Source organism: Streptomyces sp. NPDC030814, assembly GCF_055572155.1.
The window spans coordinates 57672-114666 of record NZ_JBVIDX010000023.1 but is presented as its reverse complement, the minus strand read 5'-3'; the positions used below and the strand labels follow the sequence as shown (position 1 = coordinate 114666).

50 protein-coding genes, 1 pseudogene and 2 riboswitches (2 of these 53 only partly in view) are annotated in these 56995 nt (G+C 71.7%); of the genes and pseudogenes, 17 read left to right on the top strand and 34 right to left on the bottom strand.

The annotated features are described in order from the left end of the window. From ACZ43N_RS33800 to mnmA, 12 genes are all read right to left on the bottom strand, one after another. Positions 1–2006: the 5' portion of an MMPL family transporter gene (locus ACZ43N_RS33800; protein WP_468102868.1), read on the bottom strand. Its footprint begins 295 nt before the window's first position; only the first 2006 of its 2301 coding nucleotides appear in the window; the start codon lies at positions 2004–2006; the stop codon falls past the left edge of the window. Between the two features lie 282 nt (positions 2007–2288). Further along, positions 2289–3803, bottom strand: coding sequence for an Asp-tRNA(Asn)/Glu-tRNA(Gln) amidotransferase subunit GatB (gene gatB, locus ACZ43N_RS33795; RefSeq protein ID WP_468102867.1), 1515 nt, complete (start codon positions 3801–3803; stop codon positions 2289–2291). A 15-nt stretch (positions 3804–3818) separates the two neighbouring features. Beyond that, positions 3819–4058, bottom strand: a complete 240-nt coding sequence (locus ACZ43N_RS33790) for a hypothetical protein (protein WP_468102866.1) — start codon at positions 4056–4058, stop codon at positions 3819–3821. Next, a complete protein-coding gene (gatA, locus tag ACZ43N_RS33785; RefSeq protein ID WP_468102865.1) occupies positions 4055–5551 on the bottom strand; it encodes an Asp-tRNA(Asn)/Glu-tRNA(Gln) amidotransferase subunit GatA in 1497 nt (498 codons plus the stop codon). Before gatA ends, ACZ43N_RS33790 begins: the two co-directional genes overlap by 4 nt. A gap of 7 nt (positions 5552–5558) precedes the next feature. Further along, positions 5559–5855, bottom strand: a complete 297-nt coding sequence (gene gatC / locus ACZ43N_RS33780) for an Asp-tRNA(Asn)/Glu-tRNA(Gln) amidotransferase subunit GatC (RefSeq protein WP_018531282.1) — start codon at positions 5853–5855, stop codon at positions 5559–5561. Between the two features lie 330 nt (positions 5856–6185). Beyond that, the gene (locus ACZ43N_RS33775; RefSeq protein ID WP_468102864.1) at positions 6186–8537 is read right to left on the bottom strand and encodes a putative bifunctional diguanylate cyclase/phosphodiesterase; all 2352 of its coding nucleotides are present in this window, start codon (positions 8535–8537) and stop codon (positions 6186–6188) included. A gap of 227 nt (positions 8538–8764) precedes the next feature. Then, positions 8765–10993: an NAD-dependent DNA ligase LigA gene (gene ligA / locus ACZ43N_RS33770; RefSeq protein ID WP_468102863.1), complete on the bottom strand. Its 2229-nt coding sequence runs from the start codon at positions 10991–10993 to the stop codon at positions 8765–8767. 15 nt (positions 10994–11008) lie between these two features. Then, complete coding sequence (locus ACZ43N_RS33765; protein WP_468102862.1) at positions 11009–12025, bottom strand: methionine synthase; 1017 nt, start codon at positions 12023–12025, stop codon at positions 11009–11011. A 236-nt stretch (positions 12026–12261) separates the two neighbouring features. Next, positions 12262–12951, bottom strand: a complete 690-nt coding sequence (locus ACZ43N_RS33760; RefSeq protein WP_468102861.1) for an SDR family oxidoreductase — start codon at positions 12949–12951, stop codon at positions 12262–12264. Between the two features lie 54 nt (positions 12952–13005). Further along, positions 13006–13545: an LOG family protein gene (locus tag ACZ43N_RS33755; protein WP_468102860.1), complete on the bottom strand. Its 540-nt coding sequence runs from the start codon at positions 13543–13545 to the stop codon at positions 13006–13008. A gap of 9 nt (positions 13546–13554) precedes the next feature. Beyond that, positions 13555–14412: a class I SAM-dependent DNA methyltransferase gene (locus ACZ43N_RS33750; protein WP_468102859.1), complete on the bottom strand. Its 858-nt coding sequence runs from the start codon at positions 14410–14412 to the stop codon at positions 13555–13557. Positions 14413–14545: 133 nt separating this feature from the next. Next, the gene (mnmA, locus tag ACZ43N_RS33745) at positions 14546–15676 is read right to left on the bottom strand and encodes a tRNA 2-thiouridine(34) synthase MnmA (RefSeq protein ID WP_468102858.1); all 1131 of its coding nucleotides are present in this window, start codon (positions 15674–15676) and stop codon (positions 14546–14548) included. Between the two features lie 59 nt (positions 15677–15735). On the opposite strand from mnmA, the gene ACZ43N_RS33740 reads away from it, so the two are divergent. Next, a complete protein-coding gene (locus tag ACZ43N_RS33740; RefSeq protein ID WP_468102857.1) occupies positions 15736–16443 on the top strand; it encodes an N-acetylmuramoyl-L-alanine amidase in 708 nt (235 codons plus the stop codon). A gap of 159 nt (positions 16444–16602) precedes the next feature. Here ACZ43N_RS33740 and ACZ43N_RS33735 read toward each other — a convergent pair whose 3' ends face one another. The 3 genes from ACZ43N_RS33735 to ACZ43N_RS33725 form a co-directional block, all read right to left on the bottom strand. Beyond that, positions 16603–17766 (bottom strand): cysteine desulfurase family protein, encoded by a 1164-nt coding sequence (locus ACZ43N_RS33735; RefSeq protein ID WP_468102883.1) that lies wholly within the window; start codon positions 17764–17766, stop codon positions 16603–16605. 148 nt (positions 17767–17914) lie between these two features. Further along, a complete protein-coding gene (locus tag ACZ43N_RS33730) occupies positions 17915–18193 on the bottom strand; it encodes a DUF4190 domain-containing protein (protein WP_468102856.1) in 279 nt (92 codons plus the stop codon). Positions 18194–18246: 53 nt separating this feature from the next. Beyond that, a complete protein-coding gene (locus ACZ43N_RS33725) occupies positions 18247–18411 on the bottom strand; it encodes a hypothetical protein (protein ID WP_468102855.1) in 165 nt (54 codons plus the stop codon). Between the two features lie 142 nt (positions 18412–18553). Between ACZ43N_RS33725 and ACZ43N_RS33720 the strand changes: the two genes are divergently transcribed. Next, positions 18554–19180 carry a TetR family transcriptional regulator gene (locus ACZ43N_RS33720; RefSeq protein WP_468102854.1) on the top strand — a complete coding sequence of 209 codons (627 nt, stop codon included), beginning with the start codon at positions 18554–18556 and terminating at the stop codon, positions 19178–19180. 105 nt (positions 19181–19285) lie between these two features. Here ACZ43N_RS33720 and ACZ43N_RS33715 read toward each other — a convergent pair whose 3' ends face one another. The 8 genes from ACZ43N_RS33715 to ACZ43N_RS33680 all read right to left on the bottom strand — a co-directional run bounded on the left by ACZ43N_RS33715 (position 19286) and on the right by ACZ43N_RS33680 (position 27758). Continuing rightward, positions 19286–19666, bottom strand: a complete 381-nt coding sequence (locus tag ACZ43N_RS33715) for a hypothetical protein (RefSeq protein ID WP_468102853.1) — start codon at positions 19664–19666, stop codon at positions 19286–19288. 214 nt (positions 19667–19880) lie between these two features. Next, the gene (locus ACZ43N_RS33710) at positions 19881–20735 is read right to left on the bottom strand and encodes a thioesterase family protein (protein WP_468102852.1); all 855 of its coding nucleotides are present in this window, start codon (positions 20733–20735) and stop codon (positions 19881–19883) included. Positions 20736–20793: 58 nt separating this feature from the next. Continuing rightward, complete coding sequence (locus tag ACZ43N_RS33705; RefSeq protein WP_468102851.1) at positions 20794–21453, bottom strand: trimeric intracellular cation channel family protein; 660 nt, start codon at positions 21451–21453, stop codon at positions 20794–20796. Between the two features lie 78 nt (positions 21454–21531). Then, the gene (locus tag ACZ43N_RS33700) at positions 21532–22773 is read right to left on the bottom strand and encodes an ABC transporter ATP-binding protein (protein ID WP_468102850.1); all 1242 of its coding nucleotides are present in this window, start codon (positions 22771–22773) and stop codon (positions 21532–21534) included. Then, positions 22770–23864: an ABC transporter ATP-binding protein gene (locus tag ACZ43N_RS33695; RefSeq protein WP_468102849.1), complete on the bottom strand. Its 1095-nt coding sequence runs from the start codon at positions 23862–23864 to the stop codon at positions 22770–22772. The genes ACZ43N_RS33700 and ACZ43N_RS33695 overlap by 4 nt, the downstream gene beginning before the upstream one ends. After that, the gene (locus ACZ43N_RS33690) at positions 23861–24868 is read right to left on the bottom strand and encodes an ABC transporter permease (RefSeq protein WP_468102848.1); all 1008 of its coding nucleotides are present in this window, start codon (positions 24866–24868) and stop codon (positions 23861–23863) included. The genes ACZ43N_RS33695 and ACZ43N_RS33690 overlap by 4 nt, the downstream gene beginning before the upstream one ends. 68 nt (positions 24869–24936) lie before the next feature. Beyond that, complete coding sequence (locus ACZ43N_RS33685; protein ID WP_468102847.1) at positions 24937–26691, bottom strand: ABC transporter substrate-binding protein; 1755 nt, start codon at positions 26689–26691, stop codon at positions 24937–24939. 68 nt (positions 26692–26759) lie between these two features. Beyond that, entirely contained in the window at positions 26760–27758 is a 999-nt protein-coding gene (locus ACZ43N_RS33680) for an ABC transporter permease (protein ID WP_468102846.1), read from the bottom strand. 639 nt (positions 27759–28397) lie between these two features. On the opposite strand from ACZ43N_RS33680, the gene ACZ43N_RS33675 reads away from it, so the two are divergent. Together ACZ43N_RS33675 and ACZ43N_RS33670 are read left to right on the top strand one after the other, a co-directional pair. Then, complete coding sequence (locus ACZ43N_RS33675) at positions 28398–28970, top strand: hypothetical protein (protein WP_468102845.1); 573 nt, start codon at positions 28398–28400, stop codon at positions 28968–28970. Positions 28971–29593: 623 nt separating this feature from the next. Next, positions 29594–29821 carry a hypothetical protein gene (locus ACZ43N_RS33670; protein WP_468102844.1) on the top strand — a complete coding sequence of 76 codons (228 nt, stop codon included), beginning with the start codon at positions 29594–29596 and terminating at the stop codon, positions 29819–29821. A 119-nt stretch (positions 29822–29940) separates the two neighbouring features. Here ACZ43N_RS33670 and ACZ43N_RS33665 read toward each other — a convergent pair whose 3' ends face one another. The 3 genes from ACZ43N_RS33665 to ACZ43N_RS33655 form a co-directional block, all read right to left on the bottom strand. Next, positions 29941–30729 carry an enhanced serine sensitivity protein SseB C-terminal domain-containing protein gene (locus ACZ43N_RS33665; protein ID WP_468102843.1) on the bottom strand — a complete coding sequence of 263 codons (789 nt, stop codon included), beginning with the start codon at positions 30727–30729 and terminating at the stop codon, positions 29941–29943. Between the two features lie 190 nt (positions 30730–30919). Then, complete coding sequence (locus ACZ43N_RS33660; protein WP_468102842.1) at positions 30920–31696, bottom strand: enhanced serine sensitivity protein SseB; 777 nt, start codon at positions 31694–31696, stop codon at positions 30920–30922. Positions 31697–31815: 119 nt separating this feature from the next. Continuing rightward, on the bottom strand, positions 31816–32490 hold the full coding sequence (locus ACZ43N_RS33655; RefSeq protein ID WP_468102882.1) for an AAA family ATPase: 675 nt from the start codon (positions 32488–32490) through the stop codon (positions 31816–31818). 245 nt (positions 32491–32735) lie between these two features. Then, positions 32736–32833, top strand: a riboswitch (glycine riboswitch). Then, positions 32834–32958, top strand: a riboswitch (glycine riboswitch). 72 nt (positions 32959–33030) lie between these two features. Here ACZ43N_RS33655 and gcvT point away from each other — a divergent pair. The 4 genes from gcvT (at position 33031) to ACZ43N_RS33635 (ending at position 37513) form a co-directional block, all read left to right on the top strand. Further along, positions 33031–34155, top strand: a complete 1125-nt coding sequence (gene gcvT, locus ACZ43N_RS33650; protein ID WP_468102841.1) for a glycine cleavage system aminomethyltransferase GcvT — start codon at positions 33031–33033, stop codon at positions 34153–34155. Positions 34156–34322: 167 nt separating this feature from the next. Next, a complete protein-coding gene (gene gcvH / locus ACZ43N_RS33645) occupies positions 34323–34700 on the top strand; it encodes a glycine cleavage system protein GcvH (RefSeq protein ID WP_468102840.1) in 378 nt (125 codons plus the stop codon). Positions 34701–34714: 14 nt separating this feature from the next. Next, on the top strand, positions 34715–35980 hold the full coding sequence (locus ACZ43N_RS33640; RefSeq protein WP_468102839.1) for a serine hydroxymethyltransferase: 1266 nt from the start codon (positions 34715–34717) through the stop codon (positions 35978–35980). Between the two features lie 165 nt (positions 35981–36145). Beyond that, entirely contained in the window at positions 36146–37513 is a 1368-nt protein-coding gene (locus ACZ43N_RS33635; protein ID WP_468102838.1) for an L-serine ammonia-lyase, read from the top strand. A 100-nt stretch (positions 37514–37613) separates the two neighbouring features. On the opposite strand, the gene ACZ43N_RS33630 is transcribed toward ACZ43N_RS33635, so the two are convergent. Next, a complete protein-coding gene (locus tag ACZ43N_RS33630) occupies positions 37614–40553 on the bottom strand; it encodes a helix-turn-helix transcriptional regulator (protein ID WP_468102837.1) in 2940 nt (979 codons plus the stop codon). Between the two features lie 441 nt (positions 40554–40994). Here ACZ43N_RS33630 and ACZ43N_RS33625 point away from each other — a divergent pair, with 441 nt between their 5' ends. The 3 genes from ACZ43N_RS33625 to ACZ43N_RS33615 all read left to right on the top strand — a co-directional run bounded on the left by ACZ43N_RS33625 (position 40995) and on the right by ACZ43N_RS33615 (position 44551). After that, positions 40995–41663: a helix-turn-helix transcriptional regulator gene (locus tag ACZ43N_RS33625; RefSeq protein ID WP_468102836.1), complete on the top strand. Its 669-nt coding sequence runs from the start codon at positions 40995–40997 to the stop codon at positions 41661–41663. Between the two features lie 141 nt (positions 41664–41804). Beyond that, on the top strand, positions 41805–42500 hold the full coding sequence (locus ACZ43N_RS33620) for a Pvc16 family protein (protein ID WP_468102835.1): 696 nt from the start codon (positions 41805–41807) through the stop codon (positions 42498–42500). Further along, positions 42497–44551, top strand: a complete 2055-nt coding sequence (locus tag ACZ43N_RS33615) for an ATP-binding protein (protein WP_468102834.1) — start codon at positions 42497–42499, stop codon at positions 44549–44551. The genes ACZ43N_RS33620 and ACZ43N_RS33615 overlap by 4 nt, the downstream gene beginning before the upstream one ends. 51 nt (positions 44552–44602) lie before the next feature. Here the strand turns inward: ACZ43N_RS33615 and ACZ43N_RS33610 are convergent, their stop codons facing one another. The 4 genes and pseudogenes from ACZ43N_RS33610 to ACZ43N_RS33595 form a co-directional block, all read right to left on the bottom strand. Beyond that, positions 44603–46039, bottom strand: coding sequence for a hydrolase (locus ACZ43N_RS33610; RefSeq protein WP_468102833.1), 1437 nt, complete (start codon positions 46037–46039; stop codon positions 44603–44605). A gap of 56 nt (positions 46040–46095) precedes the next feature. Continuing rightward, a pseudogene (locus ACZ43N_RS33605) lies at positions 46096–46256 on the bottom strand (hydrolase); the annotation flags it as partial. A 127-nt stretch (positions 46257–46383) separates the two neighbouring features. Next, on the bottom strand, positions 46384–47634 hold the full coding sequence (locus ACZ43N_RS33600; protein ID WP_468102832.1) for a hypothetical protein: 1251 nt from the start codon (positions 47632–47634) through the stop codon (positions 46384–46386). A 32-nt stretch (positions 47635–47666) separates the two neighbouring features. After that, complete coding sequence (locus ACZ43N_RS33595; protein WP_468102831.1) at positions 47667–49352, bottom strand: eCIS core domain-containing protein; 1686 nt, start codon at positions 49350–49352, stop codon at positions 47667–47669. A gap of 254 nt (positions 49353–49606) precedes the next feature. Here ACZ43N_RS33595 and ACZ43N_RS33590 point away from each other — a divergent pair, with 254 nt between their 5' ends. From ACZ43N_RS33590 to ACZ43N_RS33575, 4 genes are all read left to right on the top strand, one after another. Further along, positions 49607–51187: a phage tail sheath family protein gene (locus tag ACZ43N_RS33590; protein WP_468102830.1), complete on the top strand. Its 1581-nt coding sequence runs from the start codon at positions 49607–49609 to the stop codon at positions 51185–51187. Between the two features lie 66 nt (positions 51188–51253). Continuing rightward, positions 51254–51697, top strand: a complete 444-nt coding sequence (locus tag ACZ43N_RS33585; RefSeq protein ID WP_468102829.1) for a phage tail protein — start codon at positions 51254–51256, stop codon at positions 51695–51697. Further along, positions 51697–52221, top strand: a complete 525-nt coding sequence (locus tag ACZ43N_RS33580; RefSeq protein ID WP_468102828.1) for a hypothetical protein — start codon at positions 51697–51699, stop codon at positions 52219–52221. Before ACZ43N_RS33585 ends, ACZ43N_RS33580 begins: the two co-directional genes overlap by 1 nt. Further along, a complete protein-coding gene (locus ACZ43N_RS33575) occupies positions 52218–52376 on the top strand; it encodes a DUF6760 family protein (protein WP_099970623.1) in 159 nt (52 codons plus the stop codon). Before ACZ43N_RS33580 ends, ACZ43N_RS33575 begins: the two co-directional genes overlap by 4 nt. Positions 52377–53095: 719 nt before the next feature. Here ACZ43N_RS33575 and ACZ43N_RS33570 read toward each other — a convergent pair. The 3 genes from ACZ43N_RS33570 to ACZ43N_RS33560 all read right to left on the bottom strand — a co-directional run bounded on the left by ACZ43N_RS33570 (position 53096) and on the right by ACZ43N_RS33560 (position 54526). Further along, a complete protein-coding gene (locus ACZ43N_RS33570) occupies positions 53096–53554 on the bottom strand; it encodes a hypothetical protein (RefSeq protein ID WP_468102827.1) in 459 nt (152 codons plus the stop codon). A gap of 462 nt (positions 53555–54016) precedes the next feature. Beyond that, on the bottom strand, positions 54017–54160 hold the full coding sequence (locus ACZ43N_RS33565; protein WP_468102826.1) for a hypothetical protein: 144 nt from the start codon (positions 54158–54160) through the stop codon (positions 54017–54019). A 171-nt stretch (positions 54161–54331) separates the two neighbouring features. Then, a complete protein-coding gene (locus tag ACZ43N_RS33560) occupies positions 54332–54526 on the bottom strand; it encodes a hypothetical protein (protein WP_468102825.1) in 195 nt (64 codons plus the stop codon). A gap of 1764 nt (positions 54527–56290) precedes the next feature. Between ACZ43N_RS33560 and ACZ43N_RS33555 the strand changes: the two genes are divergently transcribed. Both ACZ43N_RS33555 and ACZ43N_RS33550 read left to right on the top strand, forming a co-directional pair. Continuing rightward, the gene (locus tag ACZ43N_RS33555) at positions 56291–56716 is read left to right on the top strand and encodes a phage tail protein (protein ID WP_055521704.1); all 426 of its coding nucleotides are present in this window, start codon (positions 56291–56293) and stop codon (positions 56714–56716) included. A gap of 16 nt (positions 56717–56732) precedes the next feature. Beyond that, on the top strand, positions 56733–56995 hold the beginning of the coding sequence (locus ACZ43N_RS33550; protein ID WP_468102824.1) for a CIS tube protein. The gene runs 463 nt beyond the window's last position; 263 of the gene's 726 nt are visible here — the first part of the coding sequence; it begins with the start codon at positions 56733–56735; its stop codon lies off the right edge, out of view.

Genomic DNA, 56995 nt, shown 5'->3' with positions numbered 1-56995 from the left:
GCGGCGAGCGCGATGCCGAACATGGCGATCACGCGGTCGCCGCTGAGCACGAAGGCGAGGAAGACGGAGATCATGATGACCGCCGCGGAGTTGATCACCCGGCTGGTCTCGGCGAGGCCGACGCGGACCGCGCGCCGGTTGTCGCCGGTCTCCAGCCATTCCTCGTACATCCGGCTGACCAGGAAGACCTGGTAGTCCATGGAGAGCCCGAAGAGGACCGAGACCATGATCACCGGGAGGAAGGGCTCGATCGGGCCCGCCCGGCCGAGGCCGAGCAGATCGCTCCCCCAGCCCCACTGGAAGATCGCGACGACCACGCCGAACGCGGCGGCGACGGCGGCCACGTTCATCGCGGCGGCCTTGAGCGGGATTCCGAGGGACCGGAAGGCGAGCAGGAGCAGCAGACACCCGAGGCCGATGACGACGCCCACGAACAGCGGCAGTTTGCCGACGATGACGTCCGCGAAGTCGTCGTACCCGGCGGTCATGCCGCCGACATGCAGGTCGAGCGAGGTACCGGTCTCGGCCCGCGGCAGCACCTCGTCCCGCAGCCGTTCGACCAGGTCGCTGGTCTTCGCGGACTGCGGGGAGGAGTCGGGGACGACGGTGAGGTACGCGGTGTCGCCGCCTGCGCCGTAGGTCACCGGCGTGACCGCGAAGACGCCCTCGGTGGTGCGGAGCGTGGTGTCGAGGTTGTCGAGCGCGAGTCTGTCGGCGGCGCCGTCGACCTCGGTGACCAGGGTGAGCGGGCCGTTCACTCCGGGGCCGAAGCCGTCGGCGAGGAGGTCGTAGGCCTGGCGGGTGGTCGTCGTCTTCGGGTCGTTGCCCTGGTCGGAGGTGCCCAGGCGCAGGCCGAGGGTGGGCAGGGCGAGCAGGGTCATGACCACGAGGGCGATCGCGCCGAGCTTCTTGGGGTGCCGCTCGACGAACGCGGACCAGCGGGCGGCGAAGCCGGTGGGCAGCTCGGGCTCGGGGCCGTGCTCCGCCAGGCGGCGGCGTTCGCGGCGGCTGAGCGCCCGCATGCCGATGAACGACAGCAGCGCGGGCAGCAGCGTCACGGAGGCGGCGACGGTGAGGACCACGGTCAGCGAGGCGGCTATCGCGACGCCGTTGAGGAAGCCCAGCCGCAGGATCAGCATGCCCAGCAGGGCTATGCACACGGTGGCACCCGCGAACACCACGGCCCGCCCGGTGGTGGCGACCGCGTTCCGTGCCGCCTCCTCGACGGGCAGTCCGCGTTTCAGACCGCGTCGGTGCCGGGTGACGATGAACAGCGCGTAGTCGATGCCGACGCCGAGGCCGATGAGAGTGCCCAGCATGGGCGCGAAGTCGGCGACGGTCATCAGGTGCCCGAGCAGGGTGATGCCCGCGTAGGCGGTGCCGACGCTGACCAGGGCCGTCGCGATCGGCAGGAGACTGGCGGCGAGCGAGCCGAAGGCGAGGAAGAGGACCACGGCGGCGACGAGCACGCCGACGATCTCGGCGAGGTGCCCCCCGGAGGTCTCGGTCAGCCCGATCGCCTCACCGCCCAGCGCCACCTGGAGCCCGTGGCCCTCGGCGGCCTTCGCGGTGTCGACGACGGCCTCGGCCTGCGCCTTGTCCACGTCACCGGCGGGTTTGTCGAAGGTCACGCTCGCGTAGGCCGTGTGCCCGTCCCGGCTGATCCGGTCGGCGCCGGCGCCGTCGTACGGGTCGGCGACGGAGGCGACACCCGGCAGGCCGGCGATCTCGTCGAGGGTCCGGGTCATCGTCTGTTCGACGGCGGCGGCCCGTACGGAGCCGTCGTCGGTGTGCCAGACGACGGTGGCGTTGTCGCCGCTGAAACCGGGGAAGCCCTCGCTCAGGAGTTCGGCGGCACGGCTGGACTCGGTCCCGGGGGTCTTGTAGTCGTTCGAGTACGCGGCTCCCGCTGCCACGGCGCCGGCGGCCGTGCCGGCGAAGGCGAGAAGCCACAGAAGGACGGCGACGAGACGGTGCCGGACGCACCAGCGTGCTAGGGCTGCCACGGATCGTGCTCCTGGGGGGTGATTTTGGGATCTTTGATCGTGTTCAGCCGCTGATCGAACGGAACGACACGCAAAGAACGCATGAGCAATCCCTGGAAACTCTTGCACCTGAAACTGATCATTTGGGGCCTTTGAGGGTCTCCTCACATGAGATGCGAGGCACCTCACAGGACAGATGACGGCACTCTGTCGCCCTGCGTCACGGCCGTACACACGCCTGAGGGCGGTGCGTCGCTCTCACGCACCGCCCTCAGCGCTCGCTCGGTCTCGCCCCGCGCTCGCTCAGCCCTCGCTGACGCCCAGCTTCTCCAGGATCAGCTCCTTGACGCGGGCCGCGTCCGCCTGACCGCGTGTGGCCTTCATGACAGCGCCGACCAGGGCACCGGCCGCGGCCACCTTGCCGCCGCGGATCTTGTCCGCGATGGCCGGGTTGCCGGCGATGGCCTCCTCCACCGCGGTGGTCAGGGCGCCCTCGTCGGAGACGACCTTCAGACCGCGCTTGTCGACGACCTCGTCCGGGGTGCCTTCGCCCGCGAGGACGCCCTCGATGACCTGACGCGCCAGCTTGTCGTTCAGGTCACCCTTCGCGACCAGCTCGGTGACCCGGGCGACCTGCGCCGGCGTGATCGCCAGCTCGTCGAGTGCCTTGCCCGACTCGTTGGCGCTGCGGGCCAGCTCGCCCATCCACCACTTGCGCGCGGAGGCGGCGTCCGCCCCGGCCTCGATGGTGGCGACGATCGGCTCCAGCGCACCGGCGTTGAGGATGGCCTGCATGTCGGTGCCGCTGACGGCCCACTCCTCGCGGAGCCGGTTGCGGCGGACCAGCGGCAGCTCGGGCAGCGCGGACCGGATCTCCTCGACCCACTCGCGCGAGGGCGCCACCGGCACCAGGTCGGGCTCCGGGAAGTACCGGTAGTCCTCGGCCTCCTCCTTCACGCGGCCGGAGGTCGTGGACCCCGTGTCCTCGTGGAAGTGCCGGGTCTCCTGGATGATCGTCCCGCCACTGCTCAGGACGGCCGCGTGCCGCTGGATCTCGAAGCGGGCCGCGCGCTCCACGGACCGCAGCGAGTTCACGTTCTTCGTCTCCGAGCGGGTGCCGAACTTCTCGGTGCCGTGCGGGCGCAGCGACAGGTTCACGTCGCAGCGCATCTGGCCCATCTCCATACGGGCCTCCGAGACGCCGAGCGCCTTGATGACCTCGCGCAGCTCACGGACGTACGCCTTGGCGACCTCCGGCGCGCGCTCCCCGGCACCGACGATCGGCTTGGTGACGATCTCGATGAGCGGGATGCCGGCGCGGTTGTAGTCGAGGAGCGAGTGCGAGGCGCCGTGGATACGGCCCGTCGCGCCACCGACGTGGGTCGACTTGCCGGTGTCCTCCTCCATGTGCGCGCGCTCGATCTCCACGCGGAAGACCTCGCCGTCCTCCAGCTGCACGTCGAGGTAGCCGTTGAAGGCGATCGGCTCGTCGTACTGGGAGGTCTGGAAGTTCTTCGGCATGTCCGGATAGAAGTAGTTCTTCCGGGCGAAGCGGCACCACTCGGCGATCTCGCAGTTCAGCGCGAGACCGATCTTGATGGCGGACTCCACGCCGGTCGCGTTGACGACGGGGAGCGCACCGGGCAGGCCGAGGCAGACGGGGCAGGTCTGCGTGTTGGCGTCCTGACCGAGTTCGGTCGAGCAGCCGCAGAACATCTTCGTCTTGGTGCCGAGTTCGACATGGACCTCGAGGCCCATGACGGGGTCGTACGACGCGAGTGCGTCCTCGTACGACACCAGGTCGGTCGTGGTGGTCACGGTGAAACTTCCCTCTCAGCCCAGCAGGACGTCGTCGTCGCCCAGCCGCTTCAGCTCGCGGTAGAGGATGGCGAGGCCGGTGACGATGGCTACGGCGGACACGGTGGCGTCGATCAGGACCAGGGTGTCCTTCTCGGCACGGGCGGTCTTGAGCCGCTTGGCGACACCGATCGCGCCGAACGCCGTCGCGGCCATGGACAGATACGTGCCGGACCTGGACTTCTTGAAGCCCTTGGCCTTGGTCAGTGCACTCACAGCGACGGAGCCTCCTCGAGCAGCGGGTGCCCCCACCTTTCCACGAAGGCGGCCTCGACAGCGGCGCCGACCTTGTAGAGACGGTCGTCCTTCAGGGCCGGGGCGATGATCTGGAGTCCGACCGGCAGCCCGTCCTCCGGCGCGAGACCGCAGGGCAGGGACATCGCGGCGTTGCCCGCGAGGTTGGTCGGGATGGTGCACAGGTCGGCGAGGTACATCGCCATCGGGTCGTCGGCGCGCTCACCGATCGGGAAGGCGGTGGTCGGCGTCGTCGGGGAGACGATGACATCCACCTTCTCGAACGACTTCTCGAAGTCGCGGGTGATGAGCGTACGGACCTTCTGGGCGCTGCCGTAGTACGCGTCGTAGTAGCCGGAGCTGAGCGCGTACGTGCCGAGCATGATGCGGCGCTTCACCTCGGGGCCGAAGCCCGCCTCACGGGTGAGGGAGGTGACCTCCTCCGCGGAGTGCGAGCCGTCGTCGCCGGTACGGAGGCCGTAGCGGAGCCCGTCGAAGCGGGCGAGGTTCGAGGAGCACTCGCTCGGCGCGATCAGGTAGTACGCGGCCAGCGCCAGGTCGAACGACGGGCAGTCCAGCTCGACGATCTCGGCGCCCAGCTCCCGAAGCAACTCGACGGACTCGTCGAACCGCTGGACCACACCGGCCTGGTAGCCCTCGCCGCGGAACTGCTTGACGACTCCCACGCGCATCCCGGCGACCGAGCCGTTGCGGGCGGCCTCGACGACCGGCGGGACCGGCGCGTCGATGGAGGTGGAGTCCATCGGGTCGTGACCGGCGATGACCTCGTGGAGGAGCGCCGCGTCCAGGACCGTACGGGCGCAGGGCCCGCCCTGGTCGAGGGAGGACGAGAAGGCGACCATGCCGTACCGGGAGACGGCCCCGTACGTCGGCTTCACACCGACCGTGCCGGTGACGGCGGCCGGCTGGCGGATGGAGCCGCCGGTGTCGGTGCCGATGGCGAGGGGCGCCTGGAAGGAGGCGAGGGAGGCGGAGGAACCGCCGCCGGAGCCGCCGGGGATCCGGGTGAGGTCCCAGGGGTTGCCGGTCGGGCCGTACGCGCTGTTCTCGGTGCTGGACCCCATGGCGAACTCGTCCATGTTGGTCTTGCCGAGGATGACGACGTCCGCGTCCTTCAGCCTCTTGGTGAGCGTGGCGTCGTAGGGCGGGATCCACCCTTCGAGGATCTTCGAGCCCACGGTGGTCGGAACGCCGACCGTGGTGAAGATGTCCTTGAGCGCGAGCGGCACACCGGCGAGCGGGCCGAGCTTCTCGCCCCGCTCCCGCTTCTCGTCCACGGCACGGGCCTGGGCGAGGGCGCCCTCGCGGTCGACGTGGAGGAAGGCGTGCACCTTCTCGTCGACGGCCTCGATCCGGGCGAGGTGGGCCTCGGTGACCGCCACGGCGGTGAGTTCGCCGGATGCGATCTTCGCGGCGATCTGAGCCGCGGTGAGCTTGATGATGGCGTCGGTCATGACGTGATCAGTCCTCCCCCAGGATCTGCGGCACCTTGAAACGCTGCTGCTCCTGGGCCGGGGCGCCGGACAGCGCCTGCTCGGGGGTGAGCGACGGACGGACCTCGTCCGCGCGCATGACGTTGGTCAGCGGCAGCGGGTGCGAGGTCGGCGGGACGTCTTGGTCGGCGACCTCGCTGACGCGGGCGACCGCGCCGATGATGTCGTCCAGCTGGCCTGCGAAGTGGTCGAGCTCTTCGGGCTTCAGCTCCAGACGCGCCAGCCGGGCGAGGTGGGCGACCTCCTCGCGCGTGATGCCAGGCATGCAGCGATCCTCTGGGGTGAGTGCGATGTGGTTTGGCGCCAATCCTATGGGGCGGGGCGGTGTGACCGTGCACGGGTTTGCTGCGCGGGCCCGGCCGGGCGCCCATGGGGTTGGGGGTGCGTGTGGTTTTGGCGGGTGCGGCTACGTCGTGGTTTCTCGCGCAGTTCCCCGCGCCCCTGAAAAGCGACCGGGGCTGCGCCCGGTGCTTTTCAGCTGAAGGGCGGGCCGCAGGCCCGTTCCCTTCAGGGGCGCGGGGAACTGCGCGAACGGCCCCCACTCACCCGCAGTCGCCGACGCGCCCTCGGTCCCTCCCTCGTGCGCGCCCTGCGGTTACTCGTCCGCCGTCGCCGCAGGCAGGGCCGCCGCGGGGCGCTGCCAGCCTCGGGAGCCACGGGCCCGGAGCCACGCCGTGGTCTCCTCCGGCGGCATCGCCGCCGCGACCAGCCACCCCTGGACCGCATCGCAGCCCAGGTCGCGCAACCGCTCCCACGTCTCGTCGTCCTCGACCCCTTCCGCGACGACGAGCAGGCCCAGCGAATGCGCGAGGTCGACGGTGCAGCGCACGATCTCCGCGTCCTCCGTGTCGACCGCGAGCCGGGCCACGAACGACCGGTCGATCTTCAGCTCGCTCACGGGCAGCCGCCGCAGGTGGACCAGGGACGAGTACCCGGTCCCGAAGTCGTCCAGCGACATCTTCACCCCGTGACCGGTCAGCCCGGCCAGGGTGTCCGCGGCCCGCTGCGGGTCCTCCAGCAGCACGTGTTCCGTTATCTCCAGCTGGAGCGCCCCCGCGGGCACCCCGTGGCGGGCCAGTCGCGCGGCCACCGCCCCCGCGAAGCCGGGGGTGTGGACGTCGCGGGGCGACACGTTCACGGCGACCGGTACGTGCAGTCCCTGGGCGCGCCAGCGGGCCACCTGACCGAGGGCCGTCTCCAGGACGTACTCGGTGAGGTGCGGCATCAGCCCGGACGACTCGGCGATCGCTATGAACTCGTCCGGCGGCACCTTCCCCCGCTCGGGGTGCACCCACCGCACCAGCGCCTCGAGACCGGCCACCTGTCCGTCGAAGCGGACCTTCGGCTGGTAGTGCAGCTCGACCTCCTGCGCGTCGAGCGCGCGCCGCAGGTCGCCGAGGAGCCCGAGCCGGTCAGGGGTGTTCGAGTCCCGCTTGGACTCGTAGACCTCGACGCCGGTGCGGTCCCGTTTGGCCTGGTACATCGCCACGTCCGCCCGCCTGAGCAGCCCCTCCGCGTCGAGCGCGTGGTCGGGGAAGACGGCGAGCCCGGCGCTGGCCTCCAGGACGAGGGTGAGCCCGTCGAGATCCAGCGGTGAGCCGAGCGCGGCGACGAGGTTGCGGGCGACGCGTGAGGCGGAGGTGGTGGAGTCGGCGACGGGCAGCAGGACGGCGAACTCGTCGCCGCCGAGCCGTGCGGCCTCCGCTCCCCTCGGCAGCGCGACCCGCAGCCGGTCGGCTATCTGCAACAGCAGCCGGTCGCCCGCGAGATGCCCGAGCGTGTCGTTGACGGACCGGAAGCGGTCGAGGTCGATCAGCATCAGGGCCGTGCGCGCGCCGATGCGTTCGGCGTCGTCCAGGGCGGTCCAGGTCCGTTCGAGCAGCCACTGGCGGTTGGGCAGGCCGGTGAGCGGGTCACGGAGCTGCTCCTCCGCCCGGGCGCGCGCGATCCACAGGGTGGAGTCCAGCGCGATGAGCGGGATGGCGAAGAGCGGCAGCAGCAGCGGCTGGGCCGTGGCGACGACGCAGACGAGGGGCGCGATACCGAACAGGGCGACGGCGACGAGCCCCTGCCTGACCAGGGCGGTGCGGGCGACCGTGGGGACGCCGCCGCGCGGCGCGGCCAGGTGCCAGAGTAGGGCGCGGGTGACCGCGAGGTAGGCGACGGCGACGAGCGCCACCTGGGGCGCGGCGTACAGGTTCCAGGTCTCCGGGTCCCAGGGCTGCTCGACCGAGGGGACCCGGCCGAAGACGCGCAGGACCAGGGCTCCGGCGCCGATGCCGAGGATGTCGACGGCGCCGTGCAGCACGCCGTGCCGCCAGCGGCCCCGGCGGGCGATGCCGACGAGGACGACGACAGTGAGGCTGACCATGCCGGCCGGGAGCCAGCCGTAGAGGAGCAGGACGGCGAGGGTGAGGGCGGCGCCGGATCCGGTGCCGCCCCACCAGCGGGCGCGGCCCATGGCGACGAGGTGACCGACGATGATGCCGCTCAGCAGGGCGAGGGACCAGCCGACCGCTCCGGCCGGGAAGAGCGCGTGCTGTCCTGCGAAGGCCCGGTAGAAACCGGCGCCCAGGATGACTCCGGCGAGGCCCACGATCGCGGCGGGCAGGGCGGGCCAGGACAGGTGGCGCTCGCTGTCGTGGCCCGGCAGGGCGTGACCTCGGCCGTCACCCACCCTGGCGGTGACGGGTGCGGTGATGCCGGTTCCGGTGCCGGCCGCGAGCTGGGCCGGGGCCGGTACGAGGATGCCGGGCGCGGCGGCGACCGCTCGGCCCTGCGACTGCTCCGCTCGGGTGTCCGCCGTCGGTTCCCGGCCTCCGACCCGCTCCCGGGTTCCCTCGAACGGGCGTCCCCCCATGAGCAGGGAGCGCCCCCGTCGCCAGACCCCGGACACCCGGCGCAGGCGCAGCCGTGAGTCCGGGGCGACGCTCTCGGTCGGTTCCATTCCCGTCCCTCTCACAGCCGGCGGTGCCCACGCCACGCGGCCCGTTGCTCCCGACACTCCGGGGCGGCACCGCGTCCGAGAACCCGCCACGCGGCCGGGCACGGCAGGCGCACACCTCAACAGTAGGCCGCACAAGGCTTTCACGGGCAGCGGTCGACGACGGTTGCCCGAATGCGACCAGCCACCCATATGCATCTGGTATGCGCCGAACGGGTGGCCTTCAACCCCTACTCCGTGGTCGGAAGCGCCATTTCCGACGCCGCTTCAGATCCTTGTTCGAGCAGAACCGCGAAACCGTCCTCGTTCAGGACCGGAACCTTGAGCTGCATCGCCTTGTCGTACTTGGAGCCCGGGTTGTCGCCGACCACCACGAACGAGGTCTTCTTCGAAACCGAGCCGGTCACTTTCGCTCCGCGGCTCTGCAGTGCCTCCTTCGCGCCGTCCCGGGTGTGGTGTTCGAGCGTGCCGGTCACGACGACGGTGAGCCCTTCGAGCGGGCGCGGCCCTTCGTCCTCGCCGGCTCCCTCGTCCTCCATCCGGACGCCGGCGGCCTTCCATTTGCGAATGATCTCGCGGTGCCACTCCTCGGCGAACCACTGCTTGACCGCGGCGGCCACGATCGGGCCGACGCCGTCGGTGTTCTTGAGCTCCTCCTCGGTGGCCTGCTCGATGCGGTCGATCGAGCGGAACGCGCGAGCGAGCGCCTCGGCGGCCACGGGTCCGACGTGCCGGATGGACAGACCGGTCAGGATTCTCGCGAGCGGGCGCTCCTTGGCCGCCTGGATGTTCTCCAGCATCGCGACCGCGTTCTTCCTGGGCGCGCCCTCCTGGTTGGCGAAGACCGTGGCGATCTTCTCCTCGCCGGTCTTCGGGTCGCGCTTGGGCAGACCGCTGTCCTGGTCGAGGACGTACGCCTTGATGGGCAGCAACTGCTCGACGGTGAGGTCGAACAGGTCGCCCTCGTCGATCAGCGGCGGGTCGGACGGCTCCAGCGGCTTGGTGAGCGCGGCGGCGGCGACATAGCCGAAGTGCTCGATGTCCAGGCACTTGCGTCCGGCCAGGTAGAAGAGCCGTTCCCGCAACTGGGCGGGGCAGCTGCGGGAGTTGGGGCAGCGCAGGTCGACGTCGCCCTCCTTGGCGGGCGCCAGCGGCGTACCGCACTCGGGGCACTCGGCGGGCATCACGAACTCACGCTCGCTGCCGTCGCGCAGGTCGACGACCGGCCCGAGGATCTCGGGGATGACGTCACCGGCCTTGCGCAGCACCACCGTGTCGCCGATGAGGACGCCCTTGGCCTTGACCACGTCCTGGTTGTGCAGGGTGGCGAACTCGACCTCCGAGCCCGCCACCGTGACCGGCTCGACCTGGGCGTAGGGCGTCACCCGGCCCGTGCGCCCCACGCCCACACGGATGTTGACGAGCCTGGTGTTGACCTCCTCCGGCGCGTATTTGTACGCGATGGCCCAGCGGGGGGCGCGGGAGGTGGAGCCGAGGCGGCCCTGGAGCGGGATCTCGTCGAGCTTGACGACGGCGCCGTCGATCTCGTGCTCGACCGAGTGGCGGTTCTCACCGAAGTGGGTGATGAACTCCCTTACGCCGTCGAGGTCGTCGACCACGCGGTTGTGCCGGGCGGTGGGCAGCCCCCAGGACTTGAGCAGGTCGTAGGCCTGGGAGAGGCGGGTGAGGCCGCCTTCGAAGCCCTCCAGGGCGCCGATGCCGTGCACCACCATGTGGAGGGGGCGGGTGGCGGTGACGCGCGGGTCCTTCTGGCGCAGCGAACCGGCCGCCGCGTTGCGCGGGTTGGCGAAGGGCTTGTCGCCGGCGGCGATCAGGCGGGCGTTGAGCTCCTCGAACTTCTCCATCGGGAAGTAGACCTCGCCGCGGATCTCGACGAGGTCGGGGACCTTGTCGCCGTTCAGCCGGTCCGGGATCTCGGCGATCGTGCGGACGTTCGGTGTGATGTCCTCGCCGGTGCGGCCGTCGCCGCGGGTGGCGGCGCGGGTGAGGCGGCCGTGCTCGTAGGTGAGGTTGACGGCGAGGCCGTCCACCTTGAGCTCGCACAGCAGGTGGTAGGCGGAGGTGCCGACGTCCTTGGCGACGCGCTCGGCCCAGGCCGCCAACTCCTGGTCGGTGAAGGCGTTGTCCAGGGAGAGCATGCGCTCGCGGTGCTGGACGGCGGTGAACTCCGTCGCGTACGCGCCCGCGACCTTCTGGGTCGGCGAGTCGGGGGTGCGCAGCTCGGGGTGCTCCTCCTCCAGCGCCTCCAGGGAACGCAGGAGCCGGTCGAACTCCGCGTCGCTGATGACGGGGGCGTCCTTCACGTAGTACCGGAAGCGGTGCTCCTCGATCTGCTCGGCGAGGCGCGCGTGCTTCTCCCGGGCCTCGGCAGGCACCGGCGCCTCGCTGGGTACGGATACTGCGGTCGGGGCAGTCTGTGCGTCCATGTCGCCGGCCACCGTGTTGTCCTCCCGTTACTCTGGGTTGTCCGCGAGGGATCTCGCCGCCTTGACGCAGTGGGCGAGCGCCCGGCGCGCGTACCCCGGGGAGACCCCGGCGAGCCCGCACGACGGAGTGACCGTGACGGCGTCCGCGAGAAGCCCCGGACGCAGCCCCAGCCTGCGCCACAACGTCCTGACACCCATGACGCTACCGGCAGGGTCTGACAATGGGCCCTCCGTGGTCGGCACGACACCTGCCAGCAGCTTCGTGCCGTCTTCCACGGCTTCCCCGATCGCGTCGTCGTCACGCTCGGTGAGGAGCGAGAAGTCGAAGGAGATCGCGGCGGCACCGGCCCTGCGGAGCAGCGCGAACGGTACGTCGGGGGCGCAGGAGTGCACGACGACCGCCCCCGGTTCGGTGTGGACGCCGATGACGTCGCGGAGGGTGGCCTCGACGACCTGACGGTCCACGGCGCGGTGGGTGCGGTAGCCGCTGGCGGTCCTCACCTGGCCGCGCAGCACGGCCATCAGGGAGGGTTCGTCGAGCTGGAGGACGACGCGGGCGCCGGGTACGCGGCGCCGTATCTCCGCGAGGTGCAGACGCAGGCCCTCCCCGAGCGAGCCGGCGAGGTCGCGGCAGGCGCCGGGGTCGGAGAGGGCCGCCTCGCCGTTCTTCAGCTCCAGCGCGGCGGCGAGGGTCCACGGGCCGACGGCCTGCACCTTGAGCGGGCCTTCGTAGCCCTGGGTGAACTCCTCCAGTGCGTCCAGGTCCTCGCCGAGCCAGGAGACGGCCCGCTTGGTGTCACGGCCGGGACGGTCGCCGAGTCGCCAGCCGCTGGGCTCCACGCGCGCGTACAGCTCGACGAGCAGACCGGCGGTGCGGCCGATCATGTCGGCGCCGGGGCCGCGGGCGGGGAGTTCGGGCAGGTACGGCATGCCCGTGTCCGGCCACTCGAAGGTGCCGGTGGTGGTCTTGGCGGCCTCTCTGGCGTCGCCGCCGGGCATGGAGCCGATGCCGGTGGCGGGGCCGAAGTCGAAGTGTTCGTTCACACGTCGAAGCGTAGGTGTTCTTGGGCCGAGGGTTGTGCGGGTGGGTGGGGGCTTGTCGCGCAGTTGCCCGCGCCCCTGAAAAGCGTCCGGGGCTGCGCCCCGTGCTTTTCATGAAGGGGCGGGCCGCAGGCCCGTTCCCTTCAGGGGCGCGGGGAACTGCGCGAACGGCCACGACGAACCCGCACCCGCCGACGAAGCCCCGCCCCCCGAGCTACTGGGCGCCCGGCAGGCACACCTCAGCGGCCGGGGCGGACCGTCAGGTCGTTGACCTCGGCGTCCCGGGGGAGGTCCAGCGCCATGAGGATCGTCGTGGCGACGGACTCGGGGGCGATCCACCGGGACGGGTCGTACTCCTTGCCCTCCTGCTGGTGGACCTTCGCCTGCATGGGGCTGGCCGTGCGGCCCGGGTAGACCGTCGTGACCCGGACCCCGTTGCCGTGCTCCTCGTGGCGGAGGGAGTCGGCGAGGGCCTTCAGACCGTGCTTGGAGGCGGCGTAGGCGGACCAGTCCGCGTAGGCGTGCAGTCCCGAGCCGGAGTTGACGAACACGACGTGACCTCGGGCGGCACGCAGCTGGGGCAGGAAGTGCCGGGTCAGCTCGGCAGGGGCGATCAGGTTGACGTTGAGCTGGTGGCGCCAGGACTTGGGGGTGAGGTCGCCGACCCGGCCGAGGTCGATCACCCCGGCGATGTGCAGCAGGGAGTCCACACGGTCGGGCAGCGTCTGGTGGGAGAAGGCCCAGGAGAGCTTGTCCGGGTCCGCGAGATCGCCGACCAGGGTCTTCGCCCCCGGGAACCGCGCCGCCAGTTCCTTCGCGCGGCCCGCGTCGCGCGCGTGCAGCACGAGGTCGTCGCCGCGCTCGTGCAGACGGCGGGCCACGGCCTCGCCGATGCCGGAACCCGCTCCGGTGATCACATGAGTAGCCATGCGGTCATGCTCGCATCACCCCGGGGCGGCCGGTGCGCGGAGAGTGCCCCTCGGTTATTCGATCCCCTGGCTCTCCTCAAGGTACGCCATCGCCCCCACCGGCTCCTCCGCGAAGAACACCAGGTCGGCGAGGGGGCGGGGCAGGAAGCCCTCGTCCTCCATACGCCGGAACTGCTCCTTGAGGCCGTCGTAGAAGCCCGCCGTGTTGAGGAGCACCACCGGTTTGTCGGTGTGGCCGTGCTTCTTCAGTTCCAGGATCTCGGTCGCCTCGTCGAGCGTGCCGGTGCCACCGACCATGATCACGACCGCGTCGGCCTTCTCCAGGAGGAGCCGCTTGCGCTCGGCGAGGTCGCGGGCGATGACCATCTCGTCGGTGCCGGACCGCGCCTTGGCCGCCAGGAACTCCACCGAGACGCCGAGGAGTCTGCCGCCCGCCTCCTGCACTCCGTCGGCGACCACCTTCATCAGCCCGACGTCCGAGCCTCCCCACACCAGGGTGTGGCCGCCCTTGCCGATGAGCTTCGCGAACTCCCGGGCGGGGCGGGTGTAGTGGTCGGCGAGGTCGGCGGCGGAGAGGAAGACGCAGATGTTCATGGCTCCACGTTAGGGTGTGGCGCCGCCATCGGGGCCCGGTCGGCCACCGGTCCGCGGGGGCAGGCTCAGCCGGATCTTCGACTGGCGGTGCGGGAGCTCCTCCCAGTCGTCCATGAAGCGGGCCGCCAGGCCGTACTTCGCGGCGAGTGCCACCAGGGTGTCGGTCCGGTAGTAGAAGTCCTCGTGCAGCACCTGGTGTTCCTTGCCCTCGGTGCGGCCGAAGGTGAAGTCGAAGAAGCCGCCGGGGGCGAGGATGCGGCCGACATGGGCGAAGCACTGCTCTATGACGTGCGCCGGTGAGTGCGAGAAGACGCTGTGCGCGTGGACGACGTCGAAGTGGGCGTCGGGCAGGAACTCGAAGGTCAGGTCGGCGACGAGCATCAGATGGGGCAGTTTGGCCTGGAGGCCCTGTCGGACGAGGGTGTGCTGGGCCTCCAGGAGGATCGCCGGCGAGATGTCGATCCCGTAGTAGTTCCCGGCGTCCAGGTGGTCGATGAACAGACGCCCGGCGCGCAGGTTCCCGCAGCCGATCTCCAGCATCCGGTGCCGGGGCTCCAGACCGTGCCGCAGGAGGTAGTCGAACTGCATCCGGCCGAGGCGATCCCACTTCTCGGCCGAGGGGTTGTGCCCGACCGCGGCCTCCGGGCTGCGGGCCGTGTCGGCGGCCATGACGGCCCGGTAGTACGCGATGTGGTCGCGGTGCTTGAGCCGCAGCCAGGTGTCGCGCGCCACCCGGCGGGCGTGCGCCGGCACTCGCTTGGGGTGGCGCAGGGCGTACCGGACCCGGTGGGTGAGGCTGCGGCGGTTCCTGGACGGATCCGCGGTCGGCTTTCCGGACGGGCTTCCGGCCGGGTCTGTGGCTGTCACGGCGACCTCCTGGGCCTCCTGCGGCCCCTGGGCCGTGTCTGAGGGAGAACTCAACAGCAGCCTGCGCCGTCCTCGGACGGTTGGCCACCCGGAGGGAGGCGTTCGTGACAGGGGGAACCCGGGAAAGGGCTCCTCAGGCGACGCCTGCCTTCACGCGCGTGGTCGACGCGATCGTCGCCGAGCCCACCACGCGGGTGCCGTCGTACAGGACGATCGCCTGGCCGGGGGCGACGCCGCGGACGGGCTCGGTGAAACGGACGTGGAGGTCGCCGTCGATCAGCTCGGCGGTCACCTCGGTCTCGCCGCCGTGGGCGCGGAGCTGTGCGGTGTAGGTGCCGGGGCCGGTGGGCGCGACGCCGCACCAGCGGGGCTTGATCGCCGTCAGGCCGTCGACGTCGAGGGCGGAGGCGGGGCCGACGGTGACGGTGTTGTTCACCGGGGAGATGTCGAGGACGTAGCGCGGCTTGCCGTCGGGCGCCGGAGTGCCGATGCGGAGCCCCTTGCGCTGGCCGATGGTGTAGCCGTACGCGCCCTCGTGGGTGCCGAGGACGGTGCCGGACTCGTCGACGATGTCGCCCTCCGCCTTGCCGAGGCGGCTGGCGAGGAAGCCCTGGGTGTCGCCGTCGGCGATGAAGCAGATGTCGTGCGAGTCGGGCTTCTTGGCGACCGCGAGGCCTCGGCGCTCGGCCTCCGCGCGGATCTCGTCCTTGGTCGTCACGGTGTCGCCCAGCGGGAACAGGGCGTGGGCGAGCTGCTTCTCGTCGAGCACGCCGAGGACGTACGACTGGTCCTTGGCCATGTCGGAGGCGCGGTGCAGCTCGCGGGTGCCGTCGTCGTGGACGATCACCTTGGCGTAGTGGCCCGTGCAGACGGCGTCGAAGCCGAGGGCGAGCGCCTTGTCGAGCAGGGCCGCGAACTTGATCTTCTCGTTGCAGCGCAGGCAGGGGTTGGGGGTGCGCCCGGCCTCGTACTCGGCGATGAAGTCCTCGACCACGTCCTCGCGGAAGCGGTCGGCGAGGTCCCACACGTAGAACGGGATGCCGATGACGTCGGCGGCGCGGCGGGCGTCGCGCGAGTCCTCGATGGTGCAGCAGCCCCGGGCGCCCGTGCGGAACGACTGCGGGTTCGCGGAGAGCGCCAGGTGGACGCCCGTCACGTCGTGCCCGGCTTCCGCGGCGCGGGCGGCGGCCACGGCGGAGTCGACCCCGCCGGACATGGCGGCGAGGACACGGAGGGGGCGGGGGCGCTGCGAGGTCTCAGTCATAACGACTCCAGGGTACGGGGCGCCGGGAACCGGAGCCCGCGAGTATCCGTTGACGGCTCGTGGGCACCAGGAGGGCGTCCGGGGACGGTGCTTCCCGGGGCAGGAGCAAGGACGGGGACCGGCGCGTGGGGCGCCGGGCCCTGCTGATCGGCACGGCCGTGGCCGCCGTCGGTACGGGGCTCGTCGCGCGCGACGAGCTGACGCGTGCGTGGTGGCGCGTGCCGGGCGTCTCGAAGCCGCGCAAGGAGGGCGAGGTCGACTACGCGGGCGCGAAGTGGGTGGCGGCCTCGGACGCGAACTGGCGGCTGGCGGACCGGCCGGACGACTTCGGCATAGACATGGTGGTCATCCATGTCACCCAGGGCAGCTTCGCCAGCGCCGTGAAGGTCTTCCAGGACCCCGAGCACGGGGCGGCGGCGCACTACATCGTCCGCAAGGACGGCCATGTCACCCAGATGATCCGCGAGCTGGACGTGGCGTACCACGCGGGCAACCGCGACTACAACGAGCGGAGCGTCGGCATCGAGCACGAGGGCTTCGTCGACCGCCCGCAGGACTTCACGGACGAGATGTACGAGGCGTCCGCCCGTCTCACGGCCCGGATCTGCGCGCGCTACGACATCCCGCTCGACCGCGAGCACATCATCGGCCATGTCGAGGTGCCGGGCACCGACCACACCGACCCCGGCGAGCACTGGGACTGGGACCGCTACATGAAGCTGGTGCGCGCGGCGGCCGAGAAGGCCTCGGGCTCGGCGGAGGCCTGAGGACTGAGGCCTGAGGCCTGAGGCCTCGGGCCTGACACCACCTGACGCCCAGGCCGAGGACGGCCTCGGGCCTGACACCACCTGACGCCCAGGCCGAGGACGGCCTCGGGCCTGACACCACCTGACGCCCAGGCCGAGGACGGGGCTCGGGTACGGCACTCAGGTCAGGCCGGCGTTGCGGGCCCGCTCCACCACCGGGCCGATCGCCTTGGCGACCGCCTCCACGTCGGCCTCCGTGGAGGTGTGGCCGAGGGAGAAGCGAAGGGTGCCGCGCGCGAGGTCCGGGTCGGTGCCGGTGGCGAGGAGGACATGGCTGGGCTGGGCGACACCGGCGGTGCAGGCGGAGCCGGTGGAGCACTCGATGCCCTGGGCGTCGAGGAGGAGCAGCAGGGAGTCGCCCTCGCAGCCGGGGAACGTGAAGTGCGCGTTGGCCGGCAGCCGGTCCACCGGGTCGCCGCCGAGGAGCGCGTCCGGTACCGCCGCGCGGATCGCGTCGACCAGGGCGTCGCGCAGGGAGCCGATCTCCCGGGCGAACCACTCCTGCTGCTCGGCGGCGAGCCGGCCGGCGACGGCGAAGGAGGCGACCGCCGGGACGTCGAGGGTGCCGGAGCGGACATGGCGTTCCTGACCGCCGCCGTGCAGGACCGGTACGGGGCTGTACGAGCGGCCCAGGAGCAGTGCGCCGATGCCGTACGGGCCGCCGATCTTGTGGCCGGAGACGGTCATGGCGGCGAGCCCGGAGGTCCCGAAGTCCACGGGGACCTGGCCGAAGGCCTGGACGGCGTCGGCGTGCAGCGGGACGTCGAACTCCGCTGCCACCTCGGCGAGTTCTCGGACCGGCATGAGGGTGCCGATCTCGTTGTTGGCCCACATCACGGTGGCGAGCGCCACGTCGTCGGGGTCGCGGGCGATGGCCTCGCGCAGAGCCTCGGGGTGGACGCGGCCGTAGGTGTCGACGGGGAGGTACTCGACCGTGGCGCCCTCGTGTTCGCCGAGCCAGTGGACGGCGTCCAGGACGGCGTGGTGTTCGACGGGACTCGCGAGGACCCGGGTGCGGGCCGGGTCGGCGTCCCGGCGGGACCAGTACAGGCCCTTCACGGCGAGGTTGTCGGCCTCGGTGCCGCCCGAGGTGAACACGACCTCGCTGGGGCGGGCTCCGAGGGCCTCCGCGAGGGTCTCGCGGGCCTCCTCGACGGTGCGGCGGGCTCTGCGGCCGGATGCGTGGAGCGAGGAGGCGTTGCCGGTGACGCTCAGCTGGGCGGTCAGCGCCTCTGCCGCCTCCGGGAGCATCGGTGTCGTCGCCGCGTGGTCGAGGTAAGCCATGGTGTGCCCGATTCTACGGGGGCGCCCGGCGCCGGCCTCGGCCGCTAGGCGCTGGGGCCCGCCCGCGACGGTGAGGGCGGGCACGGCGGCGATGCGGCGGCGGTCGGGACGGGGCACTCCCTCCCGGGCCGGCCGGTCCCGCTGGAGCTCAGAAGCTCCAGGACACCGTGTTCGTCGTCTGGGTCAGGACGGCGAGGATGACCAGGTCGGCCACGCCCAGGCCGAGGCCGAGGAAGGCCCGGCCCCGCCGTGTCGTACCGCGCTTCAGGGCGACCGCGGCGAGGGCGATGGCGATGGGGCCGAGGAAGAGGTTGAGCACGAGGAGGCCCAGGAGCCCGAGGACGAAGGAGGCGACGGCCATGCCGTCGGCGTCACGGCCTCGGCGGCGGGCGGCCGGGCGGGTCTGGGGTGCGGCGGTGAGGTGCATGGTGCGGTCAGCTCCCTAGGAGTGGACGGGTTCCAACGGGTTTCCGGGGAAGGTCAGTTGGTGATCCGGCCACGACGGGCGTGGCGCTCGCGGTAGGCGAAGACCGCCAGCCAGGCACCGATGACGGCCGCGGCGACCAGGGAGACGGAGAGCGGAACGTGGGCCACGGTGCCCAGGACGATCCCCAGCAGCAGAAGTGCGGCGACGAGGAACAACATGGCTTGAGTGCCTCTCGTTTCGTGTTCGGCGGTTCGTCGTTACGTTTCGGTGAACGGTTGTAGTTACACTTGTTCACTGACTCCAAAGTCTAACGCGCGGCCCGGCTTTGCAATTACAGAGAACAGTTGTTAACTGCATGGCATGAGTCACACTTTCGGCGTCCGGCAGGCGCAGAAGCAGCGGACCCGGCAGGCGCTCATGGACGCCGCGCTCGCCCTGCTGGAGGAACAGAGCCTCAGCAGCCTGGGCCTCCGTGAGGTCACCCGGGCCGTGGGCGTCGCCCCGACCGCGTTCTACCGGCACTTCCGTTCGACCGCGGACCTCGGTGTCGCACTGGTCGAGGAGGTGCTGGGGAGCCTGCACCCCGTCCTCGGGGATCTGATGTCGGCGGTCGGTGACAGTGACGAACTCATCGAGCGTGCCGTCGAATTGATCGCCCGCCATGTGGACGGGTACCCCGCCCACGTCCGTTTCATCGCGCGCGAACGGCACGGAGGTGTCCAGCCGGTGAGGGAGGCCATCCAGGGCCAACTGGCCCGGTTCGCCGAGGAGGTCCGCAACGAGCTGGCCAAGCGGCCCGAGACCGCCGGCTGGAGCGACGACGACCGGTTGATGCTCGCCGGTCTGTACGTCGACCAGATGCTGGTGACGGCCTCGCTCTTCCTGGAGGCCCACGACGATCCCGAGGCGGAGCGCGAACGCGTGACGCGCCTCGCGGGCCGCCGGATGCGGCTGATCAGCATCGGCTGCCGGCACTGGCTCGACTGAGGAGTGGCCGAGGCGTCGCCGGGGCCGACCGCTGCGCGTCCGGGGCGACACGCCGGAGAGGCGCGCCCGACCACCCGGGCGCCCGCCTCCGCCGCGTACGGCCGGTCAGTCGTCCTCGGACACCGTCGCCGACGCCTCCCGGCTCGGGGCACCGCTCGACGCCCCGCCCGGGGCCTGGCCCCCACCGCCCGGCTGTCCGCCGCCGGGTCCGCCACAGCCGCTGCCCCCGCCGGGGCCACCACCGCCGGGCGCACCGGACGGGGCGCCGGAGGGAGTGCCCGACGGCGCCTGCCCGTTCGCGGACGGAGCACCGGAAGGCGCCCTGGACGGAGCGCGGGAGAGGGCTCCCGACGGGGCCTGGCAGTTCTGCTGCCCGGAGGTGCCGCTGTTGGAGGTGGACGAGGAGTCGCCGGAGCCGCACGCCACCAGGAAGAGGGGGGCGACCGCCAGCAGGGCCGCGGCGGGGACGAGACGCGCACGCTTCATGGAAACAGCTCCAAGAGAGAGGAGGGTGCGGGGCGCGGGCATCGAACCAACGCACCTTGGGCCTCTCTTGGGTCCGCGCTGTGCCCACGCTGCGGGCACAGCAAAGCGATCACCAACACCCCTGCTCCACCTGCGCGTTCACCCCCCGGGGCGGGCACGGCCGTCGGTACAGGGCTGTGACAGAGCCGGCCCGGCCGGCCGGGCCGGGGCCCACTCAGCCCGCGAGCCGGACGCGGGCCAACTGCCGTGACTGGGCGACCAGGCGGTCGGCGCTGTCCCAGACCTCGGCGTCCTCCTCCAGGAAGCCGCCGGCGAGGTTGCGGGTGGTGATGGAGATCCGCAGCGGTCCCGGCGCGGGACGGCACCGCACGTGCACGGTCAGCTCGACCGTCGGGACCCAGCCGGAGATGCCCAGCTCGAATGCGGTGGGCGGCAGCGCGTCCACCGCGAGGAGCAGGGAAAGGGGGTCGGCGTCACGGCCGTCGGCGAGCCCGAACCAGGCCCGCATCTCGCCGTTCCCCGAGGGCGCGCCCATCGCCCAGCCGAGGGTCGACGGGTCCAGCTTGAGGAACAGCCGGTCGGCGATGGCGGAGCTGCCGGGGACCGGGGCGGGTGCGTCCTGGGGGCCGAAGCACTGGTCGATCGGCGGGATCGCGGGCGGCTTCGCCGTCGTCCGGACGTCGTCCGGGAGGGAGCCGAGGTCGCCGTAGGAGGCGAGGACGCGGATCCGCTCGATCTCGCGGCCCTCGTCGTCGTACTGGAAGAGGGAGGCCTGGCCGGTCGACAGGGTCCGGCCGGTGCGGACGACGTCCGTACGGATGACGGCGGGGCCGGGCTGGGAGGCGGTCAGGTAGTGCGCGGAGACCGTGAACGGGTCGGCGTGCGGGAGCGTGTCCGCGAGGGCGCGGCCCAGCACGGCCAGGAGGTAGCCGCCGTTGACGGCGCTGATGATCGTCCAGCCGGCGGAGAGGTCCACGTCGTAGACGCCGGGTTCCCGCCGGCTGACCGCGGTGTCCCGGTCGAACTCGCTGTCTCCGACGGTGGCCTGTACGGAAGCTGCTTCGGGCATGGGTGAACCGTACAACAGGTCGTTACTAAGCGGTAGCTTTGGCTGCTCGACGCCTGGCTCAGCCTTCCTCGACCGCCGCCGAACGCCGGTTCCACGCGCGCGGCGCCCGCCAGTGGTACCGCATCGCCAGCAGCCGCAGCGCGAAGGCGGCCACCGCGGCGAAGGCGGAGGTGAAGGGAGTGAGCACGTCGTAGCGGATGGAGAGGACGACCAGGCAGGCGCCGGCCATCGCGGGCACCGCGTACAGATCGCGGTCCCAGCGCAGCAGTGAGGGGACCTCGTTGGCGAGCACGTCCCGCAGCACACCGCCGCCGACCGCCGTGGCGAGACCGAGGGCCGCCGAGGCCGTGAGCCCCAGCCCGTACTCGTAGGCCTTCGTCGTGCCGGTGACGCAGAAGAGACCGAGGCCGGCGGCGTCGAAGACGTTCACCCCGTTCTGGATGCGCTCGACCTCCGGATGGAGGAAGAACACCAGCAGGGCGGCGAACAGAGGGGTGATGAAATAGCCGAGGTCGGTGAAGGCGGCCGGCGGTACGGCACCGATGACCAGGTCCCGGAAGAGGCCGCCACCGAGCGCGGTGACCTCGGCGAGGACGGCGATGCCGAAGACGTCGAAGTTCTTGCGCACGGCCAGCAGCGCGCCGGAGATCGCGAAGACGAAGATGCCGATCAGATCGAGCGCATGCTGGACGGACGGTGTGAACAGTTGCTGGAGCACCCTTATATTGTGACGCAACAACGATCCCCCGCCTTACATTACAAGGCGGGGGGTCGTTATCGTCTTACTTGTTACTTGCTACGTGTCGCCGGTCTCCTTGGTGACCTCGGTCTCGGCGGGCGCCTCGGCCGAAGGCTCCTCCTCGGTCCCGGCGGATGTCTCCGCCGTGGCCTCCACCTCTGCCGCGACCGCCGCCGAGGTCTCCGCCGACTGGGCCAGCACCTCGTCCGGCACCAGTTCACCCGCCTCCTTCGCCGCCGTCAGCAGCACGATGTCCTGGGGCTGCTGGTCCTCGAAGTTCTCGGGGTGGTGGCAGGCGACCCGCTGGCCCGGCTTCAGCTCGGCGAGGGGCGGCTCGGTGGTCCGGCAGACCTCCGTGGCCTTCCAGCACCGGGTGTGGAAGCGGCAGCCGCTCGGCGGGGCGATCGGCGAGGGCACGTCGCCCTTGAGCAGGATGCGCTCGCTCTTGGCGCCGCGCCGCCTCGGGTCCGGGATCGGCACGGCCGACAGCAGGGCCTTGGTGTACGGGTGCATCGGCGCCTGGTACAGCGAGTCCCGGTCGGCGAGCTCGACGATCTTGCCGAGGTACATCACCGCGATGCGGTCCGAGACATGGCGGACGACGGAGAGGTCGTGCGCGATGATCACGTACGTCAGACCGAGTTCGTCCTGGAGGTCGTCCATGAGGTTGACGACCTGCGCCTGGATGGACACGTCGAGCGCGGAGACCGGCTCGTCGGCCACGACCATACGGGGCTTGAGGGCGAGGGCGCGGGCGATCCCGATGCGCTGGCGCTGACCGCCGGAGAATTCGTGCGGGTATCGGTTGTAGTGCTCGGGGCTGAGGCCCACCAGCTCCAGAAGGCGCTGGACCTCCTTCTTCACACCGCCCTCGGGCTCGACGCCCTGGAGCTTGAACGGCGCCGAGACGATCGTGCCGATGGTGTGCCGGGGGTTCAGCGAGCCGTACGGGTCCTGGAAGATCATCTGCACGTCGCGGCGCAGCGGGCGCATACCCGACGTGTTGAGGTGCGTGATGTCCTGGCCGTCGAACTCGATCCGCCCGCCGGAGGGCTCCAGGAGACGGGTGATGAGCCGGCCCATGGTCGACTTGCCGCAGCCGGACTCGCCGACGACACCGAGGGTCTCGCCCCGGCGCACCTCGAAGTCGATGCCGTCGACGGCCTTGACCGCCCCGACCTGCCGCTGGAGCAGGCCCTTCTTGAGGGGGAAGTGCTTGACCAGGCCCTCGACCTTGAGCAGCGGCTTCTCTTCGGCGCGCGGGGCCGGCACGGCGGCCCGGGTCTCAGTCTCGCTCACAGCTTCGGCGCAATCTCTTCGTTCCAGATCCGCGTGCGGTCCTCCTGCGACAGGTGACAGGCGGTGAAGTGCCTGCCGCCGACCTCACGCAGTTCGGGGCGCTCGGTGCGGGTGACGTTGTCCTTGGGGACGTCCGCGTAGGGGCAACGCGGGTTGAAGGCGCAGCCCGAGGGGACATTGATGAGGCTGGGCGGCTGGCCCTTGACCGGGATGAGCCGGTCGGTCTGCTCGCGGTCGATGCGCGGCATCGAGCCGAGCAGGCCCCAGGTGTAGGGGTGCTGCGGCTGGTAGAAGATGTCGTCGACCGGTCCGCGCTCCACGCAGCGGCCGCCGTACATCACGAGGATGTCGTCGGCGATCTCGGCGACCACGCCGAGGTCGTGCGTGATGATGATGACGGCGGAGCCGAACTCCTTCTGCAGGTCGCGGATGAGGTCCAGGATCTGCGCCTGGACGGTGACGTCCAGGGCGGTGGTGGGCTCGTCGGCGATCAGCAGTTCGGGGTTGTTGACCAGGGCCATGGCGATCATGGCGCGCTGGCGCATACCGCCGGAGAACTCGTGCGGGTAGCTGTTGACCCGCTTGTCCGGCTCCGGGATGCCGACGCGGTCGAGGAGTTCGACGGCGCGCCTGCGGGCGGTCTTCTTGTCGACGTCGTGGTGGACGCGGTACGCCTCCACGATCTGGCTGCCGACCGTGTAGTACGGGTGCATCGCGGACAGCGGGTCCTGGAAGATCATCGCCATCTCGCGGCCGCGCAGCCGGCGGACCTCGTCGGGTGAGGCGGAGACCAGTTCCTTGCCGTCGAGCCAGATCTCGCCGGACATCCGCACGTTCTTGCCGCGCGCCCCGAGCCGGTGCAGACCCATGATGGCCAGCGAGGTCACCGACTTGCCGGAGCCGGACTCGCCCACGATGCCGAGGGTCTTGCCCTTCTCCAGCTGGAAGGAGAGTCCGTCGACGGACTTGACCAGGCCGTCGTCGGTCGGGAAGTGCACCTTGAGGTCGCGTACCTCGAGGAACGCCTCGGGGGTGTCCCCGCTGCGTACGGGCTCGCCGACGGCGGCCCCGGTCTTGGACAGTTCGGTCACGAGAGCCTCACCCGCGGGTCGATCGTGGCGTACAGCAGGTCCACCACAAGGTTCATGAAGACGACGAAGAACGCCGCGAGCAGGGTCACCCCGAGGATCGGGGGAAGGTCGTTGGTGGTGATCGACTGGACCGCGTACTCGCCGATGCCGTGCAGGGAGAACACGGTCTCGGTGATGACGGCACCGCCCAGCAGCAGGCCGATGTCCATGCCGAAGACCGTCACCAGCGGGGTCAGCGCGGCCCGCAGACCGTGCCGGACGACCACCTTGCGCTCCCGCAGGCCCTTGGCCCGCGCGGTGCGGATGAAGTCCTCGTTCATCGTCTCCAGCATGCCCGAGCGGGTGAGCCGGGCGTAGATGGCGGAGTAGAGGAGGGCCAGCGAACACCAGGGAAGGAAGAGGGTGTTGGCCCACTGCGAGGGGTTCTCCGTGAAGGGGACGTACGTCCTGCCGAAGATCTCCAGCTTGTAGCTGAACAGCAGCAGCGCCAGCTGACCGGTGAAGAACATGGGCAGGGACACGCCCGCGAGCGCCACGCCCATGGCGGAGCGGTCGAAGAACGAGCCCGGCTTGAGCGCGGAGACCACACCGGCGGCGATACCGCCCAGCAGCCACAGCACGGCGGCACCGACGGCCAGCGACAGGGTGACCGGCAGCCGCTCGGTGAGCTGCGGCCAGACCTCCAGGTGGTCCTTGAAGGAGTAGCCGAAGCAGGGGGCGTTGCACTGGACCGTGGTGGGACCGAGGTCGTAGGTGGCGCCGGAGACGATCCCCTTGATGAACTCCCAGTACTGGACGTACACCGGCTGGTCCAGGCCGAGGTTCGCCTTGACGGCCGCGATGTCCGCGGGGGTGGGGTTCTTGCCGATGTACTGCTGCGCCAGCTGGTCGGCGGTCTGCCCTGCGAGCTTCGGCAGGATGAAGAAGATGCCGAAGGTGACCGCGGTGACGACCAGCAGCAGGATCACCGCTGCGATCGTCCGGCGGATGATGTACGAGATCACGAGGACCGGCGCCGGCGCCCGCGGGTGACGAACCCGCGGGCGCCAATGCCTTCACCTGCCTTCCGGGGCTACTGCTTGGTGGTACCGATGTTGAGGTAGTCGTACTGGCCGCTGAAGGCGGACGACGACACCACGTTGGTGGCGTACGGCGAGCGGTACAGCAGGACCTTGAAGTAGGTCAGCGGCACGATGGCGGCCTGCTCCATGACCTTCTTGTCGACCTGGGTGTACGCGGCGGTGCGGGCGGCCTCGTCGGTATTGCCGATCGCGTCGTCGAGCAGCTTGTTGATCTCCGGGTCGTTCAGCTCCGACAGGTTGGTGTTGCCGGACTGGCCGATGGCCTTGCCGTGGACGATCTGCTGCAGGAAGCCGTAGCCGGTCGGCCAGTCGGAGCCCCACTGCATCATGATCAGGCCGATGTTCTGCTTCTTGTTGAACTTCGGCACGCCCGCGTAGTCGGAGAAGTACTTGCCCGACGGGAACTGCTTGATCTCGGCGTCGATGCCGACCTTCTTCAGCGCGCCGACGATCGCGGTGGCCGCGTCGACCTCGCCCTGGCGGTCGGTACGGGCGGAGATGGCGGTCTTGAAGCCCTTCTCCTGGCCGCAGGCCTTCAGGTGCTCCTTGGCCTTGGCCTCGTCGCCCTTGTTGCCCTTGGTGGCGTAGAGGTCGTACTTCTCGTAGCCCGGGACGTCGGTCGGCAGGACCGTGGAGGCGATGTCACCGCGGATCGGGCCGCCCATGGCGGTCTGCACGGCGACCTTGTTGATCGCGTACTGCACGGCCTTGCGGCACTCGACGTTGTCGAACGGCTTCAACTGGGTGTTGATCGCCGTGTAGATGAGGCGGCCACCGAGCGCGTTGTCCGTGTTGGCGAGCTTGTCCTTGTCGTTGACGAGCTGCGCCTGGGTCTGGGCGTCGACACCCGTGCCCTGGATGTCGATCATCGTGTCGCCGGCCATCACGTCCTTGTCGATGGTGGCCTTGTTGACCTTCAGGTTCACGACGATCTTGTCCGGGTACTGCTTGCGCAGCGGGTCCGTCTTCGCGTCCCACTCGGGGTTGCGGGTCAGGACGATCTGCCTGCCCTCGTCGTACTTCTCGAACTTGTACGAGCCGGTCGACACGACCTTCTTGGTGTAGTCGACGCCGGTGTCCTTGGCGCGCGGCACCGGGGCGGTCTGGGGCTGGCTCGCCAGGAAGTCGAAGTCGGCGAAGGGCTTGTTGAGCTTGAAGACGATGGTGTTGTCGTCCGGCGTCTCGATGGACGCGATGCCCTTCTCGCTCTTGTCCTTGTACGGACCCTTGTACTTGTCCCCGCCCTCCAGCAGTTGCTGGAAGTAGTTGGGGCCGGAGGAGAGCACGTCACGGGCGAAGTTGGAGCGCTCGACCGCGTACTTGACGTCCTTAGAGGTGACGACCGTGCCGTCCTCGAACTTCACGCCCTGGCGGATCTTGTACGTCCAGGTCTTGCCGCCGTCGCTGGGCGTACCCGCGCTCTCGGCCAGGTCCGGGACGAGCTCGTTGCCCTTCTCGCCGGGACCGGGCTTGAAGGTCATCAGCGGACGCGCGTAGAGGCGGCTGAAGTTGAACCCGTACGCGTAGTACATGTTGCCCGGGTCGAGGGACTCGGGAGCGTCGGAGCTCGCGTAGGTGACCGTGCCGCCCTTCTTGGTGGACGCGTTCACGACGTCCTTGGTCGCGGCGTTGGCGCCGGCGGGCTTGGTGGCGTCTTCCGGGCTGTCATCGGCCTTGCTGCAGGCCGACAGGAGCAAGCCGGCACTGCTGACAGCCGCGATCGCGGCCATTGCTGACCTTCGCATGATGGTCTGTTTCCCCTTCGTAGTTGGACAGTTGAGCAGGACGCGACGGGTGCCCGCGACCGCAGACGTCAGCGGCTGCGGGGGTCGAGGGCGTCCCTGAGGCCGTCACCGAGGAGGTTGAAGGCCAGCACCGTGATGAAGATCGCGAGGCCGGGAACGATCATGAACTGCGGGTCGACTTCGAAGAAGTCCTTCGCATCGTCGAGCATTCCGCCCCAGGAGGCCTGCGGCGGGCGGATACCGACACCGAGGAAGCTCAGGGAGGCCTCGAAGATGATGTTGGTCGGGATCAGCAGCGTCGAGTAGACGGTGATCGGCGCGACGAGGTTCGGCAGCAGCTCCTTGAAGAGGATGTACGGCCCGGCGGCCCCCATCCCCCGGGAGGCGTCGATGAACTCCCGCTCCCGCAGCGCCATGGTCTGGGCGCGCACGATGCGCCCCATGTACGGCCAGTTGAAGAAGCCGATCACGAAGATGAGCACCGAGATGTGCAGGGGGAGTCCTTCGAGGCCGAAGGCGCCGCCCTGGAGCGTGGCGGAGATGGCGATGGCGAACAGCAGCAGCGGGAACGCCAGGAAGGTGTCCATCAGCCGGCTGATGATCGAGTCGACCCGGCCGCCGTAGTAGCCCGCGAGCAGTCCGAGCACGGTGCCGATCGCGTTGGAGAGGAGGGTCGCGCCGAAGGCGACGACCAGGGAGACCCAGGAGCCCTCCAGGATGCGCGCGAGGATGTCGCGGCCGAACTTCGGCTCGACACCGAGCGGGTGGTCCCAGCTCATCCCGCCGAAGTCGCCCTTCGGCAGGGAGGTGTTGGGGTCGATCAGGTCCTGGTTGAAGGCGTTGGGGTCGAGTCCGAGCAGCGACTGGAGCGGCCGGGAGAGGGCCGCGATCAGGATCAGCAGGACCACCACGACTCCGCCGGCCACCGCCACCTTGTCGCGCTTGAAGCGGGTCCAGGCGATCTGGCCGAGTGAACGGCCCTCGATCCTCTTGGCCTCGACACCTTCCAGCACGGCCTCGGGCTGCGCCTCGGCCTGCGATCCGGTCGTCTCAATGGGTGCGGTCATCGTCCCTCGTGCTTGCCCGTGCCGGTGGTTGCCGACTGTGCTTGGCGGCCGCCCGGGTCTGCGGTGCGGTCCGTTGCCACTACTGCCGTCGTTCTCTCGCGTCGTACTGCTTGCAGGTGACCCGGTGTCAACGCCACTGTCGCGCCGGGTCATTGGGAGGGAGAGGCACATACGGCACTGAACCGCACCGTATGAACAGCACGTTCGGCCGACCCCCCACCGCTCTGGGGGAGTCTTCAACGGTGGCGCGATCAGGCACCAGACCCGGCGGCGAATGTATGCGCAACCGTGATGTGGCCAGCAGGGTTCCGGAATCCGAACATCGCGTGCGCGTGAGCGGCACCGGACACAGTGTTACAAGTGGCCCAGGTCACAGATCGAGTCCACCATGTCCAGATCACCCTCAATCATCCCCTTCGGGTGCGTGGCAATTCGGGCGAAGAACACATGCCGCCGGTCGCCCTGTCGGTCATTTCCCTCGTATTTGAGGTTCGTTTGAGCGTCACTTCGTAACAGAATCCCCTGCCCATTGCGGGCCGTCTCGACCCCCACTAACTTCTTCCCCGCCGGGGCAGCGTGACCCACTCCCCCGGACACGGGAATTAATTGACCGGGTCAACGGGGAAAACGGGGATACAAATGAATCTGCGCAACAAGCGTGCTCTTTCCGCGACTCTCGCGACGACCGCGCTGGTCACCGGCGCCCTCACGGCCCTGCCGGCCACGGCGAACGCCGCCGAGCAGGCCCCCATGCGCTGCGAGGGCTACACCTACTCCAAGGTAATCAAGCTCGGCAAGCCGTGGTACGCCTCCCGCGGGCCGGTCGTCAGCAAGCGGAACAGCAGCTCCAGCAAGTCCACCCTGGTCTACTCGATCAAGACCACCAAGACCCGCACGACGACCTGGGGCGGCGAGGCCAGCGCCAGCGTGGGCTGGGGAATCGCCCAGGTCGAGGCCAAGACCAAGTACGAGGTGGCCAGGTCCGTCGCCAAGGGCCGCACCGTCACCAACCGCATGACGGTCGACCCGGGCAAGCGCGGCTACACCCAGCCGATGGTCGAGTACCAGAAGTTCCAGGTCGAACGCTGGCGCGAGCTCGGCAACTGCAAGCACGACCGGATCGAGATCGTCGGCATCCTGAAGGGAATCACTTCCTCCCTGCACTTCGCGGAATGCCAGACGAGGCAGTCCTCCTGTACACCGAAGCCGTAATTCGGCGATTTCGGGAAAAGCGCGCCGCCTGTTCCGGGGCCCAGGGACGGGTGGCGCGTCTCCACGGGAATGCGTAAAACAAAAACTTGAGAACGGGGAACGGGGAACGGGGAACGGGGAACGGGGAACGGGGAACGGGGAAATTGAACAAGCTCATGGCGGCGCCATGACGACGGTCGCGGTCGGTGCCGTGGTTCCGCTGCCAAGGGCTGTCCCGTGATCCGCGGTGGATCAGCGCACGGCGTCGGATGCGGTGCATCACTGGATGTATGCGGGCGTTCCGACAACGCGGCGAGGTGCCGTAGCGGTCGTCGTGCGCCCGCCGGGGATTACGGGACAGCACTTGGCGTCCGCTCCGGCGCGCGCGGACGCCCGGTCGAATGTCCGCAAGCCGGGCGCGTCAGGCTCGTCCGACAGTGCGTCGCCAGGGAGCCGGCGGTCAGCCGTGCCCAGCAGCACCGGAACGCCACGGGCCGGACGGTCCAGGTCACGGCGGCGTGCGAGGTGGCCGCGGTGCGGTCCGCGGTCAAGGGCGCGGTGAAGCCGGCCACCGTCCTGCCTGAGCCTGGAGAAACAGACCCGCCTGAAGCCGGACCCCCGCCGGTCGGCGGACGTCCGCCACCATGCCGGTCACGGCAAAGGGCAAGCCCGGCAAGGCGGTTCTGTACGGGGACACCAGGCAGGTCGCGGGCTCGTACGCGGCCAGGACCTGCGACACGACCGGCACCGCCTGCGGCCCGGCGCAGAAGGGTTCCGCCGTCGGCTGGACCAAGGTGGTCACAGGCACGGTCGGTTGCGGCGACGAGGCGGTCGACCGGAACGCGGCGGCGGCCCGGAGGAGGTACTGCTGAGCGGCGTTCACGAGCACGGGGGCAGGTGAACGCGTGACGGAGCCCCCGGCTCCCGGAAGGGCTCGCCACCGAGCCGGACCGGAGCCGGGGCTCCTGCCGTGCCCGCGGCGGGGCGGAGCTCAGTACCCGCCCGGATAGCCGTATCCGCCGGCGGCCGGCGCCTGGGCCGGGGCGCCGTGGGCCTCGCGGTCGTAGAAGGGGCGGGCGGCTGCGCGCAGCCACATCGCGACCGGGTCGTACTCGTCGGACATGGCGACGGTGGAGACGGGCAGCCCGTCGGGGACGGCGCCGATGGACTGCTGCATCATCGCGCGCACCGAGTCGACCGCGGGCGGCGAGGTGTCGTACACATCGAGGCCGATCGCCAGGTACGGCGCGCCGAGCGAGGGCTGCACCCAGGCGCGGCGCAGGGAGCGCACGGCCGGGGTGCGGTGGGCGTTCTGGGTGAGCAGCGCGTAGAACTGCGGGATCTCGATGGCCGGCTCGGACAGCCGCAGCGGGCCCGCGGGCTGCCGCTCCAGGCCCGTGGCGATCCGCCGCAGATCCAGCCAGGGGATGCCGACGCCGCCGCCCGGCGCGTGCGGGTTGAGCCAGAGTCCGTAGTGGTCGGGGTAGAGCGTGCGGGCCACGTCCAGGCCGTCGACGACCTCGTAACTGCGGTTCCAGCCGCTGGCGGAGAGCTCCTGGGCGGAGGTGACACAGGGCGCGTAGTTGAACCCGTCCACCTCCATGTTCCCGTACTGGGCGTCCGGGGAGCCGGCCTGGCCGTGCCACAGGAGCATCCAGACCTGGCCGGTGGCGGGGGTCGCGAGGGCACGCAGCAACGCCTCGTAGGCGTCGTAACGCCCCGGCGTCACCTGGCGCAGCATGTGCTCGACCTGCCCGGTCGCCGTGCCGCTCGCGCTCACGTCAGCCGCCCTTCGGTATGGACCATGGTGGTGTTGGACCCGGTTGTGAAAACAGCTTAGGTGGTGTGCAGGTCGAGCCGGTGAGGGCTCGGGGCTTGCTGTGCGTCGCGGACCCCGGTGTCGTCGTGGCTGGTCGCGCCCCGCGGCGGAGCCGCTGACGCCGCGGCCCCGCGCCCTGTCGGGGCCGGTGTCAGTACCCCTGTTGGTAGAAGGGGCGGACCTTTTCGCGGAGCCAGTGGCCCACCGGGTCCTGGGCCACGTCCAGGAAGACCATGTTGACCGGCCAGGCCACCGGTTGTTTGCCGAGGGCGCGGCCGAGGGCATCCAGGAGGAGGGCGCGGTCGGCCTCCCAGGAGACCAGGTCGACGCCGATGAACATCACGGGGTCGGCGGTCTCGATGGCGGCGAGGCAGCGGCGGGCGGTGAGGACGGCGCCGGTCGCGGCGAACTCGGCGGAGGCCGCGGCGAGGAAGTCGACCGGGTCGTCCTGCCAGTCCGGTTCGAACAGGCGGACCCGGGCTCCGCTCGCCGCCCCGTCCAGCGGGGTCCGGGCGGCCCGGCACAGCTCGGCCACGGCCGGCGGCGGCAGCGGGATGCCCACGAGACCGTCCGGGTTCAGGGCGAGGCCGACCTGCGGGGGCAGGCCGCGGGCGAACTCGACGGCCGGGGCGATCGTGTACGACATGTGGCTGCCGACGACCTGGCGGAACTGCTCCTCGGAGCTGAAGACCGGCACATACGCCTGGCCGTCCAGCTCCATCGTCGGCAGATCCAGCTCACGGCTGTGCGGTCCCCCGCCCTCGGGCAGCGGCACCCACACGAAGCTGCGGGACAGCACCTCCACGATCCGCGCGCCTGCCCCCGGCACCCCGAGGGAGGCGGAGAGCACCTCCTCCAGCTCATTGCCGGGCCACCCGCCGTGTCCATGGGGGTGTGCCTGTGCCGGGAAGTCCGCCGGGAAGTCCATCTGCCGCCTACCGCTTTACTCCGTGATGCTGTTGTCCCTGCACCTTAATGCCCGCCGCCGACAAAGGGGACGGCCCGGCTTCGGCCCTCGGCGGGGCCCGCCCCTCGGGCGGCCCGCCCTCAGGCCTCGAAGCCGATCCGCTTCAGCGCGTCCGCCGCGGCCCGGTCGATCAGCACCGCCGACCCGCAGCCCTCCGGCAGGCGCCCCTTCTCCACGGCCCGCAGCAGCCGGGTCATGGCGCCCCGGTGCCGGGCGAAGGCGTACCGGGACACCCCGCGACCCCGTTCCCGCTGTCCGTCCCGCGCCTCACCGGGGGTGACGTCGAGCAGCAGCAGATGGAGGGTGCCGCCCCGCCTGACGGCCTCCCGCGCGAGCCAGCGCCGCACCCACGCCTGGGTCCCGCAGTCGTGCACCACGACGCCCTCGCCGGAGCGCAGCGCGCGTCGGAGCCCGGCGTAGTGCGCGAGGCGCACGAACGGCCGGTACACGGCGTACGGCAGGACGCGCGCCAGGCGCGCGTCGAAGCGGTCGCGCGTGTCCTGGGAGTCGATCCGCGGACCCGGCACCGTGCGCCGCATCAGGGTCGACTTGCCGCTGCCGGGCAGTCCGGTGACGACCACGAGGTCGTCCGCTCCGAACGACAGCTCGTGCGGGCTCCGCCCGGAGCGCTCCCTGAGGTCGCGGACGACCGCCGCCGGGAACGGGCCGCAGGCCGCGGCGGCCGGGCCGGCGGGCTGCTCGGGCAGGGCGAGGCCCGAGGTCGTCGCGTACGCCGTGGTCCTGTTCACCGTGATCGTCCTCCCCAGGGTTTGGAAGACCCATCCCCACCGACTGTAAAGAGAAGGTAATGCCCGATGGCTCCTGATTCAGTCCTCGTTTCGCCACAAGAGTGCTACGGACCGCTGTGTCTGTCCCTTCGTCCCGTGCGCCGCCCGGGACGGGGGCGCCGGGAGCGACGTCTCCCCGGCACTGAGGCTCCCCCCTGCCGTGCCGCGCCGATGCGTGCAATGATGTGCGCGCCAACTGCATACCGGCCGCTTGAATCCGCGCGGGAGAGCTCCCAGCAGTCTTCGCTGGGGCGCCGAAGGAGCAAGTCCCTCCCTTGAATCTCTCAGGCCCAGATACCGCGCGGGCGAGGCACATCTGAAAAGCGAGCCGCTGCGTCAGTGGCTCCACCCAAGGTGCAAACCGCGACCACCGGTACGTCATCAGGACGTACGGTCGAGGTGAACCTCTCAGGTTCCGATGACAGATGGGGAGGAACGTCCTCGCCTTCCCCCACGCTCGGCTTCGCTCGCGCGGGAGGGACCCCCATCGCCTTGGGAGCAGAACCGATGAGCAGTAGCCCCACCGCCGGACCGCGCCGTACCGCGCTCGATGCCCTGCATCGCTCGCTCGGCGCGACGATGACCGACTTCGCGGGCTGGGACATGCCCCTGCGCTACGGCTCCGAGCGCGACGAGCACAACGCCGTACGGACCAGGGCCGGGCTCTTCGACCTGTCCCACATGGGCGAGATCACCGTCACAGGACCGCAGGCGGCCGCGCTCCTCGACCACGCCCTCGTCGGGAACATCGGCGGCGTGCGGACGGGCCGCGCCCGCTACACCATGATCTGCCGCGAGGACGGCGGCATCCTCGACGACCTGATCGTCTACCGCCTCGCGGAGACCGAGTACATGGTCGTCGCGAACGCCTCCAACGCCCAGGTCGTGCTGGACGCCCTGGTGGAGCGCGCGGCCGGTTTCGACGCCGAGGTGCGGGACGACCGGGACGCGTACGCGCTGATCGCGGTCCAGGGCCCCGAGTCGCCCGGCATCGTGAAGGCGCTCTCCGACGCCGACCTCGACGGCCTGAAGTACTACGCGGGCCTGCCCGGCACGGTCGCCGGCGTCCCGGCGCTGATCGCGCGCACCGGGTACACCGGCGAGGACGGATTCGAGCTGTTCGTGAAGCCGGAGCACGCCGTCGAGCTGTGGCAGGCGCTGACCGAGGCCGGCAAGGACGTCGGCCTGGTGCCGTGCGGGCTGTCCTGCCGGGACACGCTGCGCCTGGAGGCGGGGATGCCGCTGTACGGGCACGAGCTGACCACCGAGCTGACGCCCTTCGACGCCGGGCTCGGCCGGGTGGTGAAGTTCGAGAAGGAGGGCGACTTCGTGGGCCGCGCGGCCCTGCGCGAGGCCGCCGAGAACGCCAACCACGAGCCGCCGGTCCTCGTCGGCCTGATCGCCGAGGGCCGGCGGGTTCCCCGCGCCGGATACCCCGTCGTCGCCGAGGGCAAGGTGATCGGCGAGGTCACCTCCGGCGCCCCCTCCCCCACACTGGGCAAGCCGATCGCGATGGCGTACGTCGACGCCATGTACGCCGTCCCGGGCACCACCGGGGTCGCCGTGGACATCCGCGGCAGCCACGAGCCGTTCGAGGTCGTGGCGCTGCCGTTCTACAAGCGGTCCAAGTGACACCGTCGTAGTCGGCTCACCGTCGTTCAGAAGCGGCATGGCGTCGTCGTGCGGAACCGCACGGCACCGCCCCCGGGCGTGACAAAGGGCACATCCGCCCTGCTCAACAGTGGTTTCAGCAGTCCCTCATTCATCACCACTCCCCCGCGTACAGGAGAATTCAGGCCATGAGCAACCCCCAGCAGCTGCGCTACAGCAAGGAGCACGAGTGGCTGTCGGCCGCCGAGGACGGCGTCTCGACGGTGGGCATCACGGAGCACGCGGCCAACGCGCTCGGCGATGTCGTCTACACCCAGCTTCCCGAGGTGGGCTCCACGGTGACCGCGGGCGAGTCCTGCGGCGAGCTGGAGTCGACGAAGTCCGTCAGCGACCTGTACTCCCCGGTGACCGGTGAGATCACCGAGGTCAACGAGGACGTGGTCAACGATCCGTCGCTGGTGAACACCGCCCCGTTCGAGGGCGGCTGGCTGTTCAAGGTACGGATCGCGGAGGAGCCGGCCGATCTGCTCTCCGCCGACGAGTACACCGCCTTCATCGCCGGCTGAGAGGTCGTAGCCCCATGTCGCTTCTGAACACGCCCCTGCACGAGCTGGATCCCGAGGTCGCCGCCGCCGTCGACGCCGAACTCCACCGCCAGCAGTCCACCCTGGAGATGATCGCCTCGGAGAACTTCGCTCCGCTCGCCGTCATCGAGGCCCAGGGCTCCGTCCTCACCAACAAGTACGCCGAGGGCTACCCCGGTCGCCGCTACTACGGCGGCTGCGAACACGTCGACGTCACCGAGCAGATCGCCATCGACCGCGTCAAGGCCCTCTTCGGTGCGGAGTACGCCAACGTCCAGCCCCACTCCGGTGCCTCCGCCAACCAGGCGGCGCTGTTCGCGCTGGCCCAGCCGGGCGACACCATCCTGGGCCTGGACCTCGCGCACGGCGGCCACCTCACCCACGGCATGCGCCTGAACTTCTCCGGCAAGCAGTTCAACGTGGTCCCCTACCACGTCGACACCGCCACCGGACTGGTCGACATGGCCGAGGTCGAGCGGCTCGCCAAGGAGCACCGACCCAAGGTCATCATCGCGGGCTGGTCCGCCTACCCGCGGCAGCTGGACTTCGCCGCGTTCCGCCGTATCGCCGACGAGGTGGGCGCCCACCTGTGGGTGGACATGGCGCACTTCGCGGGCCTTGTCGCCGCGGGCCTGCACCCGAACCCCGTCGAGTACGCGGACGTGGTCACCTCCACCACCCACAAGACCCTCGGCGGGCCGCGCGGCGGGATCATCCTGGCGAAGAAGGACTTCGCCAAGAAGCTCAACTCCTCCGTCTTCCCCGGCTTCCAGGGCGGACCGCTGGAACACGTCATCGCCGCGAAGGCCGTCTCCTTCAAGGTCGCCGCCGGCGAGGAGTTCAAGGACCGCCAGCGCCGCACCGTCGAAGGCGCCCGGATCCTCGCCGAACGCCTCACCGCACCGGACGCCCGCGAATCCGGCGTCAACGTGCTGTCCGGTGGCACGGATGTGCACCTGATCCTGGTTGACCTGCGCGAGTCCGACCTGGACGGGCAGCAGGCCGAGGACCGTCTGCACGAGGTCGGCATCACCGTCAACCGCAACGCCGTCCCCGACGACCCGCGCCCCCCGATGGTCACCTCCGGCCTGCGCATCGGCACCCCCGCCCTCGCCACCCGCGGATTCACCGCCGAGGACTTCACCGAGGTCGCCGACATCATCGCCGAGACCCTCAAGCCGTCCTACGACGCCGAGGCGCTCAGGACCCGGGTCAAGGCCCTCACCGACAAGCACCCGCTCTACCCCGCCCTGGGCAAGTGACCAGGAGCGGCTGCCGGGAATCGTCCGAACCCCCGGCAGCCGCCCCGGGAAGCAATCCCGGGGTTCACCGGCACACAGTGCCGTTGTTCGGGGGCACCGCGCACACTGGGCAGTGAGCGCCGTGCCCCGCCCCCCGCCGCACAACCCCCGTTCTGAGGAGTCACCGTGGCCATCTCGGTCTTCGACCTGTTCTCGATCGGCATCGGCCCGTCCAGCTCCCACACGGTCGGTCCCATGCGGGCCGCCCGCATGTTCGCGCGTCGGCTGCGCAAGGAGCGGCTGCTGGCCGCGACCGCTTCCATACGGGTCGAGCTGTACGGCTCCCTGGGCGCGACCGGGCACGGCCACGGCACCCCCAAGGCCGTGCTGCTGGGTCTGGAGGGCTCCTCGCCGCGCACGGTGGACGTCGAGTCGGCCGACGACCGCGTGGAGTCCATCAAGGAGTCGGGCCGGATCCGGCTGCTCGACGACCACGAGATCCCCTTCGACTTCGACAAGGACCTGGTCCTGCACCGCCGCAAGACGCTCCCGTACCACGCCAACGGCATGACGGTCTGGGCGTACGACGCGTCGGGCGCGGAACTGCTGTCGAAGACGTACTACTCGGTCGGCGGCGGCTTCGTCGTGGACGAGGAGGCGGTCGGTGCGGACCGCATCAAACTGGACGACACGGTCCTCAAGTACCCCTTCCGTACGGGCGACGAGCTGCTGCGGCTGACGAAGGAGACGGGTCTGTCCATCTCCGCGCTGATGCTGGAGAACGAGCGGGCCTGGCGTACGGAGGAGGAGATCCGCGAGGGACTGCTGGACATCTGGCGGGTGATGCAGACGTGCGTCGCGCGCGGCATGTCCCGCGAGGGCATCCTCCCCGGCGGTCTGCGGGTACGGCGTCGCGCCGCCGTCTCCGCCCGTCAGCTCCGGGCCGAGGGCGACCCGTTGGCGCACGCGATGGAGTGGATCACGCTCTACGCGATGGCCGTGAACGAGGAGAACGCGGCCGGCGGCCGGGTGGTGACGGCGCCCACGAACGGAGCGGCGGGCATCATCCCGGCGGTCCTGCACTACTACATCAACTTCGTCCCGGGCGCCGACGAGGACGGCGTCGTCCGCTTCCTGCTGGCCGCCGGGGCCATCGGCATGCTCTTCAAGGAGAACGCCTCCATCTCCGGTGCCGAGGTGGGCTGCCAGGGCGAGGTCGGCTCGGCCTGCTCGATGGCCGCCGGAGCGCTCGCGGAGGTCCTCGGGGGCAGCCCCGAACAGGTCGAGAACGCGGCCGAGATCGGCATGGAGCACAACCTCGGCCTGACCTGCGACCCGGTCGGCGGCCTCGTCCAGATCCCCTGCATCGAACGCAACGGCATGGCCGCGGTGAAGGCCGTGACCGCCGCCCGCATGGCCATGCGCGGCGACGGCTCCCACAAGGTGTCCCTCGACAAGGTCATCAAGACGATGAAGGACACCGGCGCCGACATGAGCGTCAAGTACAAGGAGACGGCGCGGGGTGGCTTGGCGGTCAACATCATCGAGTGCTGACGGGCGGGGGCCCACCGGCACGGCGCCGGGGCGTCGGCCGGCCGGCATCCACCGCGCACCCCGGCCGGGCCGGTGTCCCACCCCGTATCGCTGCCGGCGGTCATCTGGAGGCAGGGCCCCGTTTCGGGGGGCGGGGGGAGTCGGTGGTTGCCGCCAGGGCGGCGCCGAGTTCTGATCTGCGGCGGATGCCGAGTTTGCGGTAGGTGCTGGTCAGGTGGGTCTCGACGGTGCGGCGGGCCAGGTGGAGCAGCTCCGCTATCTCGGTGTTCGTGCGGCTCTGCGCGGCGAGTTCGGCGATGCGGCGTTCCCCGGCGGTCAGTGCGCCGGGGCCGGTGAGTGCCGTCGCCGTGCGGCGGGCGCCGCCCTCGCGCAGGGCTTCCTCCGCCGCCGCCCGCGCCCGCACCGCGCCCAGCCGTTCGGCGCGTGCGGCGGCCTCCCGGAGGGCGTCGCGGCCCCTGGCCCGCTCCCCCGCCGCCGTGAGTAGCCGCCCCTGGGCGGTCAGCGCCGCGATCAGTTCCGTCTCGGCCGCGCCGGGCGTCCCCCACTCCGTGCCGCCGGCCGGCGGCTCCTGCGAGGTCGCGTGCGGCGCCTCCCCCGCCGTCCCGGTGTGGGCCCCTGCCCCGGCCCCGTCCGGTGTTTCCTCCGTGCGCGGGGCCGTGTCCACGCCCTGGCGGAGGACACGGACCGCCCGGTCGGCCAGTTGGAGGCCCCGGCGGCCGGCGGTGGCGGTGGCCAGGGTGCGCAGAGCGCGGCCGAGGACGCGGGGGGTGTTCCAGACGCGGGCCAGGCAGAGGTCCTCCTCGGCGAGGGCGAGGGCCTCGCGGGGGCGGCCGAGGGCCAGATGGCACTCGGCGGCGGCGGTCCGCCAGGGGGTGACCACGGGGCTGACCACGTCCCGCGCGGACTGGCGGCGGCCGCACTCCAGGAAGTCGTCGAGCGCGGCGGCCGGGTCGCCGAGAGCCGCGTGCAGGACGCCCCGCGCGTAGAGGAAGCGGTTCAACTCCCAGTTGTCGGGGGGATTCCGCAGGTCGAAGCCGTCCGCGAGGCGGGCGGCCTCCTCCGTGCGGCCGGTCTCGACCAGGGCGACGACGGCGTGGGCGAGGGCGTTGGCCGAGGTCGGGGGGGTTCCGTCGGGGCGGCGCACCTCCGGGTCGGCCAGGACCTCCTCGTGGGCGCCGCGGGCGGCGGCGAGGTCGATCCGCACGTTCAGCAGGGCCGTGTGCATGGGGTGGAGCAGGGACGTGCGCTGTCCGGCCAGACCGCGCCGGACGAGGCGCTCGGCCTCGTCGAGCCGGTCCGCCCACTGGGCGACGGCCGCCGCCGTGCCCGGCAGGAAGGCCTCCTCCAGCGGATCGGCGGGCTGCGCGAGCAGGGCGCGGATGCGGTTCATGGCCGACTCCGCCGAGGTGAGGCCCGCCGTCGACTCGTAGCGCACCAGCAGCGCCTGCCCGGCGGTGCCGACGAGGTCGGGTGACCGTTCGGCGGTCTCGCGCAGCCAGCGGTACACCTCCTGCCGTACGCCCTGGTCGTGGTCGGACAGCAGCGCGGAGGCCGTCTGCGCGGTGCGGGCCAGGGCCGGGTGGCCCGTCAGGTGTTCGTCGCGCAGTCCGCGCAGGACGTCGATCGCGGCGCGGGCCTCACCGCGCCGGGCCAGCGCCGTGCCGAGGGCGACCGCCGCGCGCACCCGGTCGCGGGGCGGGCCGGGCAGCCGCATCGCCTCCGCGAGGCGCGGTATCCCGGCCGTGGAGCGTACGGTCGCGTACTCCAGGGAGCCCAGTTCGGTGAGGACGGCGGCGCGGCGGGCGGGCGGTATCGGCTCGTCGAGGGCGCGGCGCAGATAGGCGAGGGCGTCGTCGCTGCGGTCGTCGCGGGCGGCCAGGTCGGCGGCGTCGAGCAGGGCGGCCGTCGCCCAGGTGTCGCCGACGGTACCGGCCCGCAGCAGTTGCCCGGCGACGGCCTCGGCGTGGTCGCCGCGGCGCAGCATCGCCTCGGCCGCCCGCCGGTGGGCCTGTTGCCGTGCGGCGCCGGTCCAGCCGCCGAGCACGGCGTCCCGCAGCAGCGGATGGGCGTAGCGGGGCCGGCCCTCGGGGTCGGGGCGGAGCAGGCCGAGGCGGGTCATCGCCGTCAGCCAGCCCGGTACGCGGTCGGGGTCGGCGCCCGCCGTCCGGGCGAGCAGGTCGGCGTCGGCCCTGGGGGAGCCGTCCTCGTCCAGCGCGGCGAGCGCGCGGGCGACCTCGGTGGTGGCGGGTCCGGCGCTGTCCAGCCACCAGGCCACGGCGGCGGCGTAGGAGCCGGGGTACAGGGCGGCGCAGGTCTCGGGGAGGGTGTCGTGGTCGGTGGCCTGGAGGTCGTCGAGGAGGGCGCTCAGGAGCAGGGGGTTGCCCGCGCCGGCCCGTACGCAGTCGGCCACCCACTGCGGCGAGGTGTCGCCGCTCCGGGCCGAACGCACCAGTTGCGCGGCGGAGTCGGGGCTCAGCGGGGCCAGGGTGCGGGTGTGGACGAGGGCGGAGGAGAGGGCGTGCGCCAGACCGTCGGCCGGCGGGTCGACGTCGTACTGGCTGCGTTCGGTCACCACCAGCAGCACGGGTAAGCGGTCGATCCACCGGACGGCCTCGCCGAGCCAGCGCCGGGACGCGGCGTCGGCGAGGTGCGCGTCGTCCACGGCGACCAGCAACGGGGTCTCGTCGGCGTACGAGCGGAGCAGTCGCCACAGCCGGGCGGACCTGCCCCGGTGCGGCGGTGTGCCGGGCGGATCCGGCGCCTCGCCCGCCACGGCGCCGAACTCGGGTGCGTGGGAGAGGAGTTGATAGACGGTGTCGAGCGGGATGGAGGTGTGCTCCGGGGAGCAGCGGGCCCGCAGGACCCGCATGCCCCGTGCCGCCGCCTGCTCCGCCGCGGCCTCCAGGAGCGCGGTGCGGCCGGTGCCGGTGGCTCCTCTGAGCACGACCATGCGGCCGGATCCCGTGCGGGCGCGGGCGGCCTCGGCAGCCAGCAGCTCCAGGGTGTCACGGCGTTCGAGGAGCCGTTCCGGTGCGCACATCACTGCCTCCTGTCGTGGACGGGTCGTCTCCCGTTCGGTAGACGTGCCGACGCTCGCCGTGGTGCACCGATTCCGGTCGGACTCGATGGGCGTATTCCGGCCGGTGCCGGCACGAAGGTGCCGACCGGTCGTGCGTCAGCGGCCAGGGCCCGCCGGACGGGCCTGGCCCGTCGTACGGCGCCGGGCGGGGTCGTGTGCGGGGGTGGGGTGAGGGTGGCCGCCGTGGAGGTGTCGTGGCCGATCTCGTGGTCGATCTCGTGGTGCTCCACGATTGCGCACGGCGGTCGACGCCCAGAAGTGTGGTTCGAGCCCATCGGTCGCCTGGGCTCCTCCGGTGCTTCCGGCTTCGTCGGCCGGCCCGGTCCGGGGCCCGCTCGGCAGTCCGGTCGGCAGTCCGGTCGGAGGAGCCTCCCCCCACACACACGCACACAGGAGAATCGGTTGCCCAGCTCATTACGGACGGCGGAGACGGGCACGACCGTGGCCCTGCGCCGTATCCCGGTCGTGGTCCACACTCCGGATCCGCTCTCCCGGGCGGGAGTGCTCAGCCAGTTGGGCGGGCACCCGGTGATCGACCTGGTGGACGGCGGTGAGCCCAGGCCGGGCACCGTGGCCGTCCTGATCGGGGAGACACCGGACGAGACCCTGCTGGCGGCGCTCCGCAAACTGGTGCGCAGCGACGGCGCGCGGGCGGTGCTGGTGGTCAGCGCGATCCGTGAGACGGAACTGCTCGACGTCATCGAGTGCGGGGTCGGGGCGGTGGTGTGGCGCCATGAGGCGACCGCGCACCGGCTGTCGCAGGCGGTGCTCGCGGCCTCGCGCGGCGACGGCGATCTGCCCGCCGATCTGCTGGGGCGGCTGATCAACCAGGTCGGCTCGTTGCAGCGTTCCGTGACCGGCCGGCCGGGGGCGCCCCTGTCGGGCCTCGTACCGCGGGAGATCGACGTCCTCCGGCTGGTCGCCGAGGGGTTGGACACCGGTGAGATCGCGAGCAAGCTCTCCTACTCCGAACGCACCGTCAAGAACGTGATGCATGGTCTGACCACCCGGTTGCATCTGCGCAACCGGGCGCATGCCGTGGCCTATGCCCTCCGGGAAGGCTACATCTGATCGAACAGGCAGCCGCACCGGCCCGTTGGGCACCGCGCTCTGCCCTCAGGACGTCCCCGGCGTGCCTGCGGGGACGGGCCCCGTCCGGGGCACGATCGGCGGACGGACAGACGGCGGGGCGGACGGCACGGGAGCACGACGGTGATCCACGAGGTGGACGAGGTCCTCAAGGGACTGATCGGGGGCGGCGCCCTGACCGGCTCCGGTATCGACGTCTCCTTCGAGGCCCCGACCCGGGACTGGGCGGCCCGGCGCAACGCGCCTACCGTCAACACGTACCTGTACGACATCCGCGAGGACGTCTCCCGGCGGCAGCGGGGCCACATGCCCGTCCGCGACGAGCGCGACATCGTCGTGCGGCGCCGTCAGCCGCCCCGCTGGTTCCGGTTGTCGTACCTGGTCACGGCCTGGACGAAGCAGCCGCAGGACGAACACCGGCTGCTCTCCGCGGTGCTGGCCACCCTGCTGCCGCGCGAGTTGCTGCCGCCGCACGAACTGCCGGGGGCCCTGGGCGCGCTGGGGCTGTCGGTGCCGCTCACGGTGGCGGGGCTGCACACCGAGTCCCGGTCCCTCGCGGAGATCTGGTCGGCGCTGGGCGGCGAACTGAAGCCGTCCCTCGACCTCGTGGTGACGGCGCCCTTCCCGGCCTTCCCCGAGTACGACGCCGGCCCCCCGGTCACGGAGGGCGCGGCCGTCCGGGTACGTGCCATGGACGGCACGGCGTCCGACTCGCCCGAGCGACGGCACCGGCCGCGGCACCTGGCTCCGGCCCCCTCGACGGGCCCGGCCCCGGCGACGGGCACCGGTCTCGGCACTCCGGTGGAGCGGGCCGAGTGAGCACGCACGCGCCCGCGGAACCCGGCAAGGCGACGCTCCCCGCCCCGCCCCCGCACGTCGTCACCGACGACCCCCTCCTCCTCCGGCTGGGCCGGCTCCGTGAACGGGTCTCCCGTCTGGTGGACCGGCGGGCCGCCGTCGACCCCACCGCCGGGGATCCGCTGCGCGGGCTCTACCTCTCCGAGGAGGCCGTACGGCATCTGCTGGTCGCCGTGGCGCCGGATCCGGAGGGACCAGGGGCGGCGTACGACGGGCCGGAGGACCGGCTCGCACGGCTGGCCGGGCGGCTCGGGCTCACCGAACTGGACACGGGGATCCTGCTCATCGCGCTCGCCCCGGACGTGGACCGCTCCTTCGAACCGCTGTACGGGTATCTGAACGACGACGTGAGCCGGCGCCGCGCGAGCGTGGGGCTCGCGCTCGATCTGTGCGGGGTGCCGGTGCACCGCGCCGAGGGGCGGGCCCGGTTCCATCCGTCGGCGCCGCTCGGCGCGCTCGGGCTGCTGACCCTGGAGGACCTCGAACGCCCCTTCCTCAGCCGGGCGTTGGCCGTACCGGACCGGCTCGTCGCCCATCTGCTCGGCGATGACACGCCGGACGCCTCGCTCGCCGGTCGGGTCCGCCCGCTGGCTCTGCCCGAGATGTCCACCGTGCCCGACGGCGCGTTCACCGCGAAGCTGGCCGCCCGGCTGGCCGCCGGTCCCCTCGCCGTCCATCTGCGGGAGCACCGCGAGGGGGACGGGCTGCAGTGCGCGGCGGCCGCCCTGCGCGCGGCGGGCCTGGAGGCCCTGCATCTGGTCCCGTCCCCGGAGGCCGCCCCGGACGGCGATCCGCCGACCGGACTCGTCCGACCGCTGCTGCGCGAGGCCCGGCTGAGCGGGCGCGCGATCGTCGTGTCGCCCCTGCCGGACCGGCCGGGCCCGCTGCTGCGCGCGCTGGTCCCGGCCGAGGTGCCGGTGGTGTGCGTCGACCCCCGGCCGTACGACCCGCAGTGGGCCCACAGCGACCCCCTGGTCCTCGAAGCGCCCCGCCCGTACCCGGCCGCCGCGGACGCCTGGTCGGCCGCGCTCGGCGCCGGGGCGGAGGGGCCGGGGTTCGACCTGGCCGCGACCGTGGCCCCGTACCGGCTCGGCGGGCACCGGATCGAACGGGCGGCCCGTGCGGCTCTGGGCCTCGCCACGTTCGACGGCACCGAGGTGACCGCCGCCCATCTGCGGCTCGCGGCCCGGCAGCAGTCGGCGTCCGGTCTGGAGCGGCACGCCCGCCGGATCCGCCCCGACGTCGGCTGGGACGACCTCGTCCTGCCGGACAGGCCCCTCGCCCAGTTGCGGGAGTTCGCGCTGCGGGCCCGGCATCGCGACCGGGTGCTCGGCGACTGGCGGCTGAGCGCCGGCGGCGGCCGGGGCCACGGCGTGCTGGGGCTCTTCGCGGGTGAGTCCGGCACCGGCAAGACCCTGTCGGCGGAGGTCGTAGCCGCCGATCTCGGCCTGGACCTCTATGTCGTCCAGCTCTCCTCGGTCGTCGACAAGTTCGTGGGCGAGACCGAGAAGAACCTCGAACGGATCTTCACGGAGGCCGACCGCACCGACGCCGTGCTGCTCTTCGACGAGGCGGACGCCGTGTTCGGGAAGCGCTCGGAGGTCAAGGACTCCCACGACAGGTACGCCAACATGGAGAGCGCCTATCTGTTGCAGCGGCTGGAGGCCTTCGACGGCATCGCACTGCTCACCACCAACCTCCGGGCCAACATCGACGAGGCGTTCACCCGGCGGCTGGACATGGTGGTCGACTTCCCGTTCCCGGACGCCGGGCAGCGGCTCGCCCTGTGGCGGCACAGCCTCGCCTCGGTGCCGTGCGCCCACGGCACCGACCCGGGCGGGGTGGCCCGTGACTTCGGACTGGCCGGCGGTTCCATCCGCAGCGCGGTGGTCACCGCCGCCTACGCGGCGGCGGGGCGCGGCGACCAGGTCACCTCGGCCGACCTGCGGGAGGGCGCGGAGCGCGAGTACCGCAAGGCCGGCCGGCTGGTGCCGGGCGAGGGCGGCTGGTAGTGGCCGTTCGGCCGGGCCGCCGTACGGGTACGGGGCCCGGCCGGCGGTGTCTCACACGGTGAAGCGGACGGCCTCCACCCAGATGTCGTTGCGGAGGGTGCCGCCGAAGGTCCAGCGGTCACCCTCGTTGGGCTTGTCGCAGGACATGCCCTGCCAGCCGTCGTTGCGCAGGTGCACCGCCTGGCAGACAGGACCGCCGCCGTCGTCGACGTTGAGGGTGAAGCCCAGCAGGGCGGGGGCGTCCTTCTTGCTGTCGCCGACGTAGTTGTCGCTGCCGTCGGGCGCTCCGGACCACGGTTCGACGTAGTGGCCCTGGCCGTCGGTGGACTGCGGGTTGTGGACGAAGGCGGCGCTCGCCGTGCCGCCCACACCGAACACCGCGATGTTCAGGGCCGTGAGCGGCCGGTTCTGTCCCACGGTGCCGGCCATGTCGCCGTCGCACTCCGGTGCCGTCCAGCCCTTGCCCGCCACGAAGGCCCGGTAGCAGATGTGCCTGCCGCCCGGATCGGTCGCGGCGAGCCTGCGGACCGCGGTGGCGGCGGTCGGCTTCGGGGCCTTCTTCTCCTCGGACCCGCCCGAGCCGCCGCCGTTGCCGCCGCGGCCACCGCCCTCGTTCTCCGGCTCGGCGGTCTGCGGGGGCGCGGCGGGAGCGCTGGAGGTGGGCGGCGGCGCGGGCGAGGGGGGTGCCTGCGGGCTGGGTGGCACGGTGCTGACGGCGGCCTTGTCGAGCTTCTCGGTGGCGGTGCTGCGGACCTGAGGCCTGTGGGTGATCCACAGCGTGACGAAGGTGATCGCCAGCGCGAGGAGGAGACCGAGGAACGTGGCGAGCCAGCCCGGCAGGAAGCCCCGCTGGACGTACGTGCCCTCGACATCCAGCGGCACGGCCCCCGGGCGTTTGACGGCGAAGGTGTAGGGCCGTTCCTCCTTCGACCCGAACCAGATGATCTGGCGCGGCTTCAGCGTGGCCTTCACGAACGCGGCCCGCCCCGGATCGATCTGCACATTGCTCGGGTGGATGTCGTACGACAACTGATCACCCGTGTCGCTGCCGCTGACGGAGGCGGTGACCTTGGTGTTGCCGAGGTTGTCCACCGCCAGCCTCGGGCGCCCCCGCAGCCGGCCCTTCACCGTCGGAGGCACCAACTCCGCACGGACTTCCGTGAACGGTGTGATCGTCAGGTTCCCCTCGGGAACCGTCGTCGCCTCCGGATGCTCGGTCGGCGTGATCCGCACCGCGTACGGGTTCGGCCCCGCCGTCGCATCCGGTGTACGCGGCGGAGCGAACGACAGCTCCACCGTCCCCGTCGTCCCCGGATACAACCGGAGCGACTGCGGCTCCACCGTCACCCACGGCGCGATGTCACCCACCGGCTCGAACCGGTACTCGTCCACCACATCGCCGGTGTTGCGCAACTTCAGCCGCACGGTCGTGCTGGCGCCCGGATCCACCGTGGCCGACGGGGGTTCCAGGGAGGTCCACAGGTTCAACGTTCAGCCCTTCGGGGAGCGGATGATCAGCCACTCCTGGTCATCGGTGTCGGGGCAGTCTGCGGCTCCACCGTCACCCACGGCGCGATGTCACCCACCGGCTCGAACCGGTACTCGTCCACCACATCGCCGGTGTCGCGCGCCTTCGGCCGCACGGTGGTCGTGGCACCCGGGTCCACGGTCGCGGACGGGGTTCGAGGGAAGGCCACAGGCTCACCACCTGGACGCTAGCCATGGGGATCTCGCCGGTCAGGTGGCTCCTGGGCACGGTTCGTTCCCCAACGGGCGCCGGACGGTGCCCCTTTGGTCGCCATGCGGTCGCCATGCGGTCGTCATGGGTCAGGTCACGGCGAGCCGGCGGTGGAGCCGGTCGGGGAGGGAGCGAAGGTGCTCGCGGGGGTGTTCCGGGGGGTCCGGGACGTGCGGAAGACGAGGCCCGGGCCGTGCTTCCTGCCGAGGACCTCCGTGACGTAGTGGTTCATCCGCTCGACCTCGTCGTCCCTCGAGTAGACCCTGACCAGCGCCTTCCGCTGCTCGAGGTCGACCTGGCGCTGCATCCGCTCCCACTCCTTGCGCGCCGTCTCGTCGGTGCCGTCGACGGGAGCCTTGGGCACGCCGTCGAACTCGTCCTGGGTGCGGACGGGGAAGGAGTCGACGGGGACGAGGACATGGCCGGAGCCGCCGGGACCGGGTACCGCGCGGTACACGATGATGTTGAGGCCGTCGACCTGGCCGGCCGCGATCCGCGCCCTGAGCCGCGGCCACTCGATCGTGGTGAGCACGCTCTTGTGGGTGGTGCCGTCGAGGACATGGGCGGTGACCCAGCCTTTCAGGCCCTCCACGTACGTCTGCGAGAGCAACCGCCACAGTTCGCCGAGGGCCGGTGACGCGCTCCAGTTCGGCAGGCCGAAGAGCAGGCCGTCGAAGACACGGCCCTGGATGGAGGCCTCCAGGACCGTGCCGCGGCCCACGCCGACGTCCTCGGTGGCCTGCGCCGAGCCCATCTTCGACCAGAGCTGGCCGCGCTGCGCCGACTCGTCGGCGTGCCGGTCCAGGATGTCGAAGAAGCCCTCCTTGGTCTGGTTCTGCTTGTACCAGGAGTACTGGATCTTGTTGCCCTGCACCGTCCGGTGCTGGAACCCGGCGATGACGGCGCCGATGGCCGCGTGGTCGATCGGGGACGTCTCGTCGGTGTCGGCCTTCTCCAGGTCCCGCTCGATGTTGGCGAGGAAGGCGGTGACGCCCTGCTTGAAGGAGTCCATCTCGGCGAGGGCGCGGATGCCGCTGATCCGGCTCCACAGCTGCTGCTTGTCCTGGATGAACCGGATCTTGCGGGCGTCCGCCGGGGTCATCGACCTGGCGGAGCCCGACGACTTGTCGGAGCCCTGGGAGGACGGCCGGGTCGGCGATCCGTCCTTCCCCGCCCGCTGCACCACCGGGCCCGCGGATCCGTGCCGCATCGCCTGCACGGTGGCCGCGTTGCCCGCCGACTGCTGGAGGGCCGTCACGGAGAGGGCGGGTGGCGGGGTGAGCGGGGCCCGGGGCGTGGACGTTCTCGGCTGGCGGCCGGCGTCGTGGTCCTGGTGTGCGCGCATATGGCTGTCCCCTGGAGATGTGGCGGCCCGGGTCAGGCGCTGGTGTCCATGCGGTCGGCGGGGTCCGGCTCGCGGTCGCTGGAGCTGGCCGGTGAGTCGGAGTCGGTGTTGTAGTCCCAGGTCGCGCCGACGGGCACCTGGGTGCTCTCCCCTTCGTGCTCCTCGCACCGCAGCAGGAGCGTGGCGAACGTGCCGCTGACGGTGTCGTCGATCCGCTTCGCCAGCCGCGCCGCCTTCTCGACGCTGAAGTCCGCGATGTCGGTGTTGGCGGCGCCGCTCACCCACGCCGGTCCGGGCCGGATCGTCGAGCCCGCGTACAGCTCGATGAAGCAGCTGACGCAGGGGCGTTTCACACCGGCGATGTGGTCGTTCGAGATGCTGCCCGGCGCGGCGGCGCCGATGATGGTGCGTTCGGCGTGCTTGCCGTCCTTCGTCGGCACCGGCACGGTCATCGGCTCGGTGAGTGCCTGGAGGACGTCCCAGAACTCCCGGGGCGCGTTCTCCGCCTCCTTGGCGAGCAGACTCCTCAGCTTCTTCACGTGGCGTTTCTCGCGGTCGCTGTCGCCCGCGACCTTCTCCAGGAGTTCCACGATGTACTCCTTGGCCGCCCGGGTGCCGGCACCCTCGCGCAGCACGTTGTTGACCTTGGTGCGGTTGGTGGAGACGAACAGCTTGAAGGCGGCCTCCACGTCCGGGGCCTCGGTCACCTCCATACCGGCCTGGACCTCCTCGGGCCGTTCGTTCTGCTGCAGCATGGCCCTGTTGACGACGGTGGAGATCCAGCGCAGCACCTGCTTGGTGCGTTCACCGGCGTAGCTGCGGGGCGCCACGCCCTGGTTCGAGGGGATGTACATCTGCCCCTTCTTGCTGGTGCCCGCGGCGGCAGTCCGCTGCTCCTCGGTGGCCTGGGACCGGTCCACCTTGTGCAGCGTCAGGCTCTGGTTCGCGCCGTGGGCCTCCCAGCCGAGGGCGAGGAGCGCCTGCTTGACCGCTTCGGACGGGCTGCTGGCCGCCCCCTTGGCACCGGCGCGTCCCTTGGCCTTGGTGACCCGGCCGCCGCTCGTCCTGGACGACGAGCCGGCGGCGGGCGACCGCTGCACGGCCGGGCGGACGGCGTCCCGGGAGCCGCCACGGGCGGACCCGGCCGGTGCCGCGGACCGCTGCACCGGCGCCGGTCCGCTCATCACCCGGCGCGCGGTCTTGCGCGCCTCGACCTCGGCCCAGTCACCGGGATCGGAGATCAGCAGGCCGTCGCCGTTGTCGGTACCGGGGACGGGCCCGCGCTTCTGCTGGCCGATGTGGTGCAACTCCTCGGCGAGGACTTCCTTGTCGCCGCCGTCCCAGACCACATGGGGGTACGAGGTGTAGGCCTGCGCCTCGATCTGCGCGGCGGAGTCCAGGGCCGCCGCGTCGGTGTGGAGGCGTACGTCGCTGAAGTCCTCGCCGCCGAACCGGCCCTGCATCTCGTTCAGCAGGGGCCCGTCCATCGGCCGTCCCGGTGAGCGCAGCACCTCGTGCACCGCCGAGCGCTGGACCGACGGGCCGTGCCCGCAGTGGACGTCGTGGTGGTGCCGCTGCTCCTCGACCGCGCGGGCCACGGCCGCGTTGCCCGCGGCCCGCTGCAACGCCAGGAGTCCGGGGGCGGGGCCCGGCGCGGGGGTGCGGCCCGCGCCGGCCCGCCCACGGGTCTGGTCGGTCTCCTTGTCCTGCGCGCGCACGGGGCTCCCTCGACGGCCTGGTACGTACCGGACGTACGTGCTCCCAGGCCTACCGGAACGCGCCCCGGCCGCGGGAGAGCCGCGAGGGCAGCCTCGCGGGCAGACCGCGCGGGCGGACGGTCACACAGGCACGGCGGGATGCCCCTGCGGGCAACGGGAATGCCCCCGGGCAGGCACCGGAGGACGTTTCGGGGGACGCGCTTCGCGCGTGAGGGTGACAGACGAACTGTCTCGTACCCCGAGGAGCGCAGAGCATGCCGTCCTACCTGTCGCCCGGCGTCTACGTCGAGGAGGTGGCCAGCGGCTCGCGCCCCATCGAGGGGGTGGGCACCTCGGTGGCGGCCTTCGTCGGCCTGGCCCCGACCGGCCCGCTGAACGAGCCGACCCTGGTGACCAACTGGTCCCAGTACGTCGCCGCCTTCGGTGAGTTCACCGACGGGTACTACCTGGCGCACTCGGTGTACGGGTTCTTCAACAACGGCGGCAGCGCCGCGTATGTCGTCCGTGTCGGCGGCACGGACGGTGGGGCGGCCGGGAGCAGCACCCCGGCCGCTGTCACCGCTTCCGCCGCTCCGGCGGCCCTCCCGCCGGGCGAGCCGCAGCAGTTGGGCACCTTCACCGTGGCGGCCATCGGGGGCGGTTCGCTCAGCGTCGAGGTCACCGACCCGGAGGGTGAGGGCCCGGCGGAGCGGTTCCGGCTGGTCGTCAAGGACGGCGACAAGGCGGCGGAGACCTTCGACGTGACGGCCAAGAAGGGCGGCCGGAACTACGTCGTCACCCAGGTCAAGGAGCGCTCCAGGCTCATCACGCTGCAGGAGGCGGTACCCGCCGCGCAGCTCGTGCGCCCCGACAACCAGACCGTGGCGCTGGCGGCCCCCGCGGCCCCCGCCCCGGCGCCCGCCGCCACCGGGGCTGACGAGGCGCACCCCGGTCCGCGCGAGTACCTCGGGGACTCCGCCGACCGCACCGGCTTCGGGGGCCTGGAGGCGGTCGACGAGATCTCCATGGTCGCCGTGCCCGACCTGATGGCCGCCTACCAGCGCGGCGCGATCGACCTGGAGGCCGTGAAGGCGGTCCAGCTGGGCCTCATCTCACACTGCGAGCTGATGGGCGACCGGGTCGCCGTCATCGACCCGCCGCCGGGCCTCAACGCCCGGCAGATCCGGGTCTGGCGGCAGGAGACCGCTGGGTACGACTCCAAGTACGCGGCTCTCTACTACCCGTGGATCAAGGTCTTCGACCCGGCGTCCGGCCAGTCCCGCACGGTCCCGCCGAGCGGCCACGTCGCCGGTGTCTGGGCCCGCAACGACTTCGAGCGCGGGGTGCACAAGGCGCCCGCCAACGAGGTCCTACGCGGAGCCGTGGACCTCGAACTCCAGATCACCCGGGGGGAGCAGGACCTCCTCAACCCCGTCGGCGTCAACTGCATCCGCGCCTTCCCGGGGCGGGGCATCCGCGTCTGGGGCGCCCGCACCATGTCCTCCGACCCGGCCTGGCGCTACCTGAACATCCGCCGGTACTTCAACTACCTGGAGGAGTCGATCCTGATCGGCACCCAGTGGGTGGTGTTCGAGCCGAACGACCATGCCCTGTGGGCCCGGATCCGGCGCAACGTCTCGGCGTTCCTCGTCAACGAGTGGCGCGGCGGCGCCCTCTTCGGGCAGCGGCCCGAGGAGGCGTTCTACGTCAAGTGCGACGAGGAGACCAACCCGCCGGAGTCGGTGGACCTCGGCCGGGTCGTCTGCGAGATCGGCATCGCCCCGGTCAAGCCCGCCGAGTTCGTGATCTTCCGGCTGGCCCAGTTCTCCAGCGGCAGCGGGGAGCTGGAGGAGTAGGCACACCTGCCGCCGCAGCCCCTCCCGACGACTCCCCCGACGACTCCTCAGAAGGACAGCGAACCCATGAGTCTCATGCAGGCCGACAGCCTCACGTCACACAACTTCGGCCTCCAGATCGACGGGGTGATGGTCGAGTACCTCGCCGAGGTCAGCGGCCTCTCCCTGGAGCAGGACGTCATCACCTACCAGCAGAACTCCGCGCAGGGCCGCCCCGAGGTCAACCTGCTGCCCGGTGTGCAGCGGAGCGGTCAGTGCACCGTCGTACGCGGTATGACGCAGTCCGCCTCGTTCACGCAGTGGATCAACGACTCCATCGCCGGTCAGATGAGCTCGGCCCGCAAGAACGCGTCGATCATCATGATGGACTTCGAGAACAACCCGGTGAAGCGGTACAACATGCGCAACGCCTGGTGCAGCAAGGTCGACGCGAGCACCCTGAAGGCCGGCGAGGCGTCCGCGCTCACCGAGACCGTGACCATCGTCTTCGAAGAACTGGTCATCGAGTAATGCGGCGTACGGCAGGACGTACGGCCCTGGGTGCGCCCGCGGCGGGCCCGGCCGCGGGGACGGGGACAGGTGCGGCGGCTGTGGTGGACGCCCCGGCCTCTGCCTCTGCCCCTGGCCCTCTTACCGCGCCGGAGCCGGTGGCGGTGCGGCGGCAGCTGCGGACCGAGTTCCCCTTCGAGCTGCCGCGCGGATACGTCGACGAGGCGGGGACGGTCCACCGGGACGGCGTGATGCGCCTCGCCACCGCCCGGGACGAGCTGATCCCGCTGCGCGACGTCCGCGTCCAGGAGAACCCGGCGTATCTGTCGGTGGTGCTGCTGGGCCGGGTCATCACCCGGCTCGGCACGCTGCCGATGGTGCACGACGGGATCGTGGAGAACATGTTCGCCTCCGACCTGGCGTTCCTCCAGGACTTCTACCGCCAGGTGAACGCGGAGGGCCACACCCGTGCCGCCGTGGAGTGCCCGCACTGCGCCGAGCCCTTCGAGGTCGAGCTCGGCGGGAGCCGCCTGGGGGAATCGTGACGTACGCGACCGACCGGCTGCACGAGGAGATCGCGTACGTCGCCTATCACTTCCACTGGAGTCTGGAGGAGATCCTGGACCTCGAACACCCCGACCGCCGCCGTTTCACCGAACAGATCGCGTCCCTGGTGACCCGTGGCGGGGCGGAGGTCTGAGCGGTGGGCTTCTTCGACCGCCTCAGGGGTGGTTCGGGCTTCGCGGGGCGGGGCACTGCCGGGCGGGATTCCGCTACGGAGGGATCGGTACCCGCGGGGGAATCGGTGTCCGCGAAGGCATCGGTGTCCGCGAGGGCATCGGTGTCCGCGGAGGAATCGGTCCCTGTGGGGGAGTCGGTTGCTGAGGAGAACCCGGTTGCTGCGGAGGGTCGTTCCTCCGCGGGTGGCGCGGTCGCCGGTTGGGTGGGGTTGGCGCCGATCCAGCGCGCCGCCGTGCGGGGCGCGGCTGTCGCCGACGCCGGGTTCGGCGGGCGGTTGACGACCTGGCAGAACCCGTCCTTCACCGGGTCGCTGTCGCACGCCGTCCTGCCCGACGCGCCGGGTGGGCTGGTCAGGGGCGTCCTCACCACATCGGCACGGCCCACGTCCGGGCTGGAACTGCCCTCGCTCACGCTGCCGGTGGCGACGGTCGACGCGGAGCCGTCGGAACCCGGGTCGGACATCGGCGGACACAGCGATACGTATGCCGGCACATCGGGCGACACGTTCGGCGACGTGCGGCCGGCCGGGGGCGGGCGACCGGTACAGCGCGCGGAGCGACCACACCCCGTCCGGGCTTCCCGGCCCGCGGGACCCCGGGTCACTCCTGTGACCCCAGCGGCCGGGCCACGCCCGGACCGGCGGCCGCTGCTGACCAGGGGCCCCGCCGCGCCCGCGGTTCAACGGCGCAGTCTGCCGACGGTACGACGACAGGGGCCCAGCGGCGATGGGGCGACGCGCGGCTCCGCCGTGGGCGCCCTGGGCAACGGCTCCACGACGAGTGTTCCGGGCAACCGCTTCGACGCCCCGGCCGATGCGCCGACCGCCAGCGACGCGGTGTCGCCGAGCGGTTCGGGCGCTTCAACGTCGGGCGGCGGTACGGCAGTGACCGGCGGCGCCACGACGACGGCTGGCGGTGCGGCGGCGACTGGCGGCGGTACGGCAGTGACCGGCGGCACCACGACGACGGCCGGCGGTGCGGCGGCGACTAGCGGCGGTACGGCAGTGACCGGCGGCACCACGACGACGGCCGGCAGTGCGGCGGCGACTGGCGGCGGTACGGCAGTGACCGGCGGCACCACGACGACGGCTGGCGGTGCGGCGGCGACTAGCGGCGGTACGGCAGTGACCGGCGGCACCACGACGACGGCTGGCGGTGCGGCGGCGACTAGCGGCGGTACGGCGGGGGGTGGTGGTGCGCCCGCGCGCACCGGTGTGCAGCGCGCGACCGTCGGCCCCGGCGGTGCGTCGGCCCTCGGTGACCCGGCTGCCGATCCGGGAAGGGGTTCCCACGCCCGTGTCGACGGCACGGACGCCGCCGTTCCCGACCGCAGGGGGACCCGCCCCGGCGGGCCCGTCGGCGAGGTCACCCGTACGGGGACCACGGTCCAGCGGGCCAGGAGCGGCCTCGCTCGCACGGCGGCCGGCCCCACCAGTGCGCGGACGGCGACAAGCGACGCGGTGGGCGACCGACCTGGGCCTACGGCGCCTCAGCCAGGCGACGGCACGGCAGGCGGGCCCAGCGCAGGGACGCCGGTCCCGAACGGCGCGGGCGCAGCGCAGGGGGGCCACCGCAGCGTGGCGGCGACCGAGTCCAGCCGTCAGGTGGCCAACGTCCAGCGCGCGTCGAGCCATCCGACCGGTACGCCAACCGCCTCCAGCCACACGGCCGACGGCAGCGGCAGCGGCAGCGGCAGCGGCAACGGCAACGGCAACGGCAACGGCAACGGCAACGGCAACGGCAACGGCAAGAGCGTGCCGGGCGCAGGCGTTGGTGCGAAGGGCCCCGTCGGCGGACGGCTCGATGTCCAGCGGAGCGCGGCTGCCGGGAACGGTACAGCGAGTGAATCCGCCGGAACGCTGCCCGGCCCTGCCCGGCCAGCAACCGGCCCCACCCGCTCGGCGAGCGGCGCCACTCACTCCGCGACCGGCCCCGGCAGGTCGGTAACCGTCCCCAGCGGCCCTGCGGCCGGCCCCGCCACTCCCCCGGCCGGCCCGACCACTCCCTCGACCAGCCCCACGGCTTCTCGGACCAGCCCCGGCACCCCGTCGTCCGCGCCCGGCAGTTCGGCGACGACCTCCCCCTCGGACGGCCCCCTGGCCGCAACCACCCAGCGGGAACTGGCGACCCCGACCAACTCGAACCGGACCGTGGACGCCCCGCGTCCTCATGTCCCGCGACCCGCCGACGCCCCACTCGGCGTCCAGCGGTCAGCGATCGCGCCGGACGGCATTCCGACCGCCCATGTCGCCACGACGGCCACGTCGGCCGAAGGCGCGGCCGTTCCCCGGCCGGTCGGGCAGGCGCAGCGCCCTGAGGCAGCCACGGCTCCCCGGATCCGCACTGCGGCAACCCCTCCTGCCGGAGGAAACGCCGACCGACCTGACACGGCACCCACCACGACGGGCCGGCCACCCACGCCCACTCCTGCCTCCCACCCCCGCACCGGCGTCGGCACCGGCAGCACAGCCAGGCAGGCCACCGGTGCACCGGCCCCTGTCTCTGCCGCCGCTCCGGCTCACCCCGGTGCCACCACCGCCGGATCCGGCAGCACCGCGCCGAACCTCCAGAGGTCCGCGCCCCGGGCCGGCGGCGCCCCCGCGCGAGTCACCGCCCCGGGCGCCCCCGCGCCGACCGGGGCCCCCGGACGCACCGCCCCTGGCACCGCACCTCGTCCGTCCGGCGCCCCGCCTCGCCCGACCTCACGCCCGCTGCAGCGCAGCGCCACCAGCGGGACCAGGCGCATGGGCCTCGGCGCCCCGACCTCCGTCGACGTGTCGGCGCCTGACGCCCCGGCAACACCCCCGGCACCCACACCAAAGCTGCCCAAGACTTCACCGGCTGCCCCGAGCACCACGCTCGCACCCACATCCCCGCCCACAGCCACGGCCGGTCACGCCACCGGGACCTCCGCGAGCGCGACCGCCTCCCCCACGCTCCCTGATCGCTCGCCGCGCCCCGCACCAACTGTCGTCCCCGCACCCAGCACAGCGGGAACTCCCCCGGCCGCAGATACTCCCGCCCCCGCCCCACATCCCCCCGCCCCGGTCCGCCCCCTGGCACCCACCCGCGCCCTCACCTCGTCCCACCTTCCCGCGACATCCCCCGCCGTCCAACGCCGGGCCACCCCCGTCGCCGTACCCCTGCGTCAGCCCACCGCGACGCAGGACACCCCATGGGCGTCGTCCCCTGCCGTTCAACGCCTCTCGGCGGACAAGCCCGAGGGGCCCCGCACCACCGTTCCGCTCCCCGGCAGTACCCCCGCGCTCCCTCACCCGCCCTCGCAACCGGGTACACGCCCCACCCCTCCGGTCGTCCAGCGAAGCCCCTTCAAGCCCCCCACGCCGCCCACAGCCCCAGCCATCACCCGCCCGGCCCCCCGGACCACCACCCCACCGCCTACCACCCCCGCACCCGCACCCGCACCCGCACCCGCACCCGCACCCGCACCCAATCCCACGCCGACGCCCGCGCCCGCGCCCGCGCCCGCGCCCATCCAACGCAACCCCCGTCACCCCACCCCCACCCGAACCGCCACCGCCGTCTCCCCGGTCACCGCCCACGCCCCTGGTCCCACAGCCACGACCACCACCACCGACACCCCGCCCGAGTACGTCGCGATCCCCAAGGGGCAGTTCGACCCCCGGTCGCTGAGCGACTTCCAGCTGGACGAACTGACGCACCGGCTGATCGGCCGGATCACCCGGCTCGTCCGTACGGAACTCCGGCTCGACCGCGAACGGATCGGCAGACTCCGCGATCCCCGCCACTGATCCCCCACCGCCCCACGCCCCACGCCCCACGCCCCACGCATCACGCATCACGCGCCACGCACCACGCACCACCCGACCCGAGCGCCAGAAAGGCCGCCCCGATGTCCCGCGATCTCGACCCGGGCTCCACCATCTTCTTCACCCTGACCATCGACGGCGAGAGCCTCGGGTACTTCAACGGGTGCGAGGGACTCTCGTCGACGGTGGAGATCGAGCACCGTCAGGAGGGCGGGAACAACGGGTTCGTCTGGCAGCTGCCGTCCCGTGTCACCTTCTCCACCATCCGGCTGACCAGGCCGCTGACCCCGGACACGGCGAAGGTCGCGGCGTGGATCTCGTCCGTCGCCACGGGCGTGAAGCGGCCGACCGCGCAGATCGCCGCGCTGCGCGCGGACGGCTCGGAGGTCGCGCACTGGGGGCTGATCGACGTGCTGCCGGTGAGCTGGCAGGGCCCCACCCTGGATCCCGCCAACCCGAGCGTCGCCACGGAGGTCCTGGAGATCACCCACCACGGGTTCACGGACTGAGAGGGCGGGACAGGACATGGCAAGGGGCACCAAGGGCGGCGCCGGCAAGAGTCTCGTGCGCGCCACGCTCGCCATCCACGAACCGCCGGTCGGCAACAGCACCGGCAAGGGCGCGCTGATCGAGACCTTCGGCTTCGACTTCAACCCGGCGCAGTTGCAGCTGAGCCGTCGCGCCCAGTGGAAGGTGACGCCGACGGCGGCGGTACGCGACGGTTCCGTGCCGGAGTTCATGGGGCCGGAGCCCCGTGAGATGACCGTCGAGATCTTCCTGGACTCCTC

Excerpts from the sequence above, each read along its gene's own strand:
- gatA (WP_468102865.1), bottom strand. The coding sequence starts at position 5,551 with ATGACCGACGCCATCATCAAGCTCACCGCGGCTCAGATCGCCGCGAAG.
- gatC (WP_018531282.1), bottom strand. The coding sequence starts at position 5,855 with ATGCCTGGCATCACGCGCGAGGAGGTCGCCCACCTCGCCCGGCTGGCG.
- ACZ43N_RS33775 (WP_468102864.1), bottom strand. The coding sequence starts at position 8,537 with ATGGAACCGACCGAGAGCGTCGCCCCGGACTCACGGCTGCGCCTGCGC.
- ACZ43N_RS33760 (WP_468102861.1), bottom strand. The coding sequence starts at position 12,951 with ATGGCTACTCATGTGATCACCGGAGCGGGTTCCGGCATCGGCGAGGCC.
- ACZ43N_RS33755 (WP_468102860.1), bottom strand. The coding sequence starts at position 13,545 with ATGAACATCTGCGTCTTCCTCTCCGCCGCCGACCTCGCCGACCACTAC.
- mnmA (WP_468102858.1), bottom strand. The coding sequence starts at position 15,676 with ATGACTGAGACCTCGCAGCGCCCCCGCCCCCTCCGTGTCCTCGCCGCC.
- ACZ43N_RS33735 (WP_468102883.1), bottom strand. The coding sequence starts at position 17,766 with ATGGCTTACCTCGACCACGCGGCGACGACACCGATGCTCCCGGAGGCG.
- ACZ43N_RS33730 (WP_468102856.1), bottom strand. The coding sequence starts at position 18,193 with ATGCACCTCACCGCCGCACCCCAGACCCGCCCGGCCGCCCGCCGCCGA.
- ACZ43N_RS33725 (WP_468102855.1), bottom strand. The coding sequence starts at position 18,411 with ATGTTGTTCCTCGTCGCCGCACTTCTGCTGCTGGGGATCGTCCTGGGC.
- ACZ43N_RS33720 (WP_468102854.1), top strand. The coding sequence starts at position 18,554 with ATGAGTCACACTTTCGGCGTCCGGCAGGCGCAGAAGCAGCGGACCCGG.
- ACZ43N_RS33715 (WP_468102853.1), bottom strand. The coding sequence starts at position 19,666 with ATGAAGCGTGCGCGTCTCGTCCCCGCCGCGGCCCTGCTGGCGGTCGCC.
- ACZ43N_RS33710 (WP_468102852.1), bottom strand. The coding sequence starts at position 20,735 with ATGCCCGAAGCAGCTTCCGTACAGGCCACCGTCGGAGACAGCGAGTTC.
- ACZ43N_RS33685 (WP_468102847.1), bottom strand. The coding sequence starts at position 26,691 with ATGCGAAGGTCAGCAATGGCCGCGATCGCGGCTGTCAGCAGTGCCGGC.
- ACZ43N_RS33680 (WP_468102846.1), bottom strand. The coding sequence starts at position 27,758 with ATGACCGCACCCATTGAGACGACCGGATCGCAGGCCGAGGCGCAGCCC.
- ACZ43N_RS33675 (WP_468102845.1), top strand. The coding sequence starts at position 28,398 with ATGAATCTGCGCAACAAGCGTGCTCTTTCCGCGACTCTCGCGACGACC.
- ACZ43N_RS33670 (WP_468102844.1), top strand. The coding sequence starts at position 29,594 with ATGCCGGTCACGGCAAAGGGCAAGCCCGGCAAGGCGGTTCTGTACGGG.
- ACZ43N_RS33660 (WP_468102842.1), bottom strand. The coding sequence starts at position 31,696 with ATGGACTTCCCGGCGGACTTCCCGGCACAGGCACACCCCCATGGACAC.
- gcvT (WP_468102841.1), top strand. The coding sequence starts at position 33,031 with ATGAGCAGTAGCCCCACCGCCGGACCGCGCCGTACCGCGCTCGATGCC.
- gcvH (WP_468102840.1), top strand. The coding sequence starts at position 34,323 with ATGAGCAACCCCCAGCAGCTGCGCTACAGCAAGGAGCACGAGTGGCTG.
- ACZ43N_RS33640 (WP_468102839.1), top strand. The coding sequence starts at position 34,715 with ATGTCGCTTCTGAACACGCCCCTGCACGAGCTGGATCCCGAGGTCGCC.
- ACZ43N_RS33630 (WP_468102837.1), bottom strand. The coding sequence starts at position 40,553 with ATGTGCGCACCGGAACGGCTCCTCGAACGCCGTGACACCCTGGAGCTG.
- ACZ43N_RS33600 (WP_468102832.1), bottom strand. The coding sequence starts at position 47,634 with ATGCGCGCACACCAGGACCACGACGCCGGCCGCCAGCCGAGAACGTCC.
- ACZ43N_RS33590 (WP_468102830.1), top strand. The coding sequence starts at position 49,607 with ATGCCGTCCTACCTGTCGCCCGGCGTCTACGTCGAGGAGGTGGCCAGC.
- ACZ43N_RS33585 (WP_468102829.1), top strand. The coding sequence starts at position 51,254 with ATGAGTCTCATGCAGGCCGACAGCCTCACGTCACACAACTTCGGCCTC.
- ACZ43N_RS33580 (WP_468102828.1), top strand. The coding sequence starts at position 51,697 with ATGCGGCGTACGGCAGGACGTACGGCCCTGGGTGCGCCCGCGGCGGGC.
- ACZ43N_RS33555 (WP_055521704.1), top strand. The coding sequence starts at position 56,291 with ATGTCCCGCGATCTCGACCCGGGCTCCACCATCTTCTTCACCCTGACC.